Raw genomic sequence first — 57,464 nt, 5'->3', positions numbered from 1 at the left:
ACGTGAGCACCCCGACCGCCCCGGCCGCCGTGAGGCCGAGCCCCACGGTCACGACCGGGATACCGATCGCCCGCGTGAAGAGCAGGGCGGACACGGCGTAGAACATGCCGTTGGCCACGGTCAGGGACATCGACGCCGCGGTGAGGGCGCGCGCCACGGGATCGGCGGGACGGAACGTCGAGGAGAGCTCGGAGGCCAGGTGTCGGGTGCGCGCACGCTCGGTGGGCGGGGCGTCGGTGGTGGGCATGCTGCGATCTCACCCTGCTCGACGGAGCACGCACAATGATGAAGACTACGGCTTCATGCTCCGCTACTCGTTGTCCGACGCCGACCTCGCCGACATCCGCTTCGGGCTCTCCCCGCTCAACGAGCTCGGGCTGTCCCTGCGCGCGCTGAGCGACCCGGCGCGCTATCCGGTGCACCTGCGCTGGGTGCGACGCGTCACCGAAGAGCTCCCCGCACCCGCGCTCGACGTCCTGCGCTCCCTCGTCGACACCAGGAGCTGGGTCCCCGACTTCCTCAACCCCGTGCCGACCACGCCCCTCACCCGCTTCGACGACGAGATCGCAGCGCTCGCGACCCTCGACCCCGATCGCCTCGACCACGACCTCGACGCCGTCCACACCACCCGACCCGCGGCCCTGCGCGGGCCTGCCACCGACGTCCGCCAGAGGGTGGTCGACGCGGTCGGCGAGCTCTGGGACATGTCGTTCCGCTCCACCTGGACCAGGATGCGCACCCTCCTCGAAGCCGACATCGTGTTCCGCGGTCGGACGACCGGCCGTGCGGGTCTCGGAGAGATGCTCGCCGGGCTCGCTCCCGCCGTGAGCTTCGACGGGCGGACGCTCTCCCTCGCGCTCCGCGACCCCAGGGTGCGGACCGTCGATGTCGCGGGAGCCGGGCTGACGCTCATCCCCAGCCTCTTCACCAAGAACGTCTCCTCACCGGTGACCGACGACGGACGGCCCTGCGTGATCTACCCGGTCCGCGGCTCCGCGACGCTCTGGGACCCCGCACCGGCACGGGGGAGCGGCGCGCTCGCGGACCTGCTCGGGACGACGCGTGCCGGTCTGCTGACAGCGCTCCGCGAGCCTGCCTCGTCGACAGAGCTCGCGCTGCGGATCGGGGTGAGCACGAGCGCGGTGAACCAGCACCTGCGCGTGCTGCACGACGTCGGGCTGCTGTCCCGCGCCCGCCACGGACGGTCGGTGCTCTACGTCGCGAGCGACCTCGGTGAGCAGCTCGCGGGCAGGGACGACCGCGACCTGGGTCCGTGGTCGTGAGGTCGTCTTCCAGGACGGTGTGCCGTGCGACACGGGGTGATGTGCCATCGAAGGACTTAAGTCCCTTGCTGGGAAGTCGATGAGGGACTGTCGCCTCTAGACGCGGGGCGCACGTCGCCAGAGCCGTCGACAGCCCCCTCCGATCTGAGGACACCTACCCCAGTGAGACCTTCGACGAGCCCTACCGGGCCCCTCTCGACCGCCCACGCACCCTCGCCCGGCAACGCCGCCTCGACCACCTCCGCCCCCGTGACCAGCACCGCGCGACGCAGCCTCGGCCTGCGCGCGCAGCTCCTCGTCATGGGCGTCGGCTCCGTCGCGCTGACCGCGGTGCTGCTGACCGCCGCCGGCGCCTACCAGAGCGCCACGCTCGCCGGGAGGGCGGGCGACGACGTCCGGGCCCTCACGAGCTCCTCCCTGACCACCACGGTCCTGCAGGCCGAGTCTCTCGTCGAGACCCAGGTCGCGACCGTCACCTCCCGCCTGGAGTCCGACCTCGGCGTCGCCCAGCAGGTCCTCGCGACCCAGGGAGCAGTCGAGCTCGGTGCGCCGGTCACCTGGCGGGCGACCAACCAGACCACGGGCGACGCCACCGACGTCACCCTGCCGCGCATGAGCGTCGGCGGGACGTGGCTCGGCCAGAACACCGACCTCTCGACCGCCACGCCCGTCGTCGACGACATCGCCGAGCTCCTCGGCGAGGCCGTGACGGTCTTCCAGCGGGTCGACGGCACCGGCGACATGCTCCGGGTCGCGACGACGGTCCCGACGGCGGACGGTGCGCGGGCCATTGGCACCTACATCGCCGCGAAGGCCGCCGACGGCAGCCCCAACGCCGTCGTCTCCGCGCTGCTGTCCGGCGAGAGCTACTTCGGGACCGCCCAGGTGGTCGGCGAGACCTACGTGACCGGCTACGGGCCGCTCACCGACGCGTCCGGCGAGGTGGTCGGCGCGATCTTCGTCGGCCTGCCGCAGACCGACGTCGACGCTCCGCTGCGCGCCGCGCTCGCGCAGATCGCCATCGGCGACGTCGGCTACGTCACCGTCACGGACGCCGCCGGTGCCTACGTGGTCCCGCCGCCCGGCGCGAGCGAGGGCGACTCGGCCCTCGACGCGACCGACGCCGACGGCTCGGCCTACACCCAGCAGATCACCGATGCCCTCGCCGCTGCCGACGGCGGGCACGTCCAGACCACCGTGACCCTCCCGACCGAGGGGCGGGCCACCGTCGAGGCCGGGTCCTTCCCCGCCTGGGGCTGGACCATCGCCGCCTGGGGCTTCGACTCCGACCTGGAGGCCGTGCCTCGCCAGCTCGAGGCGGGCTCGGCCGAGCTGCTGCGCAACCTCGCGCTCGTCGGGGTCGTGGTCGCCGCCCTCATCGCCGGGCTCGTCGTCTGGGCGTCCGGGCGGATCACCGCGCGGCTCGGTCGGCTCACCGACGCGCTCCGCCGCGTCGCCGGGCGCGACCTCTCGGTGACCGTCGTCCCCGAGGGCTCCGACGAGATCGGCACCATGGGTGTCGCGCTCCGCGAGGCCGTCGACGGGATGCGCACGGCCGTGCAGCGCATGGAGGCCAGCGCCGGGTCGCTCGACGCGACCGCCGAGGGCCTCGGCGGCTCGAGCCGCGCCCTCGAGGGCATCGCCTCCGACGCCCAGGAGCGCGCCTCCGAGGCGGCCGGCTCCGCGTCGGTCGTCTCGTCCGAGGTGCAGGCCGTGACCGCGGCGATGACGGAGATGCGCACCTCGATCGACTCGGTCGGGCACGACGTCCGTGCAGCCTCCGAGCAGGCGGCGCGCGCCGTCACGCTCATCTCCGAGGCGTCGGAGTCCGCCGAGCGGCTCGGCGGGTCGTCGTCGCAGATCGCGGCGGTGCTGCGCACCGTCACGACCATCGCGGAGCAGACCAACCTGCTCGCCCTCAACGCCACCATCGAGGCGGCGCGCGCGGGCGACGCGGGCAAGGGCTTCGCGGTCGTCGCCGGGGAGGTCAAGGAGCTCTCGCAGCAGACCGCACGCGCGATCGACGCGATCACCCCCGTCCTCGACGCGGTGACCACCGACGCCGGCGACGTCACCGTCGGGATCTCCCGCATCGCGCAGGCCATGACCGAGGTCAACGAGCGGCAGTCCTCCGTGGCGGCCGTCGTCGAGCAGCAGGTGATGACCACCACCGAGATCGAGCGCAACCTCGTGCGGGCGGCCGGCAGCTCGACCGACATCGCGGAGAACGTCGCCCTGGTCGCGACCACCTCGCAGGCGACCTCGCAGCAGGTCGGCGAGGTCCGCGACGTCGTCGACGGCCTCGGTCGCGTCGCCGCCGAGCTCGCCGACGGCGTCCGGGAGTTCACGCTCGTCGCACGGTGAGACAGCACCGCCCCGGGACCTCGTCCGGTCCCGGGGCCGTGCTCATCCCGACCGAGGTGCTGATCGGTGCGTCCCGGTGCGGTGCGGTCAGGCCGGGGCGACCTGGTTCACCGCGGCCAGGGCGTTGAGCGTGCGGGGGTACCCGACGAGCGGCAGCAGGACGGTGAGCACGTCGAGCAACGTGGCCCGGCTGTTCCCGACGTTGAGGTTGGCCTGGACGTGCCCGGCGACCTGCGCGTCGGCGCCGCCGAGGGCGGTGAGGATCGAGAAGGTCAGCAGCTCACGTTGCTGCACGTCGAGCCCGCCCCGCGTGTAGTAGTCGCCGAAGCAGCTCGCGGAGAGCAGCTCCTGGAACCGCAGCGCGTCGGCCGGCGCGTTCGTGTACATGCTCTCGACCGTGCTCTTGCCGACGATCCGCTGCTGCACCGCGAGTCCGTCGGTCGCGCGGGTCTCGGGCGTCGTGGTCGACATCCCCTCGAGCGGCAGGGCCACGCCGCGCTCGGTCAGCACGTCGTCGGTCGCACGGACGAAGTCCGCGGCGCGGGCCATCCCGACGTACGCGACCGCCTGGTAGACGACCTCCCTGGCCTGGACGGGCGTCACGGCGTTGTCCAGCGCGGCACGGAGGAGCCCGCGGAACTCGGTGACGGCCCCGACCGCCACGAGGGCCCCGAGCTGGTAGGTCAGCCGGTCCGCGCGGGACAGGTCGGTCGTGACCTTGCGGAGGGTCTCGTCGAGGGCGAGGTCGTCGTAGAACGCGACGAGCTCGGGGTCGGTCTCCGCGAACGGGGACGCCTCGTCCCTGAACAGTGTGGCGCGCTCCGCCCTGGCCGCCGCACCCGGCCGACGGGTCACGCCTGGCCTGCCAGGTCGGCGTCCGAGACGTGCTCGAGCCAGGTCGTGGTCGTCGCGGGGTCGTCACCCGACTCGAGCATCGCCAGGTGCTCCATGAAGCCCTCGCTCCCGGCGGCGTGCCAGTGCTCCTGGCCGGGCGGGGTGTAGAGCGTCTGACCGGCGTGCACCTCGATGACGTTGCCCTCGCGGTCACCGAACCGGGCCACTCCGGAGGTGACGCGCAGGTACTGGCCTCGGGCGTGCGAGTGCCACGCGGTGCGGGCGCCCGGCGCGAAGCGCACCGTCGCGACGGTCATGCGCTGGTCCTCGGTGTGCGGCGCCGCGACGACGTCGAGCCACACGTCGCCGGCGAACTGCTCCGGCGGGTTCTTCACGGTGGGGGTGGTCGGTTCGATCTGCACGCTGCGCTCCTCGGGTCGGACGATGTCTCCTCTCGACCGTACGACCGCGGGCCCCGGGGGAGGGAGGGCCTGTCAGTGCCCCTAGGGCATGCCGTCGGCCACCGGCAGAGGTCCGGCCTCCAGCCCGCGCGCACGGACCATCCCGGTGCCCTCGGCGACGACGCCGTAGACGACGCCCACGAAACCGCCCGAGGCCGACGCCCCGAGCTCGTCGAGCCCCGCGGTGCCCACGGGGACGGGCGCCCCCTCGGCCGGGACCCAGGTGCCGGCCGCTCGCAGCCCGGAGACGTCGAGGACGAGCCGGCCGACCGGCGGACCTGGGACCGTCACCGCGGCGAGCACGTGCTCGTCCCCACCCTCGCAGCTCACCACCACCACCTCGGTCGCCGAGCCGCGAGGACCGACGCCCAGCGACACCCAGGCCGCGCTGCTGTAGCGCAGGGCCAGAGCAGCCGTCGCCCCGTCGGGCACCTCGTCCACCTCGACCTCGAGGCGGGCCGGCAGGTCTGCCAGGCGGTACCCGACGAACGCCGGCCGTCGCTCGGAGAGGCCAGCCCCCGCGTCGATCGTCCATGATCCTCCCGGGCCCTGCTCCGCGACCTCGTCCGGGTACCGACGCACAGCGAGGAGCGATCTCGTGCGGTCGTCTGGGCGCCTGGCGTCGTGCGTCGTGCCGGCCCGGACGGGCCCGACCCGTGGCGCCGGGTGAGATGGCTCGGGCACGAGGCGACCGGCACCGGGGGCGAAGACGGGCCAGCCGTCCTGCCACTCCACCGGCAGCACGAAGGTCTCGCGGCCCAGCACGTCGGTGCCGCCGACGGGCCTGCTCGCCAGGGCGACGGCCCAGGTCGAGCCGTCGGGGGAGTCGACGAGGTCGGCGTGGCCCACGTTGACCACCTCGCTGCCCTGACCGAGGTGCCGGTGGGTCAGGACAGGGTTCCCGGCGTACCCCTCGTACGGTCCGAGCGGCGAGTCTGCTCGGGCCACCGACACCGCGTGGTGGAACGCCGTCCCGCCCTCGGACGCGACGAGGTAGACCTGGCCGTCGCGACGGAACAGGTGCGGACCCTCAGCCCAGACCGCACCGCGCACGGCGCCGCTCCACACGACCCGCTCCTCGCCGACCAGCCGCAGCGACTCGCGGTCCATCTCACGGACCCACACCGACGTCTGCTGGTCCCACTCCTGCGGCTGGGCACCCCGTGTCCCGTGCGCCCAGAGGCGACCGTCGTCGTCGACGAGCAGCGACGGGTCGATCCCCTCGTCGTGCCACCACACCGGGTCCGACCACGGCCCGGCGGCGTCCCGCGCCGTCACCACGAAGTTCCCGGACGCCCCCGCAGGTCCGTCGACCAGGGTGCACAGGACGAGGAACCTCGAGCCGTCGTGCCGGATCGTCGGGGCGAACATGCCGCCCGAGTCCCGCACCGACGACAGGTCGACCTGCCCGGCTCGGTGCAGGGCGTGCCCCACGAGCTCCCAGGACACGAGGTCGCGCGACCTGTAGACCGGCAGCCCGGGCAGGTACTCGAAGGTCGAGGTCACGAGGTAGTACCAGGTGCCCTCCTCGTCGTCGACGCGGCAGACCGACGGGTCGGGGTGGAAGCCCGGCAGCACCGGGTTCGTGGCGCCCCGCCAGGGCAGACGGGAGGCCGGAGGGGTCTCGGGTGCGTCGACGGCGGCACGTCCGTGCGGGTCAGTGGTCGGCATGCGGGGTGAACCTCTCTCGGGTGTCGGTGACGACAGGACGGGACACGACCTCGAGCATCGAGACCAGTGCCCAGGCAGACAGTGCGAGGATCGCGTCGGAGCCGAGCGCGGTCACCCCGACGGCGACGACGAGCAGCGAGACGTGGACCAGGGTCACCCGCCACCGGGCCAGCAGCATCACGGCCGCCACCCGTGCGGCGTCCCGCGTGCGGAAGGAGAAGAAGGTCGTGACCACGAGCATGTGGCCCGACCACAGGACCAGGACCCCGGCCAGCACGAGCGCCACGGGCCGCAGCGCCTCGGCGGCCGGGACCGTGCCGGACGCGAGCACGTCCACCGCCAGCACCGTCGCGGCGAGGACGGTGGGGGCCCACCAGCGCAGCACGTCGACCGCGCTGCGGCGCAGTCCCTGCCAGACGAGCACGAAGGGGCCCTCCTCCGGGTCGTCGCGCCAGCCCCGGACCGCCCAGAGCCCCGCGGCGAGCACCGGTGCGACCGGCAGCTGGGCGAGCACGAAGAACGCCGCGTTGCCGGGAGCGACCGACAGCAGCGACACCACCAGCACCGTCGGGGTGCACCCGACCGCCAGGCACACGGCGAGCGCCGCGTGCTGGTAGACCGCCTGCGCCAGCTGCGACAGCGGACCCGTCGCGACACCGACCTGCGCGGCGCTCATCCCTTGACCGACCCGAGCATCACGCCGGACACGAAGTACCGCTGGACGAACGGGTAGATGCACAGGATCGGGATGATCGTGAGGATCATCGTCACCGCCTGGATGTTCGCCGAGATCGCCGCCGTCGTCGTCCCCGCCAGGGCAGCACCCTCCGACGCCGACGTCGACGCCCCCGCGACGAGGTTGCGCAGGAACAGCGTCACCGGGAACAGGTCCTGGTCGTCCAGGTAGAGGAACGCCGCGAACCAGTCGTTCCAGATCGCCACCGAGTAGAACAGCACCATCGTGGCGAGGACCGCCTTGGACAACGGCAGCACGATGCGCCCGAAGATGCCGAACCACCCGAGCCCGTCGATCTGCGCGGCCTCCTCGAGCTCCCGGGGGAGGTTCTCGAAGAAGGACTTCATGACCAGCAGGTTGAACACCGAGATCGCCCCCGGCAGCACGAGCGCCCACATGGTGTTCTTCATGCCGAGCGACGTGATGAGCACGTAGTTGGGGATCAGACCACCGTTGAAGAACATGGTGAAGACCGCGACCCAGATGAGGAAGGTCCGGCCCCGCAGGTGCTTCTTCGACAGCACGAAGGCGAAGACGGTCGTGAGCGCCATCGCGATGGTCGTACCGACCACCGTGTACTGGACGGTGTTGCGGTAGTTGCGCCAGAACACGTCGTTCTGCGCCACGGCCTTGTAGGTGTCGACGTTGAAGTCCACCGGCCAGACGTTGACCATCCCCGCCTTGATCGCACCCGCACCGCTGAACGACTGCGCCACGACCGTGACGAAGGGGTACAGCATCACCGCGCACACCACGAGCAGGAGGGTGCCGTTCACCCACGTGAACGTCCGGTAGCCACGGCTGTCACGCACGCCCACCGGGCGTCCGCCCCGCGGCGAGGCGGTCGGGGACGTCATCGCGCTCTGGGTCACCACAGGCTCGCTCCTACCACTCGGCGCGACACCAGGTTCGCGCTCAGGACCATCACGAGGCCGATGATCGCCTGGAACAGGCCGATCGCCGCCGCGTAGCTGAAGTTGTTCGACACGAGACCGACGCGGTACAGGTACGTCGAGATGACGTCCGCCGTCTCGTAGGTGAGCGGGTTGTACAGCAGCAGGACCTTTTCGAAGCCGACGTTGAGGAACATCCCGATGTTGAGGATGAGCAGCGTGACCATCGTCGGGCGGATGCCGGGCAGCGTCACGTGCCACGTCTGGCGCCACCGGCCGGCCCCGTCGATCCGGGCCGCCTCGTAGAGCGACGCGTCGACCGTCGACAGCGCCGCGAGGTAGAGGATCGTGCCCCAGCCGACCGTCTGCCAGACCTCGGTCCCGACGTAGATCGCGCGGAACCACTCGGGTCGCTGCAAGAACGGGATCGCCTCACCGCCCAGAGACGTGAAGATCTGGTTGACCGTCCCCTGCACCGACAGGATCTGCATGGTCATGCCGACGATGATCACCACCGACAAGAAGTGCGGCAGGTACGTGATCGACTGGATGGTCCGCTTGAACGCCCGCACCCGCACCTCGTTGAGCATCAGCGCGAGGACGATCGGCAGCGGGAAGCAGAACAGCAGCGTGAGCCCGCCCAGGACCACCGTGTTGGTGAAGACCTTCCAGAACATCGGGTCTGTCGCGAACAGCTCGACGTACCGCAGCCCGACCCACTCGTCCCCGAAGATGTTCCCCCCGGGCCGGAACCGCCGGAACGCGATGACGTTCCCGATCATCGGGACGTACCGGAACAGCAGCAGGAACAGCACCGGGCCCAGCGCCATCGCGTACAGCGCCCAGTCGCGACGCAGCGCCGTCCGCCACGGGACCCGCGACGCCCTCCTGCTGGTTCGCCGACGGTCTCGCGCAGCCGGGGTCTGGCTCTCCTCCCGTGGCGCCGTCGGGGACACCGTCGGGGCGACCTTCCCGTCAGGTGGCGACGTGCTCTCGTGCGTGACTCTCATGACTCACCCCTCCGTGAGGGGCCCCGGGGGAGGGCTCAGGACCAGCACGTCCCTCCCCACGGGGCCGCGTCGCACTGATCAGCCGTTGTCGGCGGCGAAGCGCTCGCGGGCGCCGTTGACGAGGTCCACGTAGCCCGGCAGGCCCTGGCTCTCGAGCTGCGACACGTAGGCGTCCCACTCGCCGAGGTCTCTGTCGCCGAGGATGAACTGCAGGGTCGCCGTGTCGACGGTGTCCTTGAGCGGGGTCCCGAGGAGCGAGGCCTGCTCGAGCTCGAGCTCGTCGAGGGGCGCGGGCGGGAACGGGGCGCGAGGCGTCCTGGTCTCGAGCACCGTGTCGACGTACTCGACGAACTCCGGCTGGTTGTAGGACTCCTTGAGGGCACGCGACTCCGACGACCCGGCGAGGACGTCCGAGCCGAAGCCGAGGTCCTTCTTGATGTCCGTGGTGGAGCCCACGTTGAGGTTGTAGGCCTCGTACGAGTGGTCCGGGTCGAGCGTGATCGTGCCGTCCGCGTCCTTGGTGTAGGTCTCGCCCTCGACGCCCCACTGGAGCATCTCGCGCGCGTCGGGGTTGTAGTAGAGCCAGTCGAGGAACTGGACCGTGCTGCACAGGTCGGGGTCGTCCGCGGCCTGCGAGGTGATCATGAAGCCGTTCCAGAAGTTCCTCGGCTCGACGGTGTCGCCGGAGTCTCCCGTGGGCGGGGCGACCTGGAGGAGCTCGTAGTCGGTGACCCCTGCGGCGTCGAGCGCCGTGGCGAACTCCTGCACCGTGCCCGAGGCGCCGGAGGCCGCGAAGACCTGCTCGGCGGCGACCTTCTCGATCACGGTGCCGGTGCCGTCGTTCGGTGCGACGAAGGACTCGGTGTCGAGGAGGCCGTCCTCGGCGAGCCCGTGGAAGTACTCGAGCATGTCGCGGTACCCGTCCGAGGTCCCGGCGTAGTCGAACTCGCCGGAGGCCTCGTCGTAGAACATGCCGTTGCCGAAGCCCCACCCGGCGACCGTGCCGAAGGCGTGCGCGGCATAGTTGAGCATCGCCGCCCCCTCGAAGCCGTCGGCGAGCGGGAGGCTGTCGGGGTACTTCTCCTTGACGAGCTCGAGACCGGTGCGCAGGTCTTCCCAGGTCTCTGGGGCCGGGGCGCCGACCTCGTCGAAGACGTCCTTGCGGATGATGAGGGTGAAGGTCGGGACCGACACCTCCTGGAGGCCGGGCGCCATGTAGTAGCGCCCGTCGTCCTGACGGAGGTTGTCGAGCATCCCGGTGAGGTCCCACTCCTCGGAGTACTTCTGGAAGTTCGGCATGTAGTCGACGTACTCGCTCATGGGCAGCACGGCGCCCGAGGCCGCGTACTGGCGCTCGTCACCGGTGTAGACGAGCGGGATCACGGTGGGGGCGTCGCCCGCGCTGATGAGGAGGCTGCGCTTCTCGAGGGCGTCGCTGAACGGGATGTGCGTCGTGGTGATGCGGACGTTGGTGCGCTCCTCGATCTCGTCGAAGAGCTGCCAGGTGTCCTTGACGGGGGCTTCGGGCCAGTCGGTCCAGAGCATGCTCACCTCCATCGGCTCGGGGGAGGTGAACTGCTCGTCGGCTGCGTAGTCGTCGACGGCGCAGGTGAGGTCGACGGGCTCGCCGGCGGCGCTGCTGCCGCCACCTCCGCCGTCGGAGCAGGCGGCCAGCGCGAGCGCGGAGACGGCGGCGACGGCGCAGCCGCGGACCAGGAGCGGGCGTCGGCCAGGGGGTGCAGAGATGACAGGAACCATGATTCTCCTCGTTGAGACCGGGTGTCAGTCGTGCAGTCGAACGGGTGTGCGGTGGTGAGCCCCGGAGCCTGGGAGAGACGACCGGCGCGGTCGGTCTCGGGGCGCTCCGAGGAACGAGCAGGCGGTCCTGCTCGCGACGGGTCCCGGCATCGTCGCCGGGTCGTGGGTATGTGACTGGTGCGGGGGAGGCGCAGGACCGGGGCGGCCCGGTGCCTCGGCGTCAGGGAGGTCGCAGGCTGGCGGAGCCGGTCACAGGGTCACCTCGAGGTGCTGCTCACCGGTCCGGAGGTCGAGGTCGGCACGGGCGCCGCCGCTCTCGAGCTCATAGCTCCCGGCGAAGCCGGCGAGCGGGAGCATCCCGTCGGCGTCGGTGCGGACGGTCCTGGGCTGCAGCCACCAGCTGCCGCGGACGAGGTCGTGCAGGGCGTGGTAGGCGGGCTTCGGGCTGCCGTCGGCACGCACCAGCCCGGCCGGGGCGCCGAGCCAGGCACCCGCGTCGCCCATGCCCCAGTAGGTGACGGACGCGACCGCCGGGTGCTCGACGAGCGTCGTGTACAGGCGGACCACCTCGTCGGCCTGGCGCGCCTCGCCCTCGGGCGTGCTCGGCCACGCGTCGACCACGTGGTCGTTGAGGTCGTCGACCTCGGCGGGCATCAGGTCGCCCGAGACGAGCGTGACCTCCGTCCAGTGCAGCGGCAGGCCGAACCTCGCGAACCGGTCGGAGACCTCCCGCAGGTGATCCTCGCCGCGGAAGCCCTGGTGCATGTGGGACTGCAGCCCGATCGCGTCGATCTGGACGCCGGCGTCGAGGACGTCCTCGACCAGCCGCTCGTACTCCGGGCCGAGGTCGAAGTCGTTGAGGACCAGCCGCGGCGACGTCCCGACCGACCGGGCCTCGTCGACGGCGAGGCGCACCATCTCGGTCCGCCCCTTCTCGGCGCAGATCCGGGTGACCGCGTTCGGGACGCCGTCGGGCTCGTTGGTGAACCGCGGCATGATGACCGCCTCGTTGACGACGTCCCACGAGTCGATCAGCCCGGCGAGGTCGCCGACCTCGCGCCGGACCCGCCCGCGCAGCAGGTCCTCGGCCTCCGCCAGCGGCAGCGCGTCGAGCCAGGGCGCCTTGACGGTGTGCCAGACGAGGGGGTGGCCCTTGAGCCGGACGCCCCGGTCGGCGAACCACCGGGCGGTGGCCTGGAGCTCCGCGGTCCGCGGGGCTCCGCGCTCGGGCTCGAAGCGCCCCCAGTAGACGGGGAGCGTCGCCGTGTCGAAGAGGTCGAGCCACAGGCGCTGGTACCCCTCCGACGCGTCGGCGACCTCGAAGGCCGCGCACCCGAGCTCGAGGGCGTGGCGGGTCTGGGCGACCGTCAAGTCCTGGTGCGCTCGCGGGTCTCCGGCGGTGTCGGTGACGCAGACCGTGGCGGTCCCCGTCCGGTGCGTCAGGCTCACGAGAGCCGCCAGGTGCCGGACGGCGTGAGCGGGACGAGCGCGGGGCGGGCGGGCGCGCTGGTGATGGTCGTGCGACGCCCGGAGACTGCGGACTCGAGCAGCCCGGTCATGACCTCCATGACGTGCAGGCCGACCGCGCCGCTGGCTCGGGCCTCGGCAGGGGCTCCGCCGAGCCCGGCGGCCCCCACCATCTCGAGGAGCCCGACGCCGCGCGAGGAGTCGACGAACCCGGCACGGGGCGCGACGGTCTCCCACGCGGTCCCGCCGCGGGTGAGCAGCTCGACCTCGCCGCCGAAGGTGTTCGGGTCGGGGACGGCGACGGCACCCTCGGTGCCGTAGACCTCGATCGGCCGGGCACGCGTCCCGGCGGCGTCGAAGCTCACGGTGACCGTGGAGATCGCCCCGTCGGCGTGCTCGAGGGTCCCGGCGACGTGGGTGGCGACCCCGACCGGGATCACCTCGCCGGCCCGCGGTCCGGACGCGATGGTCCGGGTGTCGCGCAGCCGGCCCGCAGAGCCGGTCACGGCGACGACGGGGCCGAGCAGGTGGACGAGGCTCGTGAGGTAGTAGGGCCCCATGTCGAGCAGCGGGCCGCCACCGGGCAGGTAGTAGAAGTCGGGGTTCGGGTGCCAGGCCTCGTGCCCCGGGGAGACCCAGGTGGCCACGGCCCCGGTGGGCTGCCCGACGAGGCCGGCGTCGACGACGGCCCGCGCCGTCTGGACGCCCGTGCCGAGCACGGTGTCCGGTGCGCAGCCGAGGCGGACCCCGGCGCGCTGCGCGGCGTCGACGACGGCTCGCGCATCGTCGAGCGTCGCGGCGAGCGGCTTCTCCCCGTAGTGGTTGACGCCGCTCGCCGCGCAGGCGAGGGCGACCTGCGCGTGCGCCCCGGGCGTGGTGAGGTCGAGGACCGTCTCGACGTCGTCAGCGGCGAGGAGCTCGTCGACCGTGCTGGCCCGGGTCCCGGGCAGCCGTGCTGCGACCGCCTCGGCGCGCGACGCGTCGAGGTCGGCGACTGCGGCGATGCGGATCCCGGGGTGCTCCGCGAGCGTGGTGAGGTAGGCGTCGAGGATGACGCCCAGCCCGACTACTCCGACTCCGTGCGGCTCGCCCACAGCAGCCCCCTCTCCACGATCGTCCGGACGTTCGGGTCGTCGAGGACCTCGGGCGAGTGCCCGGGGGTGGCGACGAAGACGCGTCCGGCGCCCCAGAGCCGGGTCCACACGGCGGGGGAGGTGACCGGCCGGTGCCACGGGTGCCAGGGGCGGACCGGGTGGGTGGTGGTCGCCAGGACGTCGACGAGGTCGTCGTGCAGCACCCAGTACTGCTCGGTGTCGAGCTCGAAGTCCTCGATCCCGGCGGTGACCGGGTGCTCGCGCCCCTCCGCGGTGATGTTCACCGTGTACCGCAGGTAGTTGTCGCTCGCGTCCCCGGGGCGGTCCTCGGGAGCGCGGCCCGGGTGGGTGGCGAACTGCCCGCCGACCAGCTGGAGGTAGTCCGAGCTGCTGCGGTAGGAGTCGGCGATCCCGCCGTGCCACCCCGCAAGCCCCGTCCCGGCCTCGACCGCGGCGCGCAGGCCGGTGAGCGCGGGTCCGCTGATCTCGGACATGGTCACGCACTGGAGGACGAGGTCGGTGGCCGCCATGAGGTCGGGGTCGGCGTAGACCTCGTTGTCCTCCTCGACCTGGACCTCGAAGCCCTGCTCGCGCAGGAAGGGCACGAAGAGGTCGGTCGCGGCCTGCGGTGCATGGCCGTCCCACCCCCCTCGGACCACGAGTGCTCGGCGTGTCATCTCTGGGCGTTCCTCTCGTCGTGGGTCTCCGCAGCGGCGTCGACGGCGAGGGCCCCGGGCCGCCGGCTGGGCGTCGTCGCCCTGCTGGGTCGGTCCGGAGAGCGGCACCGTCGCCGCGAGAGATCGATCTCTCGGACGATCATGCACGACGGTCTCGGCGATGTCCAGAGGGTGTGCCGAGGTAGCTCGGCAGCCCGCCCGTGCCGGGTCCAGCACGGGCCGTCCGCTTCCCGGTAGGGTCCTCGCGTGGACCCGCTGACGACGCACGCGGACCGGAGCGCCCCGTGACGCTCGGGGCGGTCGCCGCACGACCAGGACCGCTCGCGGAGGTCGTCTCGGTACGAGACCTGCCCGCGCAGCGGACCCTCGGTGACCACGAGGTGATCGTGCGGATGACCTCCGCCGCGCTCAACCCCTCCGACGAGATCACCGTCTCCGGGGCCTACGGCTCGCGCACGCGGTTCCCCCTCGTCCCCGGCTTCGAGGGCGTCGGGGAGGTCGTGCACGCCGGACGTCTCGTGCCGCCGTCGGCGCTGGGGGCGCGCGTCCTGCCGATCGGGTCTGCCGGCACGTGGCAGGAGCTCAGGACCGTCGAGCACCCGTGGTGCGTCCCGGTCCCCGAGAGCCTCGACGACACCTCGGGGTGCTTCGCCTACGTCAACCCGCTCACAGCGGTGCTCCTGGTCGACAGGTACTCGTCTCCGCCGGTGCGGGAGGTCGTCGTGACCGCTGCGACCTCCACCGTCGCAGGCCATCTCGCGGAGCTCCTGGCGCTCCGTGGGATCCACGCAGTCGGCCTGCACCGCCGTCAGCCCGGGTGGACCGACAGCCGGGCAGCACCGTGGAAAGCCCTGGTGAGCACGCAGGACAGCTCGTGGGCCGACCAGGTCCGGGCGGCGACCGGAGGGCGCGGCGTCGACGTCGTCCTCGACTGCGTCGGCGGCACGGTGGGAGACCGGCTCGTGCCGATGCTCCGCCCCGGTGGGGTGCTGGTGCTCTACGGCCTGCTCTCGGGGGTGCCGCTGGCAGGGAGGAGCCTCGTGCCGCAGGACGGTCGCCACGTCGAGATGTTCCGGCTCCGTGACACGGTCCACACGGTGCCGAGACTCGCGCTCCCTGCGCTCTTCGCCCCGGTCTTCGAGCACCTGGACGCCGGGCGCCTGCGCACCGAGGTCACCCGGCGCGTCGCCCTGTCCGACCTGCCCGACGCCTTCCGAGCCGGCCTGCACGCCGACGCGGGTGCGGTCGAGATCCTCACGGCGCCGTGACGTCGTCGGCCTAGACCGAGGCGCGGGTCGTGAGCGTCGTCGGGAGCGTGACCTGCGCAGGCTCGGTCGTCGTGCCTGCGATCATCTGGAGCAAGAGCTCCGCTGCGCGGGCGCCCATCTCCTGGAGCGGCTGGCGCACCGAGGTCAGCGGCGGGTCCGAGGTCGCTGCGACCACCGTGTCGTCGAAGGCGACGACCGAGACGTCGTCAGGGACCCGTCCTCCGGCCGACGAGACCATCCGCACTGCGCCGACCGCGAGGAGGTCGGACTGGGCGAAGATCGCGTCGACCGAGGCGCGCTGGAGCAGCTGTGCGGCGGCGGCAGCCCCCGCGGGCATGCTGAACTCCCCGTGGACGACGGGCCCCGGGGCCAGGCCCCAGGCGGCGAGCTCGTCCAGGAAGCCGCGCAGGCGCTCGGTGACGGGCCGGTACGTCGCGGGGCCGGCGATCGTCGCGAGACGTCGCCGACCAGCCTCGAGGAGCGCCCGGGTCGCGGCACGCGCCCCGCCGTAGTTGTCGCAGTCGACGAAGCTGGCGTCGGCCGCGAGCTCGTCGCTCGTGCGCCCGACGTAGACCACCGGGATGGTCAGGCCGTGCAGCCGGCGGAACAGCGTCTCCGTCTCGTGGTGCAGGATCACGACAGCGCCGTCGACGTGGGGTCCCGTCAGGTACCGGAGCAGCTGGCCCGTGGCGAGCCCGTCGTCGAGGAGCAGCACCGGCTGGCGCCCCTGCGCGAACAGCGTCGTGGTGGCCCCACGCAGCGGCGCACCGACGAACGGGCCAGAGAGGCCGTCCAGCTCGCTGTTCGGGACCACGACGGCGACCGAACCCGTCGACCCGCTGCGCAGGGCGCGGGCTGCGGTGTTGGTGCGGTAGTCGAGCCGCTCGGCGGCGTCGACGACGCGTGCGGCGAGCGCGGGGTCCACGTTCGCCTGCCCGGCCAGCACCCGTGACGCCGTCGCCCGCGAGACCCCGGCGGCACGGGCGACGTCGAGGAGGGTGGGGGAGGCCGAGGGGGTGCGCACGCGTGCATCGTGCCACCTCGACGTACGCGGTGTACACGGTGCAGTGCGCGGGTGTCCTCAGCGGGTGGTCGTGTCCTCGCTGCGTCCGGTGGCCTGCGCAGTCACACGTCCGGCGACCAGGACCCCGAGGAGCCCCAGCGCAGCGGTGACGGCGAAGACCGTGCCGAAGGCCCCCGAGGTCGTCCCCAGCCGTGCGACCACCGCACCGCCGACACCGGCCACGACCGCCGTCGCGAGCGTCTGGGCCAGCTGGAGGCTCGCGCTGATGCTCCCCGCCGAGGTGTTCGCGGTCTCGGCCATCGTCGCCGAGGTCGACGCGTTGAAGGCGACACCCATCCCGACCCCGGCGACCGTCCACCCGACGACAGCCCACCCGGCCCACACGTCGGGGAGGACGACGCCCGCACCCATGACGAGCTCGCCGACCAGCAGCGCCGAGAACCCGAGGCGCACCGACCGTGCCCGCGTGCCGGGCCGGGCGGCGTCGACCCTGGCCTGCACGAAGGACCCGGCCGTCCAGGCGAGGGCCCCGGCGGCGAGCCCCAGCCCGGCGGTCGTGACGTCCAGGCCGTGCACGCTCGTCAGGCCCAGCGGGAGGAACGCCTCGGACCCGAAGTAGACGCCGCACAGCAGGAAGCGGACCACCACGCCCGACGGCGCACCGCGTCGCAGACGCAGCGTCCCCGCGGGCACGATCCTGCGCAGTGCCACGACCGCGACGACCAGACCGGCCGCGACCGTCGTGACCAGCAGCGGCAGGGAGTCGGCCTCGAGGCCGAGCAGCAGCACGCTCGTGGCTGCGGCCAGGACGACCGAGAACCAGACGGGAGCGGAGACGCGGGGCCGTCGCGGCGTGGCCATGGTCCTCGCGCTCGCGGTCTCAGCGGAGCGCTCCCGCGAGACCCGGCGCGCGCCGGGGAGCACGAGCGGCAGCAGGAGCAGGGTGACCGGGGCGATGGCCCAGAACACCACGCGCCAGTCGAGGGCGGTGGTGACGACCCCGGCGAAGACCGGGCCGAGGAGCGAGGGGATGGTCCAGGCCGAGGACAGGAAGGCGAACATGACGGCCTGCAGGTGGCGCGGGTAGGCGACGCCGACGAGGGAGTAGGCGTACGCCATGATCGCGCCGACCCCCAGCCCTTGGAGCGCACGGGCGGCGACGAACACACCCCAGCTCTCGGCCAGGCCGGCGACGAGGCAGCCGACCGCGAAGACGAGGCTCCCGACGAGCACCGTCCGGGCGGGGCCGCGGCGGTCGATGTCGGTGCCGGCGACGACCGTCCCGACGATGTTCGCGAGCATGAGCGCCGAGAGCCCCCAGCCGTACCCGCCGAGCCCTCCGAGGTCGCCGGCGACGGCAGGGAGGATGGTCGCGACGCCGAGGGACTCGAAGGCGACCGCGCCGACGCTCAGCAGGATGCCGAGCGTGAAGCCTCGGAGCCTGGGGGAGAAGACGCTGGCGCCACCGACGGGCGAGGGGACGCCGGGTGGGGAGCCTGGCAGGGCCTGGTCGGTGGTGGGGGGAAGGTCAGGCATGAGGGCTCCTCGCTTAATGTTCCGCACCGGAACGGAATGAATCTAGGCTAGGCTCAGGCCATGACGCAACCGGCTCCCGCCGCCCCGATCTCGTCGCCACGCCAGCCGCCGCAGGGTCGACCGAGAGACGCCTCGATCGACGCCCGCGCGACGGAGGCGGTGCTCGAGCTGCTCGGACGCATGCCGTACAGCGCGCTGACCCTGGAGGCCGTCGCGTCGGCCGCAGGCACCAGCAAGCCGGCGCTGCGGCGCCGGTGGAAGACGCTGCCGGGGGTCGTCGTCCACACCCTCATCTCCGTGCTGGGCACCACTCCGACACCGGACACCGGGTGCGTGCACTGCGACCTCGTCGTCGGCATCTCGAACCTCGCCGACACCTTCGCGGGCTCTGCCGTGACGAGCGCGCTGCCCGGGCTCGTCTCGGACCTCGCCGGAGACCCCGAGCTCAAGGAGCGGTTCCTGCGGGACTACTTCGAGGCCCGTCGCCAGACCACGCGGACCGTCCTCGAGCACGCGGTCGCCCGCGGTGAGGTCGACGCCGCGATCGACATGGAGCTCACCCTCGACCTCCTCGCCGCGCCGCTGTACTACCGCGCCTTCTTCACCCACCAGCCCATCGACGCCGGCCTCGCCGAGCGCACCGTCCTCAGCGTGCTGCAGGGCATCGGCACCGACACCTGGCGGCAGCACCACGTGGCCGGAGGGCCTGCTGGTGGTACCGAGGGGTGAGTGTCCCGTCTAGCTGTTCGTGAGCGTGAGAGCCAGCGGACCGTGCTCGCCGACGGCGACCACGACGGTCGTGCCGAGAACAGCGCCGCGCACCGTCACCCCGTCGTGCGAGGCGACGAGCGTCCGCGCAGTTCGCCCGTCGACGACCAGACCGTTCTCCTCGTCGAGGCGCAGGGGTGACTCCCGGGCGTCCCTGAGTGTGGCGGCGACGGCTTCGCGGTCCGTCGTGGAGAACAAGGAGCGCTCCAGGATCGCGCCGACCAGAGCGTCAGACACCCGCTCGGCCAGGTCCGCGTCTGCGTCTGAGCGCGCCGCGCAGGTGATGGTGGTGATCTCGGCGCCGGCATCCGTGCACCAGGTGCGGTGACTCCCCGCAGGGGACGCCCCGCCGTCCGTCGCGGTCGTGTCCTCGACCAGCGTCATCGGTCTCCCGCCGGTCTCGACACCCGACACGAGCCTGCCTTCTCCGACGTCCGTGCGCATCGCCCCTGCTCCCCTCGACGGTGCTGACCAGGGTAGCGCTCCGAGCAGGAGCGGGCGTCTCACCCGGAGGCAGGCCGCTCGCCGCTGAGAGCGGCGAGCGCCGCACGGTTGGTCGGGTAGATGGTCTCGTCGTCCACGAGGTCGAGCGCGCGCATCCGGGCGACGATCTCACGGCGGGGCCGGCTGTAGGACAGGGTGACCGACTGCGTGGCGAGCCACGACCGCACCGAGGCGAAGGCCTCGGCGCCGGTGAGGTCGACGTCGGTCACGGCCTCCAGGTCGACCACCACGTGCCGCACGTCGGGGGTGTCCGTCACCGCCCGCCGCACGGCGTCCGAGAACACGACGCCGTTGGCGAAGAACAGGGGAGCGGCCATCCGGACCACGACCACCCCGGGAGCGGTCGCTGTGCCGACCGGTGCGGGGTCGAGCAGCGACGACCCTGCCTCGCCGTCGGCGGCCAGCACGTCGATCGCCGGCGCCGCGGCGCGCCGGGCGAGGTTGACCAGCGAGAGCACGAAGGCGATGAGGATGCCGGGGATCGCCCCGACCAGCAGCGTCGAGAGGAAGCACACGGCGCCGACGGCCAGCTCGAACCGGTCCTGCCCCCACATGCCCCGGAGCTCACGCACCCCCAGCAGCGGCAGGACGGCGACTCCCACGACCGCGCCGATCGCGGGCGACGGGATGTGCTCGAGCAGCGCAGTCCCGAACAGCAGCAGCAGGAGCGTGCCGACCGCGGCGACGAGGGCGGGCAGCTGGGTGCGCGACCCCGCCTGGTCCATCGCGGCCGTCCGCGAGGTCGACGACCCGACCGAGAAGCCTCCGGTCAGGCCCGAGGCGGCGTTCGCCGCGCCGAAGGCCAGCAGGTCTCGGTCCGGGCTGGTGGTGTACCCACGCTTCTCGCCGTAGCTGCGGGCGACCAGCAGCCCCTCGGCGACGGTGACCATCGTCAGCGCGATCGCGGAGGGCACGAGCGCGAGCCACTCGCCCCACGACAGCGCCGGCCAGACGAGGCGCGGTGGTCCGGCCTCGACCGGGCCGAGCACCGCGACGCCCCGCTGCTCCAGGCCCGTGGCCACGACCACGACCGTGGCCACCACGAGCACGACGAGCGCCCACGGCACCGCGCTGGCGACCCGCCGGCCGCCCACGAGCACGACCACCGCCACCGCGGCGATGAGAACCGACCACCCGTCGAGCGTCGGCAGCCCCGTGACGAGGTCGACCACCTTGGAGACGAACTCACCGCCCGAGTCGATCGGCACCCCGAGCATCTTGGCGACCTGGCTGACCAGGATGTCCAGCGCGAGCCCGCCCACGAAGCCGACCAGGATGGGCTTCGACAGGAAGGCTGCGAGGAACCCGAGCCGCAGCACGGACGCGAGGGCGAACAGCACCCCGCAGAGCACGGCCTGCGCGAAGGCCATCGTCAGGTAGTCCTCGCTCCCCGCGACGGCCAACCCGCCGATCGACGACGCCACCAGCGCCGCCGCCGCGGCGTCCGGAGACGCGACGAGCTGCCGCGAGCTCACGAGCAGCGCGTACACGACTGCCGGCACGACCAGGGCGTACAGACCGGCCGTCGGCGGCAGCCCGGCGATCTGCGCGTACCCGATGTTGAGCGGCACGGCGATCGCGAGGAGCGTGACACCGGCGACCGACTCTCGCGCGGCGTTCTGGCGGGTGAGGCCCGCGAGAGGTCGTGGCATCCGGTGTCGTCCCTCCTGATGACGGCGCGGTCGTCGGTGCCGTCACCAGGAGGGACGGGGCGAGGTCGGAGACCGTCCGGCCGCTCCGTCAGTCTTCGGCAGCAGCCCGACCGTGGCATCACCCGCAGAGGATGAGAGCCCGGACGGCGTGTGTGCTCGAGTGACTCCTCAGTGGCTGTGCAGCTCCACCGACGGGCCGGGACGGTGCCCCACGGGCAGGCGGGTCAGGTCCAGGTCCATGAACACGTCGGCACGTGCGTACGGCGACGGCTGGCGCTCGTCGACGGGGACGTGCCGGAACCCGACGGACTCGTAGAGCCGCACCGCGGCGACCAGCGCCGTGTTGCTCTCCAGGACGAGCCTGTCGAAGCCCATGGAGCGGGCGCGGTCGATCGCGGCCGTGATGAGTGCCCGGCCGACCCCCGCACCGCGGTGGTCGGGGTCGACGGTCATCTTCGCGAGCTCGGCGACGCCGGGGGCGTGGGGGAGCAGCGCGACGCACCCGATGCACCGCTCGCCCTCACGGGCGACGAGCACGGCACCCCCGGCGGCGACGACCGCGGTCTCGGGGTCGGTCATCACGGCGAGGTCGGAGTCCTCGAGGGCGAAGTGCTGGGTGATCCACCGGGCGTTGAGGTCGTAGAAGGCGCGCGCATCGGCGGCGCCGTCCATCGGTGCGATGGTGACAGTGGTCAAGGTCATGACGTCAGTCTGCGCCGCCACATGAGTGCACGTCCAAGACTAGATCCGGAGGATCGATAAGATCCATGCATGGATCTTGAGCCGCGCGCCCTACGCTCCTTCCTCGCTGTCGCGGACGTCCTGCACTTCGGACGTGCCGCCGAGACGATGCGGGTCGCCCAACCAGCCCTGTCCCAGCAGATCCGCAGGCTCGAGCGCGACCTCGGCGTCGAGCTGTTCGTCAGGACGTCGCGCAGCGTGGCCCTCACGCCAGCGGGCCGGGTACTGCGCGACCGCGCCCGGGCCCTGCTGGCCCAAGGCGAGAAGGACGCCGAAGAGGTGGTCCGGGTCGCCCGGGGCGAGCAAGGGCGGCTCGACGTCGGCTTCGTCAGCTCGGCGCTGCCGCTCGGCCCCGTCCGGCTCGTCCAGCAGTTCCGCGACGAGCACCCGCTCGTGCAGGTGCACCTCACCGAGGGTTGGACGGCCCACCTCCTCGAGCGCCTCCTCCGGGGGGACCTCGACCTCGCGATCGTCCGGGACCCCGACCCGATGGACGGCGTACGGCTCACGCCCTTCCACTCCGAGCGGTACGTCGCCGCGGTCCCGTCTGGGCACCGGCTCGCCGGCAGGTCCAGCGTCCGCGGCCCCGAGCTCGCCGGCGATCCCTTCGTGTTCTTCCCGCCCGGCGCCGGCGCTCTCGCGACCGCACGCAACCTCGCCCCGGTCGTCGCGGGCGGCGTCGTCCCCGAGGTGGTGCAGGAGGCGTCGAGCTGGACCACGCTGCTGCACCTCGTCGCCGCAGGGATCGGGGTGACCGTCGCCCCGGTGAGCGCGCTGCTCGGCGCCCCGGACGAGGTCGTCACGCTCGAGCTCGAGGGAGACCACGAGCCCAGCACCCTCGCCTGGGCGTCTCGCGCCGACGACACGAGACCGGTGCTGAGGCGATTCATGGACGCCGTCTGAGCCGGTCTGCTGGACGCGTGGTGACGGGGGCTCATCGCACGGGTCTCGCCCTCGTATGCCTCGGCGACCGCGACCCCACGACGGCGACGAGGAGCGCGACGGCAGCCAACCCGGCCGCCACCCAGAAGAGCCTCGCCGGGCCGGCGCTGTCATAGACCTGGCCACCGCCGAGAGCGCCCACGGCGATGCTCGCGTTGAAGACGGCGACCCAGAGCGCGGAGACCCTCTCTCGGTCGGCGGCAGACCGTGCGACCCAGGACTGGGTGCTCACGGACACGCCGCCGTAGAGCAGCCCCCAGACCGCGACGAGCGCGCCGGCGACCAGCGGTGACGACACCACCGTCCCGACGGTGAGCAGCGTGATCGCGATCCCGGAGCTGAGGACCAAGACCACAGTCTGGGGGGCTCTCACCGCGGCCCGCCCCACGACGAAGGTGCCCACCACCCCCAGCCCCCCGTAGACCAGCAGCATCGTGGCGACGAGCGAGGTGTCCACCCCGGCGAGGACCTCGAGCGCGGGACGGACATAGGTGTAGGCGGAGAAGTGGGCCGCGACGAGCAGCGCGGTGATCGTGAGCCCGGTCCGGACGCCCGGGGAGCGCAGGACGGCCCGGACACCAGCCGACGCCGACTGCTCTCCCGGGGGTATCGAGGGGAGCGCCACGACCATCGAAGCAGCGACCAGTGCGCCCGCCGCAGCCAGGGCCCAGAACGACGCCCGCCAGCCTGCTACGCCACCGATGAAAGTCCCGAGCGGTACCCCAAGCACCGACGCGACGGCGATCCCGCTGAAGATGAGCGTCGTCGCCGACGCCACCGCGAGTGGGCTCACCAGTACCGGCGCCAGGCTCGCCGCGAGTGCCCAGACCCCGCCCATGCTCACCCCCAGCAGGACACGGGCGCCGGCCAGGACCGCGAAGGTCGGTGCGAGGGCGGTGACCGCGTTGGACAGGGCCACGAGCGCCATGAGGGCGACGAGCACCTTCTTCCGGTCGGTCCGCCCGGCCACCGCGGGCACCAGCGGGGCGGTGGCTGCTGCCACCAGTCCGGTGATGGTCAGCGAGAGGCCCACGGTGCCCTCGCTGACCTGCAAGGTGGAGCCCATGGGCGTGAGGAGCCCGACGGGCATCATCTCGGCGGCCACGACGACGAAGGTCGCGACAGCGACGAGCCCGACGGCAGCCCAACGGTCCTCTGCGCCGGGCGGCGGATCCTCCGAGGAGCCGGCAAGGGGGCAGGGCTGTGATGGTCGTCCGGTCTGCATGGGTCCAGCAGACCCCAGCGCAGGCGCCGCATCTAGGGGCGATCACTCATACACTGATGAGCCCACCTCATCGATCGCGCACGACGGACGCGACGGAGGCCGGGGCAGAGGTCGGGGCAGAGGCAGGAGTGGCGTTGGCAGAGCTTCCAGCTCAGGAGATCGAGTGCTTCTTGGTCCTCGCCGAGGAGCTCCACTTCGGACGGACCGGAGAGCGCCTGTTCATCTCCCAGAGCCGTGTCAGCCAGCTCGTCAGCGCCTTCGAGCGACGCATCGGCGCCTCCCTCGTCGCACGCACCAGCCGACGGGTCGAGCTCACCGCCTTCGGCGCGGAGCTCGCCGCCTCGCTGGGCCCCGCTCACCACGCTCTCGTGTCGATCCTCGACGACGCCAGGGTGCGCGCCCGCAGCACACCCGTGCCGCTGCGGGTGGGTTTCCAGGGGGCGGTCTACCCCGCGCTGGCAGCAGCACTGAACCAGTTCACCCGAGACTGCCCCCAGCACGTGGTGACCACCCGAGAGCTGCCGCTGGGCGACCCGTTCACCGAGGTGCTCGCCGGCCGGCTCGACGCGGCGATCGTGCTGCTCCCCGTCGACGAGCCCGGGCTCGTCACCGGGGTGGTCTTCTCCGAGCAGCCGCCGGTGCTCGTCGTCCCGGCGGAACACCCGTTCGCGGCGCTGGGGGAGGTCTCGGCCGAGCGCCTCGCAGAGATCACCACGGTCCCCGTCACCGGGCCCGCGCCCCGGTACTGGCTGGACGTGCACGCCCCTCCGGCCACCCCTGACGGACGCAGGCTCTCGGTGCGCGGAGGCGCTGAGACCATCCAAGAAGGGCTCTCCCAGGTGGCCTCGGCGCAGGTGGGGATGATCCTGTGCGCCGCGACGGCGGAGTCCCACCGACGCCCCGACGTGGCGTCCGTGCCGATCGTCGGGATGCCGAGCTCCGCGCTGGCCCTCGTGTGGCGCGCTGACCGGGAGACCGCCCAGCTGCGCCGGCTCGCCCGCACCATCGGTGCGTGTGTGCTGCCCGGTGACGCCGAGCGGGGCCCGGTGACGTGATCACGGTGCGCGCGGTGTCGAGATGATCTGCCCCGGGTGGGATTCGATCGGTGCCGAGCTCAGTTCACCGGCTCTGACGACGTGGGGTCTAGGGCCGCACGGCGGCTCCGTCAGGTGGCGACTGCGAAAAGAGGCGTCAGCTGCCGTTGAGGCCGAGGCTGATGATGCGGTCATCGTCGGGGTGTGGTTCGCCGCGGCCGTCTGTGTTGCTGGTGGCGAACCACAGCTCGCCGTCCGGGGTGCTGGGAGCGTCGTCGTCCGTCGGTGTCGGCGCCGATGTGGAGGGCCTTTGGGTCGCTGCCGGTGAGGTCGACGACGGGGGTGTGTCGGTGGGGGAGCTGCAGGGGGTTAGCACGACGAGTGTCAGCGCACCTGTGATGAGGGTGAGTGGGGAGGCGTTCATGTGCTGGGGTCTCCTCTTCTGTTCTCAGGTCGGTGAAGAGCGTGGTGGTCGACGTTGTCGCGGGGGGACTGAGCGTCTTCATGGCACGACGCTGATGGTGACGTCTCCACCTTCCAGGGCCGACAGCTCTTCTTCTGAGGCGTCGTAGGTCCCGATGTGGACTGTCTGGTCGGAGTACCCGATCCCGGAGGCGTCGTAGTAGAGACCGAGGTTCCCCCAGGGCGTGAAGTAGATGAGGTCTCCGTCTTCGGGGTCTGACCCTGGGGACCCTGAGGTGTCGAGCTGGCGGTCGAGGTAGGCGATCTTCTCGCGGCCGGCGAACTCCTCGACCGTCGTGGTCACCGGCAAGATCGACAGCAGGTCGCGGACCGTGGGGTTGTCTTCGCCGATGGTGACGTCGATCGACGTCTGGCCCGAGGAGAACCGGACCACGGCCCCCACCACCCCCTCATCAGGCGCGGCCGTCGGCGCCGGTGCGGGCTCTGGGGCCGACGGTGAGGGCTGCGTCGACGGCACTGGTGACGTGCTCGGCGCGGCAGCGCCCGACGGCGCGTCGGGGGCGTCGGCGTCGCCGCACCCAGCCAGGACGAGCAGGGCCGTGAGCGTGGCGCTGAGGATCAGTGGTGTGCGCATCAGGTTCGTCTCCTGCGACCGGGCTCAGGCGTCGATGTCTCGGGTGAAGTGCCGGAAAGTGGTGCGCTCGGTGTGCATCGTCCAGAGGAGCTGCGCGATGGCGGTAGGGGATGAGTGCTGCGATGCAGGGGCAATCGCCCCAGGGATGATCAGCTGGCTGACGTGGATGCTGGCGTCAGCAAGGACCGAGTGGAGCATCTGGGCGTAGGCGCTCTCTCCGGCGAAGGCGATGGAGGTACCGGCGAAACCGGGCTTCGGGCGCACAGCCGTCCCACCGTTGACGAACAGGATCGTCCCGGTCCCCGCGGTACGCATGCCCGGCAGCACCTGGGTGACTGCGGCGAGAGGGCCCAGGACCGAGAACTCCAGTGCCCCGCGCAGATCTTCGACAGTCGTCTCCAAGACAGGGTGCATGAAGTCCTCGTGCGGGACGGGGCTGTACTGGAGCACCTCGACGGCGCCGAGCTGGTGGGCTGCGCGCTCGAGCGCTGAGGTCAGCGCGGTGGGTCTACGTACGTCGGCGGCGAACCCAGCAGCGGTGATGCCTTCGGAGGTGAGCTCGGCGGCGAGAGCCTCGGCGCGCTCTTGGCTGCGAGAGATCAGAGCGACGGCGTAGCCCTCGTGCCCGAACCGGCGGGCTGCCGCGGCACCTAGGCCGGGACCGGCTCCGATGATGGCGATGGTGTTCATGGGCGTCACCTTTCAGTGGTCGTGCTGTGGGTCGGGAAGGTCAACGACGTCGAGCTGGGTAGATCGAGCTGCGGAAGGCTACGACGACGATCAGGGCAGCCACGCCTGAGGCGGTCATCGTCAGCGGGAGGATCAGTCCATCGGCGTTGGTGAGCAGCAGGGCGCCCAGGACGCCGGCGCCGAAGATCGCGAGGTTGAACGCCACGGGCAGGAAGGAGTTCGCGACGTCGGCGTTCTCGCCGCTGACGGCGGTCAGCGGGCGCTGCATCTGCGGTGAGGCACCGCCGAAGCCCATGCCCCACAAGACGGCACCGGCGTAGATCGCGACCGGCCACCGGTGCCCGACGCACAGGATGAGCCCGCCGCTGGCGAAGGCGATGAGGCTGAGGACGACCAGGGCGCGGGGTGCCTTGTCGATGAAGGTCGCGGTCATGGCGATGCCTCCGATGGAGGCGATGCCGAAGACGACGAGCAGGAGCTCGATGCTCACCCCGGACCGGGCGGCTTCGAGGTAGGGGGTGATGTAGGTGTATGTGGTGCTGTTGCCCAGCATCCAGGCGAAGATCACCATGAGGATCGCGGCGACCCCTGGGATCTTGAGGACCCGTGTCAGCGGCAGGCGGCCCATAGCACCCTGACCGGGGGCGTCTGGCAGCAAGAGTGCTGCGAGGGCCAGGACGGCCAGGGTGATGATCGTCAGGCCACCGAAGGACCAGCGCCAGTCGAAGGTGGTGCCCAGCCATGTCCCCAGCGGGGTGCCGAAGGCGATACCCACGGGAGCGCCGGTGGCGACGATCGAGAGTGCTCGTCCTGTCAGGCTCGGCGGGGTGATCCGCACGGCGTAGCCGGCGAACATTCCCCACAGCATCCCCGAGAGCCCGCCGGCGATGAAGCGGGAGACGAGCGAGAGGGCGATGTCGGAGGAGATCGCTGTGATCGTGTTGGCGACCACGAAGAGGACGGTCCCGGCCAGGAACAAGGGCTTGCGGCGCCGGCTGCGGGTGAGGGTGATCGCCGGGATGGTGATGAGCACGGTGCCCAGGGCGTAGGCGCTCACGAGTTGTCCGGCGAGCCCGACGGAGGTGTCCATGCCGCCGGCGATCTGGGGCAAGATCCCCGCTGGCATGGTCTCGGTCGAGATGAGTACGAACCCGAGCAGCGCGAAGACCGACAGGGCCGCGATCGGCAGACGAGTAGCTGGTGGGGTGGTGCTCACCGTGGTGCTGGGGCTCACGAGGGTGTTCCGTTCGAGGTGTTGAGCGTGCAGGGTGCATGACGGCGAAGCTGTTCACGGGACAGCACACCTGATCGGGGAGCACCTAGGAATGCTCTGCTGGAGGGTGTACCAGCAGTACGTCGTCCGGCGGGTCGGCGCCGAGTAGCGTGACCGGCATGAGCAGCTCGAACGAGGCCCGCGACTTCCTCGTCTCTCGTCGATCACGGGTGCGGCCTGAGCAGGTGGGACTGACCGCCGGCCCCAACAGACGAGTTGCGGGGTTGCGCCGCGGGGAGGTCGCCGAGCTGGCGAACATCAGCATCGAGTACTACTCCAAGCTCGAGCGCGGCAACCTCAGCGGAGTCTCCGATTCGGTGCTTCGCTCCGTGGCTCGCGCCCTTCAGCTCGACGACGCGGAGACCTCGCACTTGTTTGACCTCGCTCGAGCCCTGTCCACCTCACCCACCCGGCGTGCACGCGCTGACCCGCGCACGTCCGAGATCCGGGCCGGGCTCCAGCAGACCCTCGATGCGATCACCGACGGTCCGGCGATCGTGCGCAACGGCCGCATGGACCTGCTGGCCGCCAACGCCCTCGGACGCGCGCTGTACTCCGACGTCTACCTGGACCCGCGTCGGCCGGCGAACTTCTCCAGGTTCACGTTTCTCGACCGGGAGCGGTCCGAGCGCTTCTACCCCGACTGGGGCGCTGCCGCCGACGTCGCCGTGGCGATCATGCGCCTGGAAGCAGGACGTGACCCCCATGACCGTGACCTCCAAGACCTCGTCGGCGAGCTCTCCACCTGCAGCGCAGACTTCCGTGAGCGGTGGGCTCGTCACAACGTGCGCCTGCACGCTGCAGGAGTGAAGCCGTTCCACCATGCGGTAGTCGGTGACCTCGACCTGACCTACGAGGCCTTCGACCTGGCCGCGGACCTCGGCCTCAACCTCACCATCTACTCCGCACCCGGCGGGTCGCCCACGGCAGACGGCCTGCGGCTCTTGGCCAGCTGGGCCGCCACGAACGAGTCGGAGGAGAGCTCCTCCACTCACCACGCCGAGCATTCCTAGGGCTCAGCTGCCGACGTGATCCCTGGCGCAGGGCCCCACCCGGAGCTGGGCCCTGCGCCGGGGGCGTGGGGTCAGGGGCGGATGAGCACCTTGATCGCCTCACGCGAGTCCATCAGCCGGTAGGCCTCGGTGATCTCCGCGAGAGGAAGCTCCCGGTCGAAGACACGGCCGGGGTTGATCGTCCCGTCGAGCAGCTGAGGCAGGATCTGCTCGAGGTAGGCCCGGACAGGGGCGGGACCGCCGGTCAGGGTCGCGTTCTTCCCGAACAGCGAGCCGAAGCCCACGGGGGCGTCTTCGTACTGGGGGAGCCCGACCCGGCTGATCGTGCCGCCCGGGCGCACGATGCGGTAGGCCTGATCGTAGGCGGGCATGTGCCCGACTGCTTCGAGCACGGCGTGGGTGCCGAGCCCACCGGTGATCTCCATGACCTTCGCCACGCCCTTGTCGCCGCGCTCGGCGACGACGTGCGTCGCACCGAACTCGCGGCCGAGGTCGGTGCGAGCGGTGTGGCGACCCATGAGGATGATGGTCTCTGCGCCCAGCTGCTTGGCGGCCAGGACGGCCGAGAGGCCCACAGCCCCGTCGCCGATCACGGTGACGGTCGTGCCGGTGGTGACGCCTCCGCGGACGGCTGCGTGGTAGCCGGTCAGGTAGACGTCGGAGAGGGTGAGCAGGCTCGGCATCAGCGACTCGTCGGTCCCGGCGGGGACGACCACTGCCGTCCCGTCGGCGTAGGGCACGATCATCTTCTCGGCCTGGGCCCCGCTGAAGAAGCCACCGTGGACGCAGGAGGTGTTGATGCCCTCCTGGCAGAACGCGCACGTGCCGTCAGACCACGCGAAAGGCACGATCACGGTGTCGCCGACGGCGAGCGTACGGACGTCCGCCCCGATCTCTTCCACGACTCCGATGGACTCGTGTCCCATGCTCTGGCCCTCGGGGGTGTCTTCGAGGCCGTGGTACGGGTGCAGGTCGGAGCCGCACACGCACGCGTAGGTGACGCGGATCAGGGCGTCGGTGGAGTTCCGGATGACGGGGTCGGGAACTTCGGCGACGCGGACGTCTCCCGCGCCGAACATCAGTGCTGCCTTCATGGTCTTCCTTCTGGTTGTGCTCGCGGTGCGCGCTGTGGGGTGCCCTGTGTGAGGAGTGGGACGAGGTGAGCCAGGAACACCTTCAGGGTGCCTCTGGCTCACGGGTTGCGTGTCAGCTGACCCGGGTCCAGGTGCCGTGCAGCTGGACGAACTCTCCGCCGATGACGGAGGAAGCCATGCATGCACCGTTGGTGTAGTCCTCGATGTGGGTGACGTGGTCACCGGAGTCCGGCTCGGTCCAGCGGACGATGTGCAGTCCGTCGCGGACCTTCGTGGTGGTGTACTCCATCGTCTCGACACGGCCCTTGATGGCTCCGCCGGTGACGGTGAAGGTCACCTGGGTCTCGGTGTCGAAGGTGATCTCGACGGTGAAGTGACCCAGCGGAGTGTCGGGGCCGAGGTCAGCGAGCCAGGTCTGTCCGACGCTGGGGAGGGGTGCGTTGATCTCCATGGGGTTCTTCTCTCTTCGTGGTGTGCGCAGGGGTGCGGAGGCGGTGGGGGTTCAGAACTCGAGGACGAGGCGGCCTCGGCGGCCGCGCTGCTCGAGGAGCGTGTGGGCGGTCGCGGCGTCGGCTGCGGGGAGCGTGCCGGCGACCCGGGTGGTGAGGTGCCCCTGCTCGACGTCGCGGGCGAGCTTGTCGATCGCGTCGTGGCGCAGGTTGGAGCGCATGACGTACGAGCCGAAGACGGAGATGCCGCGTCCCGGGGCGACAGCTGTGGGCAGGTAGAAGGCGATCTGACCGCCGTCGCGCACGGCGCCGGTGACCTGGTCGGTGAGGATCGCGGCGTCGGCGAGAGCGTCGGCGCCGCGTCCTCCGGTGAGAGCGCGGACCTCGTCGACGAAGTCAGCAGAAGGGTCCACGACGTGCGTCGCACCGAAGCCCAGCACCAGAGGCGTGTCGTCGGCCGAGGCCGAGGCGATGACGACCAGCCCCCGTGAAGCCGCGAGCTCGACGAGGTACCCGCCGACGGCGCCGGTCGCGCCGGTCACCGCGAGGACATCGCCGGGGGTGAGGTCGAGGTGCTCGAGCGTGATCTCGGCCGTCAGTGCGTTGGACAGGAACGAGGCTGCCGCCGGGTAGTCCGCGGTGCTGGGCTTGCGCGTCACCGACAGGGACGACAGGACGATGAGCTCGCTGTAGCCTCCGTGGCTGCCCTCAGGCACGACGAACCCGATCGCGGGGTCGCCGACCGTGAGGTCGAAGTCACCGGGCTGCTCGGGGCCGACCTCGTCGATCGTGCCCGCGACGTCCATGCCGGGGACGACCGGGTCGGTGATCGGCTCGTCCTTGCCGGCGAACCCACCTGAACGGATGATCGCGTCGACGGGGTTGACGGCCGCGGCGTGCACGCGGATGCGCACCTGTCCTGGACCGGCGTGGGGCTCGGGGATGTCGAGGGTACGGAGCACCTCTGGTGCGCCGTACTCGCTCAGACCGATGACTCTCATGCATGTTCTCCTTCGTCCGAACCGCCGGGTGGGGGTGCCTCTCCGGCGCCGTGATCCCACGATGTCACCTCCCCGAGAGACGTTGCAGGGGAGGGAAAACTACCCCCCAGGAGTGTTCGCGACCGCGATCACCTGGGCGCGATGGTGTGCCGTGAGAAAATCGCCAGATGGCTGGAGAGACACGATGGCGAGAACTGGGAGACTTCCTCCGAGCACGCAGGGCTGAGCTCACCCCTGCAGATCTCGGTCTCCCGATCTCTGGTCAGATCAGACGCGTCCCAGGGCTCCGTCGCGAAGAGGTAGCTCAGGCGACGTCGATCAGCACGGAGTACTACACCCGCCTGGAGCAGGGCAGGCTGCCAGCCTCTGCTCCCGTGCTCAACGACCTGGCTCGAGTGCTCCAGCTGACCTCAGACCAGCGCGCCTACCTGACCGGACTGACTGGCAAACCGGTGACCGGCACCGTTCCCCCCGTCCACAGGACGCTCGATGCCCCAGTCCAGCGGATGCTCGACGACCTGGTCGCGACACCGGCGTTCGTGATGGGTCCTCGGACCGAGATCGTCGGATGGAACGCACTGGGTGCAGCGCTCATCACCGACTTCGCTGCGATCCCCGAGCACGAGCGGTACTTCATCCGCCTGCTGTTCACAGACCCCGCGATGCGCGAGCTCTACGCCGACTGGCTCAGCGTCGTAGACCTCGCCATCGCACAGCTGCGCATGGACAGCGCCGCCAACCCGGAGGACGAGAAGCTGCACGAGATCGTCAGGGACCTCTCGGAGATCGACCCTGACTTCCACGATCTGTGGAGCAGCCACGAGGTCGCCGTCCGAGGGTCAGGGACCAAGATCTTGTGGCACCCGGTGGTAGGTGAGCTCACGCTCGACTGGGGCGCTCTCACCGACGGCGCCGGGCACACGATGATCATCTGGACAGCCGAGCGCGGCTCCGCCTCCCACCTTCGGCTCGAGCGGCTGGCGGAGATCTCTGAAGACTGATCGAGCAGATTTGGTGGGGAAGAGTCTGGACGTACTAGCGGGGGAGGGCTGTGCCAGGGATGCTCGAGAGGGTGAGCAGCTCTGGATCTCCCACGGCACACCTCTGAGGACGAGCTTCTAGACGATCAAGACGTGCGCCGCTCTGAGGCATCGCACGTCGGCGTGCAGCCTCTACGACGGTCGACCGACGACGCTCGACCTCAGGTGCGGCGTCCTCGCCCGTCACTACCGGGATGGTCTCGGCCACGATGGCTAGCGTCGCGCGAAGATCGTCAGCCGAGAGCGTCTCATCCCGGGCCTGATGCTTCTCACCGCCGTGTTCTTGCTCGCCGCCGCGTGCTGCCCGGGCACGACGTCGACCGAGGCCTCGTCAGGGCCTCTGAACCGCAGGTCGAGGTCTGTCGAAAGTGCCTCCGACCTACGAAAGCATGGTGCCCCGGGTGGGATTCGAACCCACACTGGATCGGGTTTGAGCCGAACGCCTCTGCCGGTTGGGCTACCGGGGCCTGGTGCTTCTGGGCAGCGCCCGACTATGAAACCACAGTCGCGCCTTCCGGTGCGTATCCGTGGGGGAGCGCCACGGCCTCCTCCCTGCTCCTCGGCCTGGAGGGCCTGATCCCGACCGTCTGGTCAGTGTGCTGTATCCGACGCTCAGAAGGTGCGCATCCTGGGGCTCCGTCGGACTACCATTGCGTTCGTGACGGACAACGAAGAGAAGAAGAGCATGCTCCCTCTGGACCTCCCGCCTCTCCTGGAGCCGGTCGAGACGCCTGAGGAGGAGCCCGCAGCACCTCCGGCGCGCAAGGTGCGCCGTGCCGTCGTCGCCGAGGACGAGGCCCTCATCCGCATGGACGTCGTCGAGACGCTCCGTGAGGCCGGCTTCGACGTCGTCGGCGAGGCAGGCGACGGCGAGACCGCCGTCAGGCTCGCCCTCGAGCTCAAGCCCGACGTCGTCGTGATGGACGTCAAGATGCCCGAGCTCGACGGCATCTCGGCGGCCGAGCGCATCGGCAAGGCGCACGTCGCGCCCGTCGTGCTGCTCACCGCGTTCTCGCAGACCGAGCTGGTCGAGCGTGCCCGCGACGCCGGTGCGATGGCGTACGTCGTCAAGCCCTTCAGCCCCGCGGACCTGCTGCCGGCCGTCGAGATCGCCATCTCGCGCTACTCGCAGATCAGCGCCCTCGAGGCCGAGGTCGCCGACCTCGCCGAGCGCTTCGAGACCCGCAAGCGCGTCGACCGCGCCAAGGGCCTGCTCATGTCGAAGATGGGCCTGAGCGAGCCGGAGTCCTTCCGCTGGATCCAGAAGACGTCGATGGACCGTCGCCTCACCATGCGTGAGGTCGCCGACGCCGTCATCGACCAGGTCGGCGACAACTGACCTGAGCCTGTCCGCCCCGCTGTTGACCCGCAGGGTCGAGAGGGGCAGTCTAGGTCGAAGCGATCACCCCCCCTGTCGAGGAGCTCTGCTCATGCGTGCACTGGTCGATGTCCGACCCGCCGTCGCGTCGGACCTGCCGGTCCTGGCCCGGCTGAGCGTCTCCGCGCGTCACGAGGCAGGCACCGGCGTGCAGCTGTGCGTGAGCGACGAGGAGCGGCTCACCCGCCAGCTCGCGACGCTCACGGGCCTGCCGGGTGGTCGTATCAAGGTCGCCGTCATCGAGGGCCAGCCCGTCGGGTTCATGCTCGTGCGCATCATCGAGCCGAGCCTGTTCAGCGACGTCACCTCGGTGTACATCGAGGCGCTCTACGTCTCGCAGGACTTCCGCCGGCGCGGCGTCGGCCACGCGCTGCTCACCGCAGCCGGTGACCTCGCCGCGTCCGTCGGTGCGCTCGACGTGTACTCCGTGCCGCTCCCCGGGTCGCGCGGCGTGCAGCGCTTCCTCGCCCGCCTCGGCTTCGCGCCCGCAGCATCCCACCGTGTCGTCACCACGGCCGTGCTGCAGCGCAAGCTCGCCGCGGAGAGCGCCGGCCGCCGCCAGGTCCGGGGTATCGAGGACCTCATCGCCCGGCGCCGCCGCGCCCGCATCGAGACCAACAGCGGGCCCCTCGACCTGCGTGCCTTCCAGGCGAGCCTGGCGACCGGGGCGGTCCCCGTCGTCGACCAGCCCGCCGACGACCTCACGCCTGAAGACCTCGACCGGGACGTCGAGCGCGCCGGTCACCCGGAGCACTCAGGTCGTCGGCGTGAGCACCAGGCAGGTTAGCCGCGCCGTGCAGATCCGACGGTCGTCCTCGTCGGTCAGCACGATCTCGTAGCTCGCGGTCGTCCGCCCCAGGTGGAGGGCTGTCGCCACCCCGGTGACCACCCCGGAGCGTGCCGCCGAGTGGTGCGTCGCACCGACCTCGATCCCTACGACGAACCGGCCCTCACCGGCGTGCGCCTGCGCCGCGAGCGACCCGAGGGTCTCCGCGAGCACGACGCTCGCCCCGCCGTGCAGCAGCCCGGCCGGCTGCGTGTTGCCCGCCACCGGCATGGTGCCCACCGCACGCTGGGGGCCGACCTCGACGAGCTCGATCCCCATCCTCTCGATGAGCGTGCCGCGGCTGAGGTCTGCGAGCTTCTGGGTGATGTCGTTGTCGGTCATGAGAGATAGGTTTGCAGGTGTGACCGACACTTCGCGACCCAGGCTCCTGCTGATCGATGGCCACTCCATGGCGTACCGGGCGTTCTTCGCCCTCCCGGTGGACAAGTTCTCCACCACGTCCGGCCAGCACACCAACGCCGTGCACGGCTTCATCTCGATGCTCGCCACGCTGCTGCGCGTCGAGGAGCCCACGCACGTGGCCGTCGCCTTCGACGCCGGGTCCACGACCTTCCGCACCGAGGCCCTCCCCAGCTACAAGGGCACCCGCGACGCGACCCCTGAGCCCTTCAAGGGCCAGGTGCCGCTCATCAAGGAGGTCCTCGAGGCGATGCACGTGCGCCACCTCGACAAGGACAACTTCGAGGCCGACGACATCCTCGCGACCCTGTCGTCGCAGGCCGACGCTCTCGGGATGGAGGTCCTCGTCTGCTCCGGCGACCGTGACTCCCTGCAGTTCGTCAACGAGAACGTCACGGTGCTCTACCCCGTCAAGGGTGTGTCCGAGCTCGCGCGCATGACCCCGGACGCCGTCCGCACCAAGTACGGCGTGGAGCCGCACCAGTATCCGGAGCTCGCGGCTCTCGTCGGCGAGACGAGCGACAACCTGCCCGGCGTCCCGGGCGTGGGCCCCAAGACGGCGGCCAAGTGGATCAACCAGTTCGGCAGCCTCGAGCAGATCCTCGACCGCGCCGGCGAGATCAAGGGCAAGGCGGGGGAGTCGCTGCGCGACCACCTCGACGTCGTGCGCCTCAACCGCCAGCTCAACCACCTGCTCACCGACGTCGAGCTGCCCTTCGGCCCCGACGACCTCCGCGTGCAGCCGTGGGACCGCGAGGCCATGAGCACGGTCTTCGACGCGCTCCAGTTCCGCACGCTGCGCGAGCGCCTCTTCGCGATGCACCCCTCGGCCGACGACGACGAGAACGCGGCCCCCGCGGTCGAGGTCACCGTCGAGGACCTCGCCCCGGGCCTGCTCGAGGCGTGGTTCGCCGAGCACGACCAGCGCCCGCTCGGCCTCGAGGTCGCCGGCCGGCCCGTCCCGGCGGGCGGCGACGCCTGGGCCCTCGCCATCGCCGACGGTCCCGGCTCGGCCGTCGCCCTCGACCTCACGGACCTCTCGGCCGCCGACGACACCGCGCTGAGCGACTGGCTCTCCGACCCGACCCGCGCCAAGGTGGTGCACGGCGGCAAGAGCGTCTGGCACGAGCTCGCCTCCCGCGGCTACTCGCTCGAGGGCGTCGTCTTCGACACCGAGCTCGCCGCCTACCTCTGCTTCCCCGACCAGCGCAGCTACGACCTCGGCGACCTCGCCGAGCGCCACCTGCACCGCGAGCTCACCCCGGTCGACACCTCGAGCGACCAGGGTGCGCTCGACCTGTCGGTCGGCGAAGACAGCGAGGGCGGGCGGCTCGCCGTGCGCGCCGCCGCACTCACCGACCTCGCCGAGGTGCTCCGCGGCGAGCTCGGCGACCGCAGCGCCGAGCCGCTCCTCACCGAGCTGGAGCTGCCGCTGTCGGCCGTCCTCGTGCACATGGAGCGCCACGGCATCGCCATGGATGTCGACTACCTGCGTGAGCTCGAGCAGCACTTCGGCGAGCTCGTCACCGGTGCCGCGGCGTCGGCCTACGAGGTGATCGGCCGCGAGGTGAACCTCGGGTCGCCGAAGCAGCTCCAAGAGGTGCTGTTCGACCAGCTCGACATGCCCAAGACCAAGAAGATCAAGACCGGGTACACGACCGACGCCGCCGCCCTGGCCGACCTCTTCGTCAAGACGGAGCACCCGTTCCTCAAGTTCTTGCTCGACCACCGCGACTCGACTCGCCTGCGCCAGACCGTCGAGGGGCTCCTCAAGTCGGTCGCGGACGACGGCCGGATCCACACGACCTTCCAGCAGACCATCGCCGCGACCGGGCGCCTCAGCTCGACCGAGCCGAACCTGCAGAACATCCCCATCCGCACCGAGGCGGGCCGCCGCATCCGCCGTGCCTTCGTGGTCGGTGACGGTTACGAGACGCTGCTGACCGCCGACTACTCGCAGATCGAGATGCGCATCATGGCGCACCTGTCGGGCGACGAAGGGCTCATCGAGGCCTTCCGTACCGGAGAAGACCTGCACAACTACGTCGGGTCACGCGTGTTCCAGGTCGAGACCTCAGCGGTGACGCCGGCCATGCGGTCGAAGATCAAGGCGATGTCGTACGGGCTCGCCTACGGGCTGTCGTCCTTCGGTCTCTCCAACCAGCTGAACATCGACGTCAAAGAGGCGTCGAAGCTCATGGAGGACTACTTCACGCGCTTCGGCGGCGTGCGCACCTACCTCGCCGGCGTCGTCGACGAGGCGCGCGCCAACGGCTACACCGCCACCATCATGGGACGTCGCCGGTACCTGCCCGACCTCACGAGCGACAACCGGCAGCGTCGTGAGATGGCCGAGCGGATGGCCCTCAACGCGCCGATCCAGGGCAGCGCGGCCGACATCATCAAGGTCGCGATGCTCGGCGTCGAGAAGGAGATCGCCGTGCGCGGCCTGCGCTCCCGGCTGCTCCTGCAGGTGCACGACGAGCTCATCCTCGAGGTGGGCCACGGTGAGCTCGAGGAGCTCACCACGCTCGTGCGCGAGCAGATGGGGTCCGCCGCCGACCTGCTCGTCCCGCTCGACGTGTCCGTCGGCACCGGCTCCAGCTGGCACGACGCGGGGCACTGAGAGACACACTCGTCAGGCGCCCGGCCGATCACGGTCGGGCGCCGCGTCGCGAAGCCTCAGGGCGGCGTGTCAGCGCGACGGCGTGTCAGCCTGACGCCGTGTCAGGCAGGAGCGCGGCAGCTGAAGATGGCCGTGCCCGGGAGCAGGCGACCGCGGGTCGGGCTCCACCCGCCCCAGACCTGGTCGTGCCCGTCCGGCCACTCCGGCTCGACCACGTCGACGAGCTGCAGGCCGGCCGCCGCGATCTCGCGGACGTGGTCGCCGAGGGTGCGGTGGTACTCGGCGTAGGTCACCGTGCCGGCGTCGTCCCGCTCGGCGTAGGGCCGGCGGTCGAAGTACGACCGCTGCGCCGTGAGCCCGCGCTCCGTCGGGTCGTCCGGGAAGGCCCACCGCACCGGGTGGGTCACCGAGAACACCCAGCGGCCACCAGGCCGCAGCACACGTGCCACCTCGCGGTGCACCTGCACGGCGTCGGGCACGAAGGGGATCGCGCCGTAGGCGGTGAACACGGTGTCGAAGGAGCCGTCGGCGAAGGGCAGGTGGCGCGCGTCGACCTGCAGCACCGGGACGCGCGTCCCGGCGGTCGCGTCGATCTGCCGGCTCTCGCGCAGCATGCCGAGCGACACGTCGGTCGAGACCACCTGCGCCCCGTGCCGCGCGAGCCAGCGGCCGCACTGCGCCGCGCCCGACCCGATCTCGAGCACCTGCGCCCCGCGGAGCTCCTCGACGGGGCCCAGCAGGTGGGCGTCGCCCTCGCGCAGGCCCTCCGGGCACCAGCAGAAGTCCTCGGTCCCGAGGAAGGTGCCGTGCTCCGCGAGGTACTCGGCAGCGTTCTCGTCCCACCAGCCGCGGCTCGCAGGACCGGCGGCCTCGTCGGGTACGTCCTGGTACCCGGCGCGCAGTGTTCTCTCGGTCGTCACCCGACCAGTCTGGCGCATCCGCCGTCGTCGTGGTGGCCGTCGGGGCGTCGGGCCAAGTCGTCAGCCGCAGGGTCGGCAGGGTGCTCGACGGCAGCCGTCTCGCTGGGACCAAAGGCGGCCCCGACCAGGGGAGCGGCTCTGTAGGGTTGACTCGTGGGCCCGTCACGGGCCCACGACGATGCTGGTCACCTTTCATTTCTTGAGGGAGTTCGAATGAGAATCGGTCTGCTCACCGGCGGTGGCGACTGCCCAGGGCTGAACGCTGCGATCCGTGCGGTCGTCAAGCAAGGTCTGGGGGAGTACGGGCACACCATCATCGGCTTCCGCAACGGCTGGAAGGGCGTGGTCGACGGTGACGTCCGGACCATGTCGCGAGAGGACATCCGCAACGTCCTCCCGCAGGGCGGCACGCTCCTCGGCACCGCACGGTTCCACCCGCACTCCGCCGACGGCGGGCTCGACGGCGTCATGGCCACGCTCGAGGCCGAGCGCATCGAGGCGCTCATCTGCATCGGCGGCGACGGCACCCTCCACGCCGCCAACAAGGTCGCCGAGCAGGGCATCAAGATCGTCGCGATCCCCAAGACGATCGACAACGACGTCTACGGCACGGACCTGTCGATCGGCTTCCACACCGCGGTGAACATCGCGACCGAGGCGATCGACCGCATCCACACGACCGCGGAGAGCCACAACCGCGTCATGGTCGTCGAGGTCATGGGCCGGCACGCCGGCTGGATCGCCGTGAACGCCGGCATCGCGGGCGGGGCCGAGCTCGTGCTCGCCCCCGAGGAGCCCTTCGACATGGACCGCATCGTCAAGTTCCTCAAGCACCGTCACCGCTCGCACGCGAACTTCTCGATCGTCGTGGTCGCCGAGGGTGCGCTGCCCAAGGAGGGCAGCTCGATGCAGTACGAGGCCCAGCTCGGCAAGTTCGGCGAGATCATTGCCGGTGCCATCGGCGAGCGGGTCGCCAACGAGATCGCGACCCGGACCGGCTTCGACACGCGCCTGACGATCCTCGGTCACGTCCAGCGCGGCGGCACGCCCACGCCGACCGACCGCATCCTCGGCAGCCGCTTCGGCGTCGCGGCCGTCGACGCGATCAGCCGCGGCGAGACCAACGTCATGACGGCCCTGCGCAACGAAGAGGTCGTCCTCGTCCCGCTCGAGGAGATCGCCGGGAAGGTCAAGCACGTCCCCGACGACCTCCTCAGGGTCGCGCGCGTCCTCGCCTGACGCCCAGACGACCCGTGGACGGCTCCTGGGCCTGCTCAGGGGCCCGTCCACTCCCGCGCGTCCACGTTGACCCGTCGACTGCACCCCCGGTAAGGTTCATGGCGGTGCAGTACGGTCGCGCCCGTAGTCGTCCGACCAGCTCGTGGCTGGTCGTCGCAGCGGGTGACAGCAGTGAAGATGCTGGACGGCACTCAACGTACGAGCACCACGTCTCACATCCCGTGCGTCCGCGCACGAACCAGCACCATCCCTATCCGAACTACTTCCTGTCCGCATCGGAGCACCTGACTCAATGACCATCTCTACCCCCGCGAAGTCCGCCCCGCAGGTCGCCATCAACGACATCGGCACTGCAGAAGACTTCCTTGCAGCCATCGACGCCACCATCAAGTACTTCAACGACGGTGACATTGTCGAAGGCACCATCGTCAAGGTCGACCGCGACGAGGTCCTCCTCGACATCGGTTACAAGACCGAAGGCGTCATCCCCTCCCGTGAGCTGTCCATCAAGCACGACGTGGACCCCGGAGAGGTCGTCAAGGTCGGCGACGCCGTCGAGGCCCTCGTCCTCCAGAAGGAGGACAAGGAAGGCCGTCTGATCCTGTCCAAGAAGCGCGCACAGTACGAGCGCGCCTGGGGCACGATCGAGAAGATCAAGGAAGAGGACGGCGTCGTCACCGGCACCGTCATCGAGGTCGTCAAGGGTGGCCTCATCCTCGACATCGGTCTTCGTGGCTTCCTCCCCGCCTCGCTCGTCGAGATGCGCCGCGTCCGCGACCTCCAGCCGTACGTCGGCAAGGAGATCGAGGCCAAGATCATCGAGCTCGACAAGAACCGCAACAACGTGGTCCTGTCGCGCCGTGCCTGGCTCGAGCAGACGCAGTCCGAGGTCCGTTCCACCTTCCTGCAGACGCTGCAGAAGGGCCAGGTCCGCCCCGGTGTCGTCTCCTCGATCGTCAACTTCGGTGCCTTCGTGGACCTCGGCGGGGTCGACGGTCTCGTCCACGTCTCCGAGCTGTCCTGGAAGCACATCGACCACCCGGGCGAGGTCGTCGAGGTCGGTCAGGAGGTCACCGTCGAGGTTCTCGACGTCGACTTCGACCGCGAGCGTGTCTCCCTGTCGCTCAAGGCGACGCAGGAAGACCCGTGGCAGACCTTCGCCCGTACGCACGCCATCGGTCAGGTCGTGCCGGGTAAGGTCACCAAGCTCGTCCCCTTCGGTGCGTTCGTGCGCGTCGAGGACGGCATCGAGGGCCTCGTGCACATCTCGGAGCTGGCTGTCCGCCACGTCGAGCTGCCCGAGCAGGTCGTCAACGTGGGCGACGACGTCTTCGTCAAGGTCATCGACATCGACCTCGAGCGTCGCCGCATCTCGCTGTCGCTGAAGCAGGCCAACGAGGGCGTGGACCCGGAGTCGGACGACTTCGACCCCGCGCTCTACGGCATGGCTGCCGAGTACGACGAGGCCGGGAACTACAAGTACCCGGAGGGCTTCGACCCCGAGACGAACGAGTGGCTCGAGGGCTTCGAGTCGCAGCGTGAGACCTGGGAAGGCCAGTACGCCAAGGCGCACGAGCGCTGGGAGTCGCACCGCAAGCAGGTCGCCGAGGCCGTCAAGGCTGACCTCGAGGCCGCTGAGTCGGGCGAGACCGAGTCCGGCTCGGGCTCCTCGTCGGCCAGCACCTACTCGTCGGCTCCGGCCGCTGAGCCCACCTCCGGTGGCGGCACGCTCGCCTCGGACGAGGCTCTCGCCGCGCTCCGCGAGAAGCTCACCGGTAACTGATCTGACCTGAGGGCCCCGGTCCTCGGAACAGCTCAGCACCACCACGCAGGGCCGGTCACCTTCGGGTGACCGGCCCTTCGTGTGTCCAGGCGCACGTGCGTCCAGACGCATACGCGCCCGGGCGCAAAGCACCAGGAGCCCGCGAGGCCGCACCAGACCCCGCGAGGTCGCACCGACAGCGCTGAGGTCGTACAGACACGCCGAACGGCCCTCGGGAAGACGCGGATCTGGCGTGTCTGTGCGACCTCGACGGCAGGGGCGCGACCTCGGCGTCAGGGGATCTGATCGCCGACGGCGTTCAGACCGGCCGTGTCAGACCGCCGGCGGGGGAGTGCCGACGGCTTCGGCGAACTGGGTGTGGTACAGGTCGGCGTAGAGCCCGCCGGCGGCCAGCAGCTCGGTGTGGGTGCCCTGCGCGACGACGTGACCCTCGTCGAGCACGACGATGCGGTCGGCCTCACGGATGGTCGACAGACGGTGCGCGATGACCACGGAGGTCCGGCCGACCAGCGCAGCGCTCAGCGCACGCTGGACCGCGGCCTCGGACTCGGAGTCCAGGTGCGCGGTGGCCTCGTCGAGCACGACGACGTCCGGAGCCTTGAGCAGCAGCCGGGCGATCGCGAGGCGCTGGCGCTCACCACCAGACAGCCGGTACCCACGGTCACCGACCACGGTGTCGACGCCCGAGGGCAGGGACTCCACGAGGTCCCAGATGTGCGCGGCGCGCAGCGAGTCCTCGATCTCGGCATCGGTCGCCTCGGGCCGCGCGTAGCGCAGGTTGCCGGCGATGGTGTCGTGGAACATGTGCGAGTCCTGCGGGACCGTGCCGACGGTGGCGCGCAGCGACGCGAGCGTCACGTCACGCAGGTCCTGGCCGGCGACGCGCACCGACCCGCTGCTCGGGTCGTACATGCGGGTGACGAGCTGCGACAGGGTCGTCTTGCCGGCTCCGGACGGGCCGACCAGCGCGACCATCTCGCCGGGCTCGACCCGCAGGCTGACGCCGCTGAGCGTGGTGCTCTGCGGGTCGTTGACCAGGGTGGCGACCGACTCGAGCGAGGCGAGGGACACCTCCGAGGCAGTGGGGTACCGGAACGTCACGTCGCACAGCTCGATGCTCGCACCCTCGGTCGCGAGGGCGTCGCGCAGGTCCGTCGCGTCCTCGGCGTCGGTGACGCTCGGCTCGAGGTCGAGGACCTCGAGCACCCGCTCGAAGCTCACGAGGGCCGTCATCACGTCGACCTGCACGTTGGACAGGGCGGTGAGCGGTCCGTATAGCCGGCCGAGGTAGGCGGTGAGCGCCACGACCACGCCGACCGTGAGCCCGCCGGAGATCGCGCTGAGACCGCCCACCCCGTAGACGATCGCGACGGCGAGGGCAGCGACGGTGGTGAGACCGACCCGGAAGTACGTCGAGTACATCGCCAGCTTCACGCCGATGTCTCGTGCACGGGACGCGTCGCGGGCGAAGCGGCGGGACTCGTCGTCGGGTCGGCCGTAGGTCTTGGCGAGGTGGGCGCCGGCGACGTTGAACCGCTCGTTCATCGTCTGCGAGGTGTCGGCGTTGATCTCGTAGGACTCGCGCGTGAGGCGGGCCAGCCGCGGCCCGATCCAGCGCGCGGGCAGGATGAACGCCGGCAGCAGGACGAGCGAGAGCGCGGTGAGCTGCCAAGACATGGAGAACATCGCCGCGAGGACGAACACGACCGTGAGGGTGTTCGAGAAGACGCTCGACAGCGTCGAGGTGAAGGCCTGCTGGGCTCCGAGCACGTCGCCGTTGAGGCGCTGGACCAGCGCCCCCGTACGCGTCCGCGAGAAGAAGGCGAGCGGCATCTGCTGCACGTGGTCGAACACCGCCACGCGCAGGTCGAGGATCAGCCCCTCGCCGATACGGGACGACAGCCAGCGCTGCGCCATGGTGAGGAGACCGGAGGCGATCGCGAGGGCCGCGACGAGCCCGGCCAGCCAGAGGACGACGTCGCGGCGGCCAGGAGTGATGCCGTCGTCGATGATCGCCTTGAAGACCAGCGGCGTGGCGGCGCCGATGAGCGCATCGACCGAGATGAGTGCGAGGAACACGGCCAGCTGGCGCTTGTAGGGCCGCGCGAACCCGAGCACGCGACGGACGGTGCCGTCGGCGAGCCGGTGCTGGGTGACGTCGCGCTCCTGGCGGAACGAGCGGAGCTGTCCGCCGCCGCCTCCTTGGTGCATCGACACAGATGGATCCCTTCGACGTGCGTGCTGTGGTGCTCCTCGGCTCGCGCCGACCGGGTGTCCGCCACGCTCCCCGTGCCCGCTGCGGGCGGGACGCGATACGTTGGTCCGACGCCCGCACCGCGGGCGTCGGACGAGAGGGCTCCCAGGAGCCGCTCTCGACGCACCGTGCGGGGAGAGGGACTCAGATGATCAGGATAGGTCTGACCGGTGGCATCGCCGCCGGCAAGTCGGTCGCCTCGGCGCGGTTCGCCGAGCTGGGTGCCGCGGTCATCGACCACGACGTGCTGGCCCGCGAGGCGGTCGAGCCGGGCACGGTGGGCCTCGACCAGGTGGTCGCGGCGTTCGGCCCCGAGGTCCTCACCGCGGACGGCTCGCTCGACCGACCGGCCCTCGGGCACGTCGTCTTCGGCGACCGCGCGCGTCTGGACCTGCTGAGCTCGATCGTCCACCCCGAGGTCGCCCGGCTGTCTGCCGAGCGCGAGGCGGCCATCGCCACCGCTGATGCCAACGCCGTCGTGGTCCACGACATTCCCCTGCTCGTCGAGACGGGGCAGCAGGAGACCTTCCACGTGGTGGTCGTCGTCGACGCGCCCGCCGACCTGAGGATCCGCCGCCTCGTCGAGAACCGGGGGATGGACCTCCCCGAGGCGCGCCGCCGGGTGGCGTCCCAGGCGACCGACGAGGCGCGGCTCGCCGCGGCCGACGTCGTGCTGCCGGGCACCCACGAGGAGTCCGACCTGCGCGCCGCCGTCGACGCGCTCTGGGCGCGCCTGCAGGACGAGGTCGAGGCGGAGACGCCGGTTCCCTAGCAGGGCAGCGACGCTCGTCGCTCGGAGCACCGGGCGTGCTGCGTGACTCGGCGAGCCGGTGCGTGGTGGGCGGCACACTGGGCCCGGTGGGCGTTGTCGGTGGCTGGTCGTACGGTTGTCCTATGCGACCTGTGACAGATCTCCAGCGGACCGTGGCGCCCTTCGAGGTGATCTCGGAGTACACCCCCTCCGGTGACCAGCCGACGGCCATCGCCGAGCTCTCGCAGCGCATCCAGGGCGGTGAGAAGGACGTCGTGCTCCTCGGTGCGACAGGTACCGGCAAGTCGGCGACCACCGCGTGGCTCATCGAGAAGCTGCAGCGGCCCACGCTGGTCATGGCTCCGAACAAGACCCTCGCCGCGCAGCTCGCGACCGAGTTCCGCGAGCTCCTGCCCAACAACGCCGTCGAGTACTTCGTGTCGTACTACGACTACTACCAGCCCGAGGCGTACATCGCGCAGACGGACACCTTCATCGAGAAGGACTCGTCGATCAACGACGAGGTCGAGCGGCTGCGCCACTCCGCCACGAGCAACCTGCTGACCCGCCGCGACGTGATCGTCGTCGCCTCGGTGTCGTGCATCTACGGCCTCGGTACCCCGCAGGAGTACGTGGACCGCATGGTGCGCCTCGACGTCGGCGACCAGGTCGACCGGGACACCCTGCTACGCAAGTTCGTCACCATGCAGTACACCCGCAACGACATGGCGTTCACCCGCGGCACGTTCCGGGTGCGCGGCGACACGGTCGAGATCATCCCCGTGTACGAGGAGCTCGCGATCCGCATCGAGTTCTTCGGGGACGAGATCGAGGCGATCCAGACGCTGCACCCGCTCACGGGTGACGTGGTGCGCAACGAGACCTCGATCCACCTGTTCCCGGCCACCCACTACGTGGCCGGCCCGGAGCGCATGGAGAAGGCGATCGCGTCGATCGAGGCCGAGCTCGAGGAGCGCCTCGCGACGATGGAGGCGCAGAACAAGCTGCTCGAGGCGCAGCGCCTGCGTATGCGCACCACCTACGACATCGAGATGATGCGCGAGATCGGCAGCTGCTCGGGGATCGAGAACTACTCGCGGCACATCGACGGACGTGGACCGGGTACGGCACCGCACACGCTCCTCGACTACTTCCCCGAGGACTTCCTGCTCGTCATCGACGAGTCGCACGTGACCGTCCCGCAGATCGGCGCGATGTACGAGGGCGACATGTCGCGCAAGCGCAACCTCGTCGACCACGGCTTCCGCCTGCCGAGCGCGATGGACAACCGCCCGCTGCGCTGGGAGGAGTTCGTCGACCGCATCGGCCAGACCGTCTACCTCTCGGCGACGCCCGGCAAGTACGAGCTGTCGATGTCCGACGGCTTCGTCGAGCAGATCATCCGCCCCACCGGGCTCATCGACCCCGAGGTGGTCGTCAAGCCGACCAAGGGGCAGATCGACGACCTGCTCGAGGAGATCCGCGTCCGCGCCGAGAAGGACGAGCGCGTCCTCGTCACGACGCTCACCAAGAAGATGGCCGAGGACCTCACGGACTACTTCCTCGACAAGGGCGTGCGTGTCCGGTACCTGCACTCCGAGGTCGACACGCTCCGTCGCGTCGAGCTGCTGCGCGAGCTGCGCATGGGGGAGTACGACGTCCTCGTCGGCATCAACCTGCTCCGTGAGGGTCTCGACCTCCCCGAGGTGTCGCTCGTCGCGATCCTCGACGCCGACAAGGAGGGCTTCCTCCGCTCGGCGACCTCTCTCATCCAGACGATCGGTCGCGCGGCTCGTAACGTCTCCGGACAGGTCCACATGTACGCCGACACGGTGACCCCGTCGATGGCCATGGCCCTCGAGGAGACGGACCGCCGCCGCGAGAAGCAGGTCGCGTACAACCTCGAGCACGGCATCGACCCGACGCCCCTGCGCAAGAAGATCAGCGACGTCACCGACATGCTGGCCCGCGAGGACATCGACACCCGCGAGCTGCTCGAGGGCGGCTACCGCAAGCCGGCCAAGGGTGGCGCACCGCTCCCCGGCGGACCCAAGGAGGGCGCGACCTCGGGGAACCGGCTCGCCGTCGCGGCCGCCGGCGACCTCGTCGGGCTCATCCAGGAGCTCGACGAGCAGATGCACGCGGCGGCCGCCGAGCTCCAGTTCGAGCTCGCCGCCCGCCTGCGCGACGAGGTATCCGGCCTCAAGAAGGAGCTGCGGCAGATGCAGGCCGCGACGGCCTGACAGCGCCCTACGCACGAGAGACGCGGCACCCCGGGAGGGCGCCGCGTCTCTCGTGTGAGGACCTCTCTCGTCTGAGGCGACCGTCGCGTCCGAGGCAGTCGTCGCTCTCAGCCGAGCGTCAGGGACGGAGCCTGCTCAGGCAGCCCAGGGCCCGAACACCACGGTCCACTCGGTGACCGCACGCGCCGCGACGAGCTCCTGCTGCGCGAAAGGGTCGGCGTCGAGGATCGCGCTGACCGCCTCGGCGGACTCGCCCTGGAGGATCAGGAGCGCGCCCTGCATGTCGTCGTCCGACACCGGGCCGGAGGCCAGCAGGATCCCGGCGGCGTAGAGCCCGCCGAGGAACGCGCGGTGCGCGGGACGGTGCGTGTCACGGGCGGCGGAGTCGTCGGTGTAGACGTAGGTCACGGCGTAGGTGGTCATGGAGGCATTCAAGCACCTTCGCCGCACGACATCGTCACCGGCCGGCGTCGTCACCAGCCGCGCGACCGCCACTCCTCGAGGTGCGGACGCTCTGCGCCGAGGGTCGTCGGGGCGCCGTGCCCGGGGTGCACCACGGTGTCGTCGCCGAACCGGTCGAACACGCGCTCGACCACGTCGTCGAACAGCTGGGTGAAGCGCTCCGGGTCACGTCGGGTGTTGCCGACGCCCCCGGGGAACAGCGAGTCGCCGGAGAACACGTGGGCGCGGCCTGGGACGGCGTCGGGCTCGACCGTCTCCTCGGGCTCCACGAGGACGAGGGCGACAGACCCGGGCGTGTGGCCGCGCAACCCCACCACCTCGATCTCCAGGTGTCCGACTACCAGCCGTTCGCCGTGGTGCAGCCGCTGCCGGGTCGGCACGGCGATGTCCTCGGCGTCCTCCGCTCCCGCGGCGGTCGTCGCCCCGGTGACCCCCACCATGTCCTCGAGCGCCCCGACGTGGTCGTGGTGGCTGTGCGTGGTGACGATCAGGTCCAGGCGCGCCGACCCCGACCCCTCGCGGACGAGGGCGAGCAGGCGGTCGGAGTCCGCCGCAGCGTCGACCAGCACCTGCGCGCCGGTCGAGCGGCAGGTCAGCAGGTAGGCGTTGTTGTCCATCGGGCCGACGGACACCGACCGGATGTCGACGTGGTCCAGCCGGGTGAGGTGCGACGGTGCGCCCTCCGCTGTGCTCCGGTCTTCGCTCATCGTGCTGCCTTCCTCGAGACGTCGTCCATGCTGCTACCTGCCACCTGCTACCTGCTACCTGCTACCTGCTACCTGCTACCTGCTGCTCGCGACGTGCGGCTCGCGCCCGCCGTTCGTCTCCTCGCCGTCGGCGTGCAGAGCCGCTGAGTGCAGCCCTGGCCTGTCGTTGGTCGCACGGTCGAGGCTGTGCACGGCGCGCACGAGCCCGAGGTGCGAGAAGGCCTGCGGGAAGTTCCCCGCCATCCGCTGCCGCTCGTCGTCGTACTGCTCGGCCATGAGGCCGAGGTCGTTGGCCGAGGCCACCAGGGTGTCGAGCAGGTGGCGGGCCTCGTCGGCCTCGCCCATGCGGGCCAGCGCGTCGACCAACCAGAAGGAGCACACGAGGAACGGCGCCTCGTCGCCCTCGAGGCCGTCGCCGGCCTGTTCGACCTCGTACCGCCGGACGAACCCGTCGTCCGTCCCGAGGGACCGGCGGATCTCGCGCACCGTGCTGACGAACCGCTCGTCGGTCGCCTCGATGAAGCCGACCTGCGCCATCTGCAGGAGCGCGGCGTCGGTGTGCTCCGCGCCGTAGTACTGCACGAAGGTCCCACGCTCGGCGTCGTACCCGCGCTCCAAGACCTGCGCGTGGATCTCGTCGCGGACGGCGCGCCATCGCTCCACCGGCCCGTCGAGGCCGTGCACCTCGACCCCACGGACGGCACGGTCGATGGCCGCCCAGCTCATCACCCGAGAGTGGACGAAGTCCCGCTCGGGGCCGCGCACCTCCCAGATGCCACGGTCGGGGCGGTCCCACTGCTCTACGAGGGCGTCGACGAGGTGGCGCTGCAGCGACCAGCTGTCGGCCGTCTCGGTGAGGCCGGCGTCGCGCGCCATGTCGAGGGCGCACATCACCTCGCCGAGCACGTCGTTCTGCACCTGGTCGACGGCCGCGTTGCCCACGCGCACGGGCCGTGACCCGGCGTAGCCCGGGAGGTGGTCGAGCTCGCTCTCGGGGAGGTCCCGTCGGCCGTCGACGCCGTACATGATCTGCAGGTCCTGCGGGTCTCCGGCGACGGCCCGCAGCAGCCAGTCCCGCCAGCCAGCGGTCTCGTCGTGGTACCCGGACTCGACGAGGGCCTCGAGCGTCATGGCCGCGTCACGGAGCCAGCAGTACCGGTAGTCCCAGTTGCGCTCACCGCCGAAGTCCTCGGGCAGCGAGGTGGTCGGCGCCGCGACGATCCCGCCCGTGGTGGTGCTGGTGAGCAGGCGCAGCACCAGGAGCGAGCGGACCAGCTGCTCGCGGTACGGGCCGTCGTACGGGGTCTGCCGTGCCCAGTCGTGCCAGCTGTCGTTCGCCGCGGCGATCTCGTCGGCGACGGACAGCGGCGGGGGAGTCGGCTGCCACGACGGGCTCCACGTCGACGAGAAGGTGAACCGCTGCCCCTCGTGGGCCTCGAACACGTCCCGGTGCCGGTGGTCGTCGGCCTCGGGCAGCCGGGTGCCGCGCAGCAGGAGGGAGTCAGGTCCGGCGATCGCGCGGACGGCGTGCCGGCCGTGGCCGTGGTCGTCCTCGACCCGGCTGACCCACGGCTCGTAGGCGCCGTAGCCGAACCGCACCACCCACTCGTGCTCGACGGTGACCACGCCCTCGAGCACCTCGAGCTCCCGGACCAGGTCGGCGCGCCCGTCCCCCGGGGGCATCGCGTCGACGACGCGTGCCCTGCCGGTCGGGGTCGTGTACGTGGTCTCGAGCACGAAGGAGTCCCCGAGGTAGCGGCGGGTCACGGAGCCTGCGTCGCGGACGGTGAGCAGCCAGCGCCCGTGGTCCGGGGTGCCGAGCAGGGCGGCGAAGCAGGCGGGGGAGTCGAAGTCCGGCAGGCACAACCAGTCGACCGACCCGTTCCGGCTGACGAGCGCGCAGGACCGGCCGTCACCCAGGACGGCGTAGTCCGCGATGGGCGTCGAGCAGGGCGACGTGTCGTGGGCTGAGGCGGTGCTCGGTGCTGGGCTGGGGCTGGTCGGCATCCATCGATTGTGGTCGCTCGTGCCCGACCGGGCACGTCGGGGCAGGTGCCGGGCCCGGCCGCTGTGCGACGGGCTCGCTGCCGCGCCGTACGCGCCGACAGGTGACGTCGACGTCACCTTCGAACAGGTGTGCGCATGTCGGTGGTGGACCGTACGATGTCCGGGTGAGTGATCGCCTCGTCGTCCAAGGTGCCCGTGAGCACAACCTCCGCAACGTCGACCTCGACCTGCCCCGCGACTCCCTGATCGTCTTCACCGGACTGTCAGGCTCGGGGAAGTCCTCGTTGGCCTTCGACACCATCTTCGCCGAAGGGCAGCGCCGGTACGTCGAGTCGCTGTCCGCCTACGCGCGCCAGTTCCTCGGCCAGATGGACAAGCCTGACGTCGACTTCATCGAGGGCCTCTCGCCCGCGGTGTCGATCGACCAGAAGTCGACCAACCGGAACCCCCGGTCGACCGTGGGCACCATCACCGAGGTGTACGACTACCTCCGCCTGCTCTTCGCGCGCGCTGGCACGCAGCACTGCCCGGTGTGCGGCGAGCGCGTGACCGCGCAGACGCCCCAGCAGATCGTCGACAGGCTCCTCGAGCTCCCCGAGGGCACCCGCTACCAGGTGCTCGCACCGGTCGTGCGTGGCCGCAAGGGCGAGTACACGGACCTGTTCAAGGAGCTGCAGTCCAAGGGCTTCGCCCGCGCCCGGGTCGACGGCGAGGTCGTCCAGCTCACCGAGCCCCCCGCGCTCGAGAAGAAGCTCAAGCACACGATCGAGGTGGTGGTGGACCGCCTCGTCTCGCGCGAGGGCGTCCAGCGTCGCCTCACCGACTCGGTCGAGACCGCGCTCGGCCTCGCCGGCGGCCTGCTGGTCGTCGAGATGGTCGACGCCGAGGTCGGCGACCCCGACCGTGAGCGCCGGTTCTCGGAGCACCGCGCGTGCCCCAACGACCACGTGCTCACCCTCGACGAGATCGAGCCGCGGACCTTCTCCTTCAACGCGCCCTACGGTGCGTGCCCCGAGTGCACCGGCATCGGTGTCCGGCTGGAGATCGACCCCGAGCTCGTCATCCCCGACGAGGACCGGTCGCTGGCCGACGGCGCCGTGGCGCCGTGGTCGCAGACCTCCTCCGAGTACTACCTCCGGGTGCTCGGCGCGCTCGCCAAGGACCTCGGCTTCTCCATGGACGTGCCGTGGCGCGCCCTGCCCGAGCGCGCGCGCAACGCGGTGCTGCACGGCCAGAACCACGAGGTGCAGGTCAAGTACCGCAACCGGTGGGGACGCGAACGCCAGTACTCGACCGGCTTCGAGGGCGTCATCTCCTTCCTCGAGCGCCGTCACTCCGAGACCGAGTCCGAGTGGTCGAAGGAGAAGTACGAGGCCTACATGCGCGAGGTGCCGTGCCCCGTGTGCGACGGCACCCGCCTCAAGCCCGAGGTGCTCGCCGTGCTCGTCGACGGCAAGTCCATCGCCGAGGTGTGCGCCCTGCCGCTGCGCGAGGCCCGCGACTTCCTCGACAACCTGCAGCTCGGCGTGCGCGAGCGCGCCATCGCGACCCAGGTGCTCAAGGAGATCCAGGACCGCCTCGGCTTCCTCCTCGACGTCGGCCTCGACTACCTCTCGCTCATGCGCCCTGCCGGCACCCTCTCGGGTGGCGAGGCGCAGCGCATCCGGCTCGCGACCCAGATCGGGTCCGGCCTCGTCGGCGTGCTCTACGTCCTCGACGAGCCGAGCATCGGCCTGCACCAGCGCGACAACCGCCGCCTCATCGACACGCTGACCCGCCTGCGCGACCTCGGCAACACGCTCATCGTCGTCGAGCACGACGAGGACACGATCCGCACCGCGGACTGGATCGTCGACATCGGCCCCGGTGCCGGCGAGCACGGTGGTCGCGTGGTGCACTCCGGCGACTACGCGGGCCTCCTCGAGGCCCCCGAGTCCGTCACCGGCGCGTACCTCGCCGGCCGCCGGTCCATCCCCATGCCGACGCTGCGCCGTCCCGTCGACCCTAAGCGTCAGCTGACGGTCATCGGTGCGCGCGAGCACAACCTCACGGGCATCGACGTGAGCTTCCCGCTCGGGGTGCTCACTGCGGTCACCGGTGTGTCGGGCTCGGGCAAGTCGACGCTGGTCAACTCGATCCTCTACACGGTGCTCGCCAACGAGCTCAACGGGGCCCGCCAGGTCGCCGGCCGTCACAAGCGCGTCACCGGGCTCGACCAGCTCGACAAGGTCGTGCACGTGGACCAGGGCCCCATCGGCCGGACGCCGCGCTCCAACCCGGCCACCTACACGGGTGTGTGGGACCACGTGCGCCGGCTCTTCGCCGACACCAGCGAGGCGAAGGTCCGCGGCTACACGCCCGGACGCTTCTCCTTCAACGTCAAGGGCGGGCGCTGCGAGGCGTGCTCGGGCGACGGCACGCTCAAGATCGAGATGAACTTCCTCCCGGACGTCTACGTCCCCTGCGAGGTGTGCCACGGCGCGCGGTACAACCGCGAGACCCTCGAGGTGCACTTCAAGGGCAAGACGGTCGCGGACGTGCTCGACATGCCGATCGAGGAGGCCAACGAGTTCTTCGCGGCGGTCCCCGCGATCTCGCGGCACCTCAAGACGCTCGTCGACGTGGGCCTCGGCTACGTGCGGCTGGGCCAGTCGGCCCCGACGCTCTCGGGCGGTGAGGCGCAGCGCGTCAAGCTCGCGAGCGAGCTGCAGAAGCGCTCGACCGGGCGGACCATCTACGTGCTCGACGAGCCGACCACCGGTCTGCACTTCGAGGACATCCGCAAGCTGCTCGCGGTGCTCCAGTCGCTGGTCGACAAGGGCAACTCGGTGCTGGTCATCGAGCACAACCTCGACGTCATCAAGAACGCCGACTGGGTCATCGACATGGGTCCTGAGGGTGGTTCCGGCGGTGGCCTCGTGGTCGCCGAGGGCACCCCCGAGCTCGTGGCGTCGGTCGAGGCCAGCCACACCGGCCGGTTCCTCGCCGAGGTGCTGCAGAACCACGAGCCGGCCGGCGTGGCCCCGCTGCCCAAGAAGACCGCTGCCGCGGCCGTCACCAAGAAGACGACCAAGAAGCCGGCCAGCAGGACCAAGGCCAAGCTCAAGGAGTGACCGCGCGGACCTCGGTCCACGCGTGACGAGAGGCGGTGCCCACCCGGGCGCCGCCTCTCGGCGTCTGGGCGTCGGCGGCCGACGGCCCGCTCGAGGTGCGCTCACCTCGCACGGTGCATAGCATCACGTCACCTGCTCGAGAACGGTGGTGGGACCAGACCGGGACGAGGTGCATGTGGACCAGGCGACGACCACGACAGCCGAGGGCGGGCTCCGCGCCCGCCTGGGACAGCCCGAGGGCATCTACGCCACGACGGCTGTCGACGCGCTGCTCGCGGAGGTCCCGCAGCTCGGCACCGACGTCACGGCGTCGATCAGCTGGGCCGTGCGCCTCGGACCGCACGTCCCCGTGCCAGGCCAGGGGCAGACCCTCGACGCCTGGGAGACCCTCGCCTCGACCGCCGCCCTCGACGTGGGCGTCGCACGGGTCCTCGAGCCGCACCTCGACGCCCTCTCCATCCTCGCTCAGGCGCCGGCCGGCACCGACCTGTCGTCCCTCGGGGTCGACGACGGGAGCAGCTGGGGAGTCTTCGCGGCCGAGGGCCCAGGAGCCCGGCTCGAGGCCAGCGTCAGCGCCACGGCCACCTCCAGCTCTTCAGACGACGACTGGGTGCTGGACGGCGTGAAGCCCTGGTGCTCGCTCGCCGCGAACCTCAGCCACGCGCTCGTGACCGCCTGGACCCCGACCGGTCGGCGGCTCTTCGCCGTCCGGCTGCAGGCCGACGGCGTCGAGGCCGCTACCGGGCCCTGGGTGTCGCGCGGCCTGCAGCAGGTCGTGTCGGCCCCGGTGACCTTCTCCTCGGTCCCGGCGGTCCCCGTCGGCGACGTCGGTTGGTACCTGACCCGGCCCGGCTTCGCCTGGGGCGGCATCGGCGTCGCAGCAGCCTGGTGGGGCGGGGCGGTCGGTGTGGCCCGTGACCTCTACGCCGCGCTCGGCGAGCGCGAGCCCGACCAGCTGGCCCTGGCTCACCTCGGCGCGGTCGACACCGCGCTGACCGCGGCCCGTGCCACCCTGCTCGACGCGGCGTCCGTCGTCGATGCAGGTGCGGCCGAGACAGGCGGAGCACCAGGTGACGATGCTCCTCGCCCGGGTGTCCCAGCCCCCTCCGTCGTCGCGCGACGGGCGCGCGGCGTCGTCGCCCGCGCCGTCGAGGAGGTGCTCACCCGTTCGACGCACGCCCGGGGACCGGGCCCCCTGACGTCTGACGAGACCCACGCCCGCCGTGTCGCCGACCTCGCGGTGTACGTGCGCCAGCACCACGCCGAGCGAGACGACGCGTCCCTCGGGAAGGCGCTCCTCGAGGCGGGAGACCGGCCGTGGTGAGCTTCGACCACCGTGAGCCGGGGACCCTCGAGACCGCGTGGTGTCTCTCCGGTCGACTCGACGCGCTCGAGCCGCTCGACCTCGACGTCCACGCGGGCCGCCCGGTGACGCACGTCGTGGTGCTCGCCGCGCACCCGGACGACGAGACCCTCGGGGCCGCGGGGCTGGTGCACCGCCTGGCGGCCACCGGTGCACGCGTCACCTACGTGATCGCCTCCGACGGCGAGTCCTCCCACCCCGGCTCCCCGACGACCACGAGCACCGCCCTGGCACGAGCCCGCCGGGAGGAGGTCGTCGCGGCCGTCGACCAGGTCGCCCCTGGCGCCGCGGTGCACCTGCTCGGCCTGCCCGACGGCGGGCTGCGCGAGCACCGGGCGGTCCTGCGCGCGACGCTCGACGCCCTCGTCGGGGCGGCGTCCGCGGCCGTCGTGACGGGGGAGCGCCGCTCGGCGGACAGCGACATCCCGCCGGACGAGGGCAACCCGTCGGTCCTGGTCGTCGCCCCCTGGGCCGGTGACGGCCATCGTGACCACCGGATCGCCGGAGAGGTGGCCCGCGAGGTCGCCGACGCTCGAGGGCTCTCGCTGCTCGAGTACCCCGTGTGGTTCTGGCACTGGGCTTCGCCTGAGGACCCCGACCAGCCCTGGACGTCGATGCGCCGTCTCGATCTCGACACCGACGACCTCTGCGCCCGCCGCCGGGCGATGTCCGAGCACCGCAGCCAGGTCGCGCCGCTGTCTGACCAGCCCGGGGACGAGGCGCTGCTGGGACCCGAGATGCTGCAGCACTTCGACCGCCCGAACGAGGTCTTCGTGGTGCACGGGGCCGGCGGGGCGTCTGCTGCGAGCCCACCGGACACTGCCCGCACGGCGTCGGACAGCACCCCAGCAGCCGCAGGCAGCACATCCAGCCTCGGCGAGGAGTTCTTCGACCGCTTCTACGCGGGCAAGGCCGACCCCTGGGGCTTCGAGTCTCGGTGGTACGAGGAGCGCAAGCGTGCGGTGACCCTCGCGAGCCTGCCCCGACAGCGCTTCCGCTCCGCCCTGGAGATCGGGTGCTCGACGGGCGTGCTCACGGCGGAGCTCGCCGACCGCAGCGACTCCGTCCTCGGCGTCGACATCGCCGCGGCGCCCCTCGAGGCGGCCCGCCGCCGGCTCGGTGGCCGGGCACGGTTCGAGCAGCTGACCACCCCGGACGAGTGGCCCGAGGGGGAGTTCGACCTCGTGGTCCTCTCCGAGGTCGGCTACTACTACGGGCACGACGACCTCGCGACGATGCTCGACCGGGCTGTCGGCTCGCTCGCGTCCGACGGCGTCCTGCTGCTCTGCCACTGGCGTCACCCCGTGGCCGAGTACCCGTTGGGCGGCGACGAGGTGCACCATGCTGCCCTCGACCTCCCCGGTCTCGAGGTGCTGGTCCACCACGAGGAGGAGGACTTCGTGCTCGACGTCCTCGTCCGGGCGCCCGCCACGTCCGTGGCCCGTGAGACGGGGCTGCTGTGAGCCCCGCGGCTGGGCGCGGTGCACGGCCCCTCGCGGCCGTGTGCGTCGTGGTGCCTGTCCACGACGAGCAAGAGCTCCTCGGGCGCTGCATCGCGGCGCTCCGTCACGCCGTCGCCCACGAGGCGCAGCGTCCCGGCGGTGTCCGGACGGAGGTGGTCCTCGTCCTCGACGGCTGCACCGACGGGTCGGCCGCCATCGCGCGGCTGTCACCGTTCCACGTCGTCGAGGTGTCCGCCTGCCGCGTCGGCGCTGCCCGGGCGGTGGGCGTCGACGTGGCGCTCGCCGCGGCGATGGCTGCCGACGACGGCTCTGCTGTCGAGGCCCGCACGCCCGGCCTCGACCAGGTGTGGGTCGCGTCGACGGACGCCGACTCTGCGGTGCCCGTCCACTGGGTCTCCTCGCAGGTCGCGCTGGCCGACGCCGGGGCAGACGTGGTGGTCGGCACCGTGCGCCCCGACCCCGCCGACCTCAGCCCGCGCCAGCGGGCCGCCTGGGAGGCCACGCACGTCCCGGGTCTCGCGAACGGCCACGTGCACGGTGCCAACCTCGGGATGCGCGCAGACGTCTACCGGGCAGCAGGCGGTTACCCGCCCGTCGACGAGCACGAGGACGTCGACCTCGTGGCACGCGCGCGGGCGACCGGCGCGCGGGTCGTGGCTTCTGACGACGCCTGGGTGCTCACCTCAGGACGGCAGCAGGGCAGGACGCCCGGAGGGTATGCCCGGTTCCTCCGCGAGGACCTCGTGGACGGCGCGCAGGTCTGACCGACGCGGTCGCGCGGACCACGTCGTGTCCGAACCGGGGTCGGCTCGGACGACGTGTCGCGCGGCTCGGGTCAGGACGAGCAGTCGCGATCAACCAGCCGTCGTGTCGGCGTCTCCCGCCGTGCTCCCGACGTGCAGCGCCGGCCGCACGTGCACGGGGAAGTTGACCGACCGCGAGATGAAGCAGTGCGCGTGCGCCTTCTCGTGCAGGGCGGCCAGCGTGGCATCGGGAGTCCCGTCGCCGACGGTGACCTTGGGGCGCAGCTCGATCTCGGTGAACTGCCCTGCTCCGGCGGCCTCGACGCGCATCGTCCCGACGGGGGAGTCGGTGTACTCGGTGACCACCACGTCGGCCTGCGCGGCCACGTGCAGGAACCACAGCATGTGGCACTGCGCGAGGGAGGCCACGAAGAGGTCCTCCGGGTTGTGGCGCGCGGCGTCGCCGCGGAAGGCGGGGTCGGAGCTCGCGAGGATGTCGGGCTTGCCCTCGACGGAGACCACGTGGTCCCGCGAGTAGGCCGTGTAGCTCGTCGTCCCGGTCTCGCCTGCGCCGGTCCAGGTGATCGTCGCGGTGTACGCGTGGAAG

The 57,464-nt window shown here is 71.2% G+C and carries 48 protein-coding genes, 1 tRNA gene and 2 pseudogenes (2 of these 51 running past the window's edge); 20 read left to right on the top strand and 31 right to left on the bottom strand.

Annotated elements, in window-relative coordinates; translation table 11 throughout:
- Window positions 1-130: pseudogene (locus tag SKED_RS20730) on the bottom strand (MFS transporter) (its annotated part extends 911 nt beyond the left edge of the window); the annotation flags it as partial.
- 172 nt (window positions 131-302) lie between these two features.
- On the opposite strand from SKED_RS20730, the gene SKED_RS10080 reads away from it, so the two are divergent.
- Entirely contained in the window at window positions 303-1,283 is a 981-nt protein-coding gene (locus SKED_RS10080) for an ArsR/SmtB family transcription factor (protein ID WP_012867047.1), read from the top strand.
- A gap of 162 nt (window positions 1,284-1,445) precedes the next feature.
- On the top strand, window positions 1,446-3,647 hold the full coding sequence (locus tag SKED_RS10075; protein WP_012867046.1) for a methyl-accepting chemotaxis protein: 2,202 nt from the start codon (window positions 1,446-1,448) through the stop codon (window positions 3,645-3,647).
- Window positions 3,648-3,734: 87 nt separating this feature from the next.
- On the opposite strand, the gene SKED_RS10070 is transcribed toward SKED_RS10075, so the two are convergent.
- The 10 genes from SKED_RS10070 to SKED_RS10025 all read right to left on the bottom strand — a co-directional run bounded on the left by SKED_RS10070 (window position 3,735) and on the right by SKED_RS10025 (window position 14,248).
- Window positions 3,735-4,502 (bottom strand): carboxymuconolactone decarboxylase family protein, encoded by a 768-nt coding sequence (locus SKED_RS10070; protein WP_012867045.1) that lies wholly within the window; start codon window positions 4,500-4,502, stop codon window positions 3,735-3,737.
- A complete protein-coding gene (locus SKED_RS10065; RefSeq protein ID WP_012867044.1) occupies window positions 4,499-4,903 on the bottom strand; it encodes a (R)-mandelonitrile lyase in 405 nt (134 codons plus the stop codon). The genes SKED_RS10070 and SKED_RS10065 overlap by 4 nt, the downstream gene beginning before the upstream one ends.
- Window positions 4,904-4,984: 81 nt before the next feature.
- Window positions 4,985-6,613: a glycoside hydrolase family 43 protein gene (locus SKED_RS10060; RefSeq protein WP_012867043.1), complete on the bottom strand. Its 1,629-nt coding sequence runs from the start codon at window positions 6,611-6,613 to the stop codon at window positions 4,985-4,987.
- Window positions 6,600-7,289, bottom strand: coding sequence for a hypothetical protein (locus SKED_RS10055; protein WP_012867042.1), 690 nt, complete (start codon window positions 7,287-7,289; stop codon window positions 6,600-6,602). Before SKED_RS10055 ends, SKED_RS10060 begins: the two co-directional genes overlap by 14 nt.
- The gene (locus SKED_RS10050) at window positions 7,286-8,206 is read right to left on the bottom strand and encodes a carbohydrate ABC transporter permease (RefSeq protein WP_012867041.1); all 921 of its coding nucleotides are present in this window, start codon (window positions 8,204-8,206) and stop codon (window positions 7,286-7,288) included. Before SKED_RS10050 ends, SKED_RS10055 begins: the two co-directional genes overlap by 4 nt.
- Window positions 8,207-8,217: 11 nt before the next feature.
- Window positions 8,218-9,252 carry an ABC transporter permease gene (locus SKED_RS10045; protein WP_081447964.1) on the bottom strand — a complete coding sequence of 345 codons (1,035 nt, stop codon included), beginning with the start codon at window positions 9,250-9,252 and terminating at the stop codon, window positions 8,218-8,220.
- 78 nt (window positions 9,253-9,330) lie between these two features.
- Complete coding sequence (locus tag SKED_RS10040; RefSeq protein WP_012867039.1) at window positions 9,331-11,010, bottom strand: ABC transporter substrate-binding protein; 1,680 nt, start codon at window positions 11,008-11,010, stop codon at window positions 9,331-9,333.
- Between the two features lie 249 nt (window positions 11,011-11,259).
- The gene (locus SKED_RS10035; RefSeq protein ID WP_012867038.1) at window positions 11,260-12,459 is read right to left on the bottom strand and encodes an endo-1,4-beta-xylanase; all 1,200 of its coding nucleotides are present in this window, start codon (window positions 12,457-12,459) and stop codon (window positions 11,260-11,262) included.
- Window positions 12,456-13,571 carry a Gfo/Idh/MocA family protein gene (locus SKED_RS10030; protein ID WP_012867037.1) on the bottom strand — a complete coding sequence of 372 codons (1,116 nt, stop codon included), beginning with the start codon at window positions 13,569-13,571 and terminating at the stop codon, window positions 12,456-12,458. Before SKED_RS10030 ends, SKED_RS10035 begins: the two co-directional genes overlap by 4 nt.
- A complete protein-coding gene (locus SKED_RS10025; RefSeq protein ID WP_012867036.1) occupies window positions 13,544-14,248 on the bottom strand; it encodes a ThuA domain-containing protein in 705 nt (234 codons plus the stop codon). The genes SKED_RS10030 and SKED_RS10025 overlap by 28 nt, the downstream gene beginning before the upstream one ends.
- A gap of 284 nt (window positions 14,249-14,532) precedes the next feature.
- Between SKED_RS10025 and SKED_RS10020 the strand changes: the two genes are divergently transcribed.
- Window positions 14,533-15,516: a zinc-dependent alcohol dehydrogenase family protein gene (locus SKED_RS10020; protein WP_012867035.1), complete on the top strand. Its 984-nt coding sequence runs from the start codon at window positions 14,533-14,535 to the stop codon at window positions 15,514-15,516.
- 10 nt (window positions 15,517-15,526) lie between these two features.
- Here the strand turns inward: SKED_RS10020 and SKED_RS10015 are convergent, their stop codons facing one another.
- Together SKED_RS10015 and SKED_RS10010 are read right to left on the bottom strand one after the other, a co-directional pair.
- Complete coding sequence (locus SKED_RS10015; protein WP_012867034.1) at window positions 15,527-16,540, bottom strand: LacI family DNA-binding transcriptional regulator; 1,014 nt, start codon at window positions 16,538-16,540, stop codon at window positions 15,527-15,529.
- 57 nt (window positions 16,541-16,597) lie between these two features.
- A complete protein-coding gene (locus SKED_RS10010; RefSeq protein WP_012867033.1) occupies window positions 16,598-18,076 on the bottom strand; it encodes an MFS transporter in 1,479 nt (492 codons plus the stop codon).
- Between the two features lie 60 nt (window positions 18,077-18,136).
- Between SKED_RS10010 and SKED_RS10005 the strand changes: the two genes are divergently transcribed.
- Window positions 18,137-18,805, top strand: a complete 669-nt coding sequence (locus SKED_RS10005; RefSeq protein WP_012867032.1) for a TetR-like C-terminal domain-containing protein — start codon at window positions 18,137-18,139, stop codon at window positions 18,803-18,805.
- A 9-nt stretch (window positions 18,806-18,814) separates the two neighbouring features.
- Here SKED_RS10005 and SKED_RS10000 read toward each other — a convergent pair whose 3' ends face one another.
- The 3 genes from SKED_RS10000 to SKED_RS09990 all read right to left on the bottom strand — a co-directional run bounded on the left by SKED_RS10000 (window position 18,815) and on the right by SKED_RS09990 (window position 21,702).
- Window positions 18,815-19,228: a hypothetical protein gene (locus SKED_RS10000; RefSeq protein ID WP_217167860.1), complete on the bottom strand. Its 414-nt coding sequence runs from the start codon at window positions 19,226-19,228 to the stop codon at window positions 18,815-18,817.
- 119 nt (window positions 19,229-19,347) lie between these two features.
- Window positions 19,348-21,000, bottom strand: coding sequence for a SulP family inorganic anion transporter (locus tag SKED_RS09995; protein ID WP_012867030.1), 1,653 nt, complete (start codon window positions 20,998-21,000; stop codon window positions 19,348-19,350).
- 168 nt (window positions 21,001-21,168) lie between these two features.
- Entirely contained in the window at window positions 21,169-21,702 is a 534-nt protein-coding gene (locus tag SKED_RS09990) for a GNAT family N-acetyltransferase (protein ID WP_042439009.1), read from the bottom strand.
- 69 nt (window positions 21,703-21,771) lie between these two features.
- Between SKED_RS09990 and SKED_RS09985 the strand changes: the two genes are divergently transcribed.
- Complete coding sequence (locus tag SKED_RS09985; RefSeq protein ID WP_012867028.1) at window positions 21,772-22,644, top strand: LysR family transcriptional regulator; 873 nt, start codon at window positions 21,772-21,774, stop codon at window positions 22,642-22,644.
- Between the two features lie 31 nt (window positions 22,645-22,675).
- On the opposite strand, the gene SKED_RS09980 is transcribed toward SKED_RS09985, so the two are convergent.
- Window positions 22,676-23,908: an MFS transporter gene (locus tag SKED_RS09980; RefSeq protein WP_012867027.1), complete on the bottom strand. Its 1,233-nt coding sequence runs from the start codon at window positions 23,906-23,908 to the stop codon at window positions 22,676-22,678.
- 128 nt (window positions 23,909-24,036) lie between these two features.
- Here SKED_RS09980 and SKED_RS09975 point away from each other — a divergent pair, with 128 nt between their 5' ends.
- A complete protein-coding gene (locus SKED_RS09975; protein ID WP_012867026.1) occupies window positions 24,037-24,963 on the top strand; it encodes a LysR family transcriptional regulator in 927 nt (308 codons plus the stop codon).
- A gap of 481 nt (window positions 24,964-25,444) precedes the next feature.
- Here SKED_RS09975 and SKED_RS09970 read toward each other — a convergent pair whose 3' ends face one another.
- From SKED_RS09970 to SKED_RS09960, 3 genes are read right to left on the bottom strand one after another with little or no spacing between them, the layout of a single operon-like run.
- Entirely contained in the window at window positions 25,445-25,999 is a 555-nt protein-coding gene (locus SKED_RS09970; RefSeq protein WP_012867025.1) for a cyclophilin-like fold protein, read from the bottom strand.
- A gap of 24 nt (window positions 26,000-26,023) precedes the next feature.
- Window positions 26,024-26,689, bottom strand: coding sequence for an SDR family NAD(P)-dependent oxidoreductase (locus SKED_RS09965; protein WP_012867024.1), 666 nt, complete (start codon window positions 26,687-26,689; stop codon window positions 26,024-26,026).
- Window positions 26,690-26,729: 40 nt separating this feature from the next.
- A complete protein-coding gene (locus tag SKED_RS09960; protein WP_012867023.1) occupies window positions 26,730-27,923 on the bottom strand; it encodes an MFS transporter in 1,194 nt (397 codons plus the stop codon).
- A 158-nt stretch (window positions 27,924-28,081) separates the two neighbouring features.
- Between SKED_RS09960 and SKED_RS09955 the strand changes: the two genes are divergently transcribed.
- Window positions 28,082-28,975 (top strand): helix-turn-helix transcriptional regulator, encoded by an 894-nt coding sequence (locus SKED_RS09955; RefSeq protein ID WP_012867022.1) that lies wholly within the window; start codon window positions 28,082-28,084, stop codon window positions 28,973-28,975.
- A gap of 71 nt (window positions 28,976-29,046) precedes the next feature.
- Here the strand turns inward: SKED_RS09955 and SKED_RS09950 are convergent, their stop codons facing one another.
- The 3 genes from SKED_RS09950 to SKED_RS09940 form a co-directional block, all read right to left on the bottom strand.
- On the bottom strand, window positions 29,047-30,069 hold the full coding sequence (locus SKED_RS09950) for a zinc-binding dehydrogenase (protein ID WP_012867021.1): 1,023 nt from the start codon (window positions 30,067-30,069) through the stop codon (window positions 29,047-29,049).
- 112 nt (window positions 30,070-30,181) lie between these two features.
- Window positions 30,182-30,520: a MoaF-related domain-containing protein gene (locus SKED_RS19000; protein WP_052293883.1), complete on the bottom strand. Its 339-nt coding sequence runs from the start codon at window positions 30,518-30,520 to the stop codon at window positions 30,182-30,184.
- A 51-nt stretch (window positions 30,521-30,571) separates the two neighbouring features.
- On the bottom strand, window positions 30,572-31,519 hold the full coding sequence (locus SKED_RS09940; RefSeq protein WP_012867020.1) for an NADP-dependent oxidoreductase: 948 nt from the start codon (window positions 31,517-31,519) through the stop codon (window positions 30,572-30,574).
- Between the two features lie 167 nt (window positions 31,520-31,686).
- Between SKED_RS09940 and SKED_RS20965 the strand changes: the two are divergent.
- Window positions 31,687-31,938: pseudogene (locus tag SKED_RS20965) on the top strand (helix-turn-helix domain-containing protein); the annotation flags it as partial.
- Window positions 31,939-32,025: 87 nt separating this feature from the next.
- Window positions 32,026-32,520, top strand: coding sequence for an MmyB family transcriptional regulator (locus SKED_RS20960; protein ID WP_245534548.1), 495 nt, complete (start codon window positions 32,026-32,028; stop codon window positions 32,518-32,520).
- A gap of 429 nt (window positions 32,521-32,949) precedes the next feature.
- Here the strand turns inward: SKED_RS20960 and SKED_RS09930 are convergent.
- Window positions 32,950-33,026, bottom strand: a tRNA-Leu gene (locus SKED_RS09930).
- 218 nt (window positions 33,027-33,244) lie between these two features.
- On the opposite strand from SKED_RS09930, the gene SKED_RS09925 reads away from it, so the two are divergent.
- Together SKED_RS09925 and SKED_RS09920 are read left to right on the top strand one after the other, a co-directional pair.
- Window positions 33,245-33,898, top strand: coding sequence for an ANTAR domain-containing response regulator (locus SKED_RS09925; protein ID WP_042439004.1), 654 nt, complete (start codon window positions 33,245-33,247; stop codon window positions 33,896-33,898).
- Between the two features lie 91 nt (window positions 33,899-33,989).
- On the top strand, window positions 33,990-34,724 hold the full coding sequence (locus tag SKED_RS09920) for a GNAT family N-acetyltransferase (protein ID WP_012867017.1): 735 nt from the start codon (window positions 33,990-33,992) through the stop codon (window positions 34,722-34,724).
- Here the strand turns inward: SKED_RS09920 and SKED_RS09915 are convergent.
- Complete coding sequence (locus tag SKED_RS09915) at window positions 34,692-35,105, bottom strand: hotdog fold thioesterase (protein ID WP_012867016.1); 414 nt, start codon at window positions 35,103-35,105, stop codon at window positions 34,692-34,694. The genes SKED_RS09920 and SKED_RS09915 overlap by 33 nt on opposite strands.
- On the opposite strand from SKED_RS09915, the gene polA reads away from it, so the two are divergent.
- Window positions 35,104-37,809: a DNA polymerase I gene (polA, locus tag SKED_RS09910; RefSeq protein WP_012867015.1), complete on the top strand. Its 2,706-nt coding sequence runs from the start codon at window positions 35,104-35,106 to the stop codon at window positions 37,807-37,809. The genes SKED_RS09915 and polA overlap by 2 nt on opposite strands.
- A gap of 101 nt (window positions 37,810-37,910) precedes the next feature.
- Here the strand turns inward: polA and SKED_RS09905 are convergent, their stop codons facing one another.
- On the bottom strand, window positions 37,911-38,747 hold the full coding sequence (locus tag SKED_RS09905; RefSeq protein ID WP_012867014.1) for a class I SAM-dependent methyltransferase: 837 nt from the start codon (window positions 38,745-38,747) through the stop codon (window positions 37,911-37,913).
- A gap of 195 nt (window positions 38,748-38,942) precedes the next feature.
- On the opposite strand from SKED_RS09905, the gene SKED_RS09900 reads away from it, so the two are divergent.
- A complete protein-coding gene (locus SKED_RS09900; RefSeq protein ID WP_012867013.1) occupies window positions 38,943-39,968 on the top strand; it encodes a 6-phosphofructokinase in 1,026 nt (341 codons plus the stop codon).
- A gap of 292 nt (window positions 39,969-40,260) precedes the next feature.
- A complete protein-coding gene (gene rpsA / locus SKED_RS09895) occupies window positions 40,261-41,751 on the top strand; it encodes a 30S ribosomal protein S1 (protein WP_012867012.1) in 1,491 nt (496 codons plus the stop codon).
- Window positions 41,752-42,063: 312 nt separating this feature from the next.
- On the opposite strand, the gene SKED_RS09890 is transcribed toward rpsA, so the two are convergent.
- On the bottom strand, window positions 42,064-43,962 hold the full coding sequence (locus SKED_RS09890) for an ABC transporter ATP-binding protein (protein WP_042439001.1): 1,899 nt from the start codon (window positions 43,960-43,962) through the stop codon (window positions 42,064-42,066).
- Window positions 43,963-44,153: 191 nt separating this feature from the next.
- Here SKED_RS09890 and coaE point away from each other — a divergent pair, with 191 nt between their 5' ends.
- Both coaE and uvrB read left to right on the top strand, forming a co-directional pair.
- Window positions 44,154-44,777, top strand: coding sequence for a dephospho-CoA kinase (coaE, locus tag SKED_RS09885; protein ID WP_012867010.1), 624 nt, complete (start codon window positions 44,154-44,156; stop codon window positions 44,775-44,777).
- A 122-nt stretch (window positions 44,778-44,899) separates the two neighbouring features.
- Complete coding sequence (gene uvrB, locus SKED_RS09880; RefSeq protein ID WP_012867009.1) at window positions 44,900-46,999, top strand: excinuclease ABC subunit UvrB; 2,100 nt, start codon at window positions 44,900-44,902, stop codon at window positions 46,997-46,999.
- A 135-nt stretch (window positions 47,000-47,134) separates the two neighbouring features.
- Here uvrB and SKED_RS09875 read toward each other — a convergent pair whose 3' ends face one another.
- The 3 genes from SKED_RS09875 to SKED_RS09865 form a co-directional block, all read right to left on the bottom strand.
- A complete protein-coding gene (locus SKED_RS09875; protein WP_012867008.1) occupies window positions 47,135-47,422 on the bottom strand; it encodes a YciI family protein in 288 nt (95 codons plus the stop codon).
- A gap of 50 nt (window positions 47,423-47,472) precedes the next feature.
- Window positions 47,473-48,168: an MBL fold metallo-hydrolase gene (locus SKED_RS09870; RefSeq protein ID WP_012867007.1), complete on the bottom strand. Its 696-nt coding sequence runs from the start codon at window positions 48,166-48,168 to the stop codon at window positions 47,473-47,475.
- A gap of 75 nt (window positions 48,169-48,243) precedes the next feature.
- On the bottom strand, window positions 48,244-50,175 hold the full coding sequence (locus SKED_RS09865) for a glycoside hydrolase family 15 protein (RefSeq protein ID WP_012867006.1): 1,932 nt from the start codon (window positions 50,173-50,175) through the stop codon (window positions 48,244-48,246).
- A gap of 164 nt (window positions 50,176-50,339) precedes the next feature.
- Here SKED_RS09865 and uvrA point away from each other — a divergent pair, with 164 nt between their 5' ends.
- From uvrA to SKED_RS09845, 4 genes are all read left to right on the top strand, one after another.
- Window positions 50,340-53,288: an excinuclease ABC subunit UvrA gene (gene uvrA / locus SKED_RS09860; RefSeq protein ID WP_012867005.1), complete on the top strand. Its 2,949-nt coding sequence runs from the start codon at window positions 50,340-50,342 to the stop codon at window positions 53,286-53,288.
- Between the two features lie 175 nt (window positions 53,289-53,463).
- Complete coding sequence (locus SKED_RS09855) at window positions 53,464-54,612, top strand: acyl-CoA dehydrogenase family protein (protein WP_012867004.1); 1,149 nt, start codon at window positions 53,464-53,466, stop codon at window positions 54,610-54,612.
- On the top strand, window positions 54,609-56,114 hold the full coding sequence (locus SKED_RS09850) for a bifunctional PIG-L family deacetylase/class I SAM-dependent methyltransferase (protein ID WP_245534546.1): 1,506 nt from the start codon (window positions 54,609-54,611) through the stop codon (window positions 56,112-56,114). Before SKED_RS09855 ends, SKED_RS09850 begins: the two co-directional genes overlap by 4 nt.
- Window positions 56,111-56,878 (top strand): glycosyltransferase family 2 protein, encoded by a 768-nt coding sequence (locus tag SKED_RS09845; RefSeq protein ID WP_012867002.1) that lies wholly within the window; start codon window positions 56,111-56,113, stop codon window positions 56,876-56,878. The genes SKED_RS09850 and SKED_RS09845 overlap by 4 nt, the downstream gene beginning before the upstream one ends.
- 90 nt (window positions 56,879-56,968) lie before the next feature.
- Here SKED_RS09845 and SKED_RS09840 read toward each other — a convergent pair whose 3' ends face one another.
- A protein-coding gene (locus SKED_RS09840; protein WP_012867001.1) for an OsmC family protein crosses the window boundary here: on the bottom strand, window positions 56,969-57,464 show its 3' portion. The gene runs 8 nt beyond the window's last position; 496 of the gene's 504 nt are visible here — the last part of the coding sequence; its start codon lies beyond the right edge, outside the window; the stop codon is at window positions 56,969-56,971.

The sequence above is a fragment of the Sanguibacter keddieii DSM 10542 genome (genome assembly GCF_000024925.1).
GTDB classification, from domain to species: Bacteria; Actinomycetota; Actinomycetes; order Actinomycetales; family Cellulomonadaceae; genus Sanguibacter; species Sanguibacter keddieii.
The sequence above is the reverse complement of the archived record's forward strand: the minus strand, read 5'-3'. Positions and strand labels throughout refer to the sequence as shown.

Coding starts and splice junctions, on each gene's coding strand:
- SKED_RS10025 (WP_012867036.1), bottom strand. CDS start 14,248: ATGACACGCCGAGCACTCGTGGTCCGAGGGGGGTGGGACGGCCATGCA.
- SKED_RS09920 (WP_012867017.1), top strand. CDS start 33,990: ATGCGTGCACTGGTCGATGTCCGACCCGCCGTCGCGTCGGACCTGCCG.
- SKED_RS09875 (WP_012867008.1), bottom strand. CDS start 47,422: ATGACCACCTACGCCGTGACCTACGTCTACACCGACGACTCCGCCGCC.
- SKED_RS10050 (WP_012867041.1), bottom strand. CDS start 8,206: ATGACGTCCCCGACCGCCTCGCCGCGGGGCGGACGCCCGGTGGGCGTG.
- SKED_RS10040 (WP_012867039.1), bottom strand. CDS start 11,010: ATGGTTCCTGTCATCTCTGCACCCCCTGGCCGACGCCCGCTCCTGGTC.
- SKED_RS09915 (WP_012867016.1), bottom strand. CDS start 35,105: ATGACCGACAACGACATCACCCAGAAGCTCGCAGACCTCAGCCGCGGC.
- SKED_RS10005 (WP_012867032.1), top strand. CDS start 18,137: ATGACGCAACCGGCTCCCGCCGCCCCGATCTCGTCGCCACGCCAGCCG.
- SKED_RS10080 (WP_012867047.1), top strand. CDS start 303: ATGCTCCGCTACTCGTTGTCCGACGCCGACCTCGCCGACATCCGCTTC.
- polA (WP_012867015.1), top strand. CDS start 35,104: ATGAGAGATAGGTTTGCAGGTGTGACCGACACTTCGCGACCCAGGCTC.
- SKED_RS09980 (WP_012867027.1), bottom strand. CDS start 23,908: ATGCAGACCGGACGACCATCACAGCCCTGCCCCCTTGCCGGCTCCTCG.
- SKED_RS10010 (WP_012867033.1), bottom strand. CDS start 18,076: ATGCCTGACCTTCCCCCCACCACCGACCAGGCCCTGCCAGGCTCCCCA.
- SKED_RS09870 (WP_012867007.1), bottom strand. CDS start 48,168: ATGAGCGAAGACCGGAGCACAGCGGAGGGCGCACCGTCGCACCTCACC.
- SKED_RS09890 (WP_042439001.1), bottom strand. CDS start 43,962: ATGCACCAAGGAGGCGGCGGCGGACAGCTCCGCTCGTTCCGCCAGGAG.
- SKED_RS09965 (WP_012867024.1), bottom strand. CDS start 26,689: ATGAACACCATCGCCATCATCGGAGCCGGTCCCGGCCTAGGTGCCGCG.
- rpsA (WP_012867012.1), top strand. CDS start 40,261: ATGACCATCTCTACCCCCGCGAAGTCCGCCCCGCAGGTCGCCATCAAC.
- uvrB (WP_012867009.1), top strand. CDS start 44,900: ATGCGACCTGTGACAGATCTCCAGCGGACCGTGGCGCCCTTCGAGGTG.
- SKED_RS09925 (WP_042439004.1), top strand. CDS start 33,245: ATGCTCCCTCTGGACCTCCCGCCTCTCCTGGAGCCGGTCGAGACGCCT.
- SKED_RS10060 (WP_012867043.1), bottom strand. CDS start 6,613: ATGCCGACCACTGACCCGCACGGACGTGCCGCCGTCGACGCACCCGAG.
- SKED_RS09940 (WP_012867020.1), bottom strand. CDS start 31,519: ATGAGAGTCATCGGTCTGAGCGAGTACGGCGCACCAGAGGTGCTCCGT.
- SKED_RS10055 (WP_012867042.1), bottom strand. CDS start 7,289: ATGAGCGCCGCGCAGGTCGGTGTCGCGACGGGTCCGCTGTCGCAGCTG.
- SKED_RS09865 (WP_012867006.1), bottom strand. CDS start 50,175: ATGCCGACCAGCCCCAGCCCAGCACCGAGCACCGCCTCAGCCCACGAC.
- SKED_RS20960 (WP_245534548.1), top strand. CDS start 32,026: ATGCTCGACGACCTGGTCGCGACACCGGCGTTCGTGATGGGTCCTCGG.
- SKED_RS19000 (WP_052293883.1), bottom strand. CDS start 30,520: ATGGAGATCAACGCACCCCTCCCCAGCGTCGGACAGACCTGGCTCGCT.
- SKED_RS09995 (WP_012867030.1), bottom strand. CDS start 21,000: ATGCCACGACCTCTCGCGGGCCTCACCCGCCAGAACGCCGCGCGAGAG.
- SKED_RS09970 (WP_012867025.1), bottom strand. CDS start 25,999: ATGCGCACACCACTGATCCTCAGCGCCACGCTCACGGCCCTGCTCGTC.
- coaE (WP_012867010.1), top strand. CDS start 44,154: ATGATCAGGATAGGTCTGACCGGTGGCATCGCCGCCGGCAAGTCGGTC.
- SKED_RS10000 (WP_217167860.1), bottom strand. CDS start 19,228: ATGACGCTGGTCGAGGACACGACCGCGACGGACGGCGGGGCGTCCCCT.
- SKED_RS09955 (WP_012867022.1), top strand. CDS start 28,082: ATGAGCAGCTCGAACGAGGCCCGCGACTTCCTCGTCTCTCGTCGATCA.
- SKED_RS09990 (WP_042439009.1), bottom strand. CDS start 21,702: ATGACCTTGACCACTGTCACCATCGCACCGATGGACGGCGCCGCCGAT.
- SKED_RS09900 (WP_012867013.1), top strand. CDS start 38,943: ATGAGAATCGGTCTGCTCACCGGCGGTGGCGACTGCCCAGGGCTGAAC.
- SKED_RS09905 (WP_012867014.1), bottom strand. CDS start 38,747: ATGCGCCAGACTGGTCGGGTGACGACCGAGAGAACACTGCGCGCCGGG.
- SKED_RS10045 (WP_081447964.1), bottom strand. CDS start 9,252: ATGAGAGTCACGCACGAGAGCACGTCGCCACCTGACGGGAAGGTCGCC.
- SKED_RS09985 (WP_012867028.1), top strand. CDS start 21,772: ATGGATCTTGAGCCGCGCGCCCTACGCTCCTTCCTCGCTGTCGCGGAC.
- SKED_RS09950 (WP_012867021.1), bottom strand. CDS start 30,069: ATGAAGGCAGCACTGATGTTCGGCGCGGGAGACGTCCGCGTCGCCGAA.